Below are 57,671 nucleotides of genomic sequence, written 5' to 3'. Positions count from 1 at the left end.
TTCTGATGGATCTTATATTCGTTTTGCACAAGGTGAATTTTATTATCAGCATCAAGATTTTGAAGCAGCTATTTTTAAATGGGAGAAAGTTAATAATGAATTAGCACCATGGGCACAGAAAAATATTGCGGATGCTTATTTCGAGCTTAATCAATTGTCAGTTGCTGAAAATGTTTATACTTCTATTACTACTGATAATATAATATTGATGACAGAAATTAGACTACAATTACTTTCTCTTTACATAGAGCAAAATAATTTTGACTCCGCTTTCGCTGTTATTAAAGAAGCAGTTTCTTTAAATCCAGATTATCCAAATGTCACAAAAATTGCCCGTTCCTTTTATGAGGAGCAGCAAGATTTTGATAGTGCAGTAGAACTTGCTGTGAATGAGTTAATTCGAACAGAATCTTATCCGTGGTTTGAGGTTTTAAAAGGATATATCGATAAAAGATTTACTAAACATATTTCACCAGATTATTTCTATGAAGTATTAGTTACGTTAAATAATGTGGATCAAGTACAATTTACGCAAATGGTTTCATCACTTTGGAACAGTTATAAAAATGAACAAAATTACTTATTATGGCTTAACACAATAAATGAATTTTTCTTACATATTGAAATACATTCGTCCGATATATGGGACAAAATTTCTTCTCTTTACGAAGAAACGTACTTTGAATTAATTCAAGGTCAATATAAGCTTAAACAATTGCACGACATCATTCCAAATTTGTTAACAAATTGGTTAAAGGTAGTCAATCCATCTTATGCTGTATTTCCATCAGCAGCTGTATTGGCGTGGGATGAGATTTTCCCTTCTAAAATAGATTCAGCAAATATAAAACATGCGGAAAACCTGTTGTTATATTCTATTAATCATGTGGATGGCTTAGAGTATAGTTTGCATCTTTTTGAATCTATTACCGAGTGGGCACAAGAGCATAATATCGAAATGGGTCATCGATTTAGATGGTTAGTTGGCGAGCTCGCAGATTTAAGCACAAATCGCATTTTAGTAACAGGAACTTCAGGGAACGGAAAAACTACATTTATTAACTCTATATTAGGAGAAAATATAGTAGAAAAATCAATTTCAAATGTGGTAGTTTTAAAAAATGATGCTCATACAGAAATTAACGCCATAACAGACTCTGCAATTACAACAACGGAAGATGTCTCTGATTACTATAATATGATGTCTCAACACCATCAAACATATAGAGATAGAGCATGTGTTGAATTTAAATTACCATGCAAATTTTTAAGTGAAAATAAACTTACATTTGTAGTTACACCTGGTTTTAATAGGAATAACGACACTAGAGATGAGATATTCGAATATTTAAACTCTGTAGACGAATTATTATTCGTATTGAATGCGGATTCACCTTTTACCGACAAAGAACGTGACATTCTATTAAGCATTCAAGAACATACACCAAATTTACAAATTCATTTCTTATTAAATAAAATTGATAACATTTACAGTGAAGCAGAAGTGAAAAGAGTATTATATGATACGCAAGCGAGAATAAACACATATTTCCCGCATGCGAGAATTTTCCCTTACTCTTCGTTATATACAAGTAGTCAACAATTGAATGATTTAACTGAATTTATTCATTTTAACTTTAATCATAAAAATATCGATACAGAACGTACTGAAAAGCTATTGTTCTTCATTCGAAAAACAATTACATATCTTTTGGATAAACGTGTTGAGAAAGAAAATAATCTAGTGGATGCGATTAATTGGAATGAAGATATGCTAGTGAAACTAAATGGTAGCATTAATAATCTTACTGCTTTTGAGAAGGAAAAAATTCATTTCATTACACAGTCATATCGCACAATGAAAACGGAAATTACGAATGATCTTACTGAAAATATTCCGAAGATATTACAGAGTTGTTCTGATTTAATTAGTGAAGAAAGTAATTTTGGGCACATTGATACGGAACTAAATAAAGCAATGAATGAGAGAGTGCATAAATATTTAGAACAAACTGTATTACCTAATCTTGCTCTTTCTATGCAAAATTGGATTGCAACTTCTAATAATGAGCTCCTTCAAAGTCAATCATACCTAGAAGAACTTAGTGAAGGACTTAATTCTTTATTTGGAGAAAATCGAATACAGTTAGCATGTGATTTTAAAGTGCTTGATGACTGGCGCAGAGATACGGACAGAATGACGACTAGAATACAAATGGATGAAGTAAATATTTTACGTCGATTTACGCCAGCACAATTTTTACTGAAGAGTGCCGGTAAATTGTTTGGAGTTCTTCCTAAAAACAAAGCTGTGCTATATAACAAATATAAACAGTATGTAGAAAATGAAGATTATACAGAGGTAACAACTTCTATTATGAAGAAATTTTTCTTGCAATTTGAGCTGTTTGAAAACACGCAAGAGCGGGATATTCATATATTCTTTAGGAATCCATTTAACTCCTTGAAACAAGCTGTAGAAAACACGCATTTAGAAATACAAGAAAAACAAGAGATGTTACATAAAATGAAATCAAATCCTGAAGTCTACCATGATTCAATCATGCTCTTTGAATTGAGATTACGTCAAGGTGAAGTAATTTTAAATATTGGTGATGATCATACCTATACAGATGTAACTTTAGAAACAAGCGTAGAATAAAAGTAAAATATATGAGGTTTCTATATGACATTGCATCATATGTCATAAGAGAGTAAAAGGGAGCAACTGTAATGAGTTGCTCCCTTTTCATATTTAAATTATTTTTCAGTTTCTTTAATTTTAGTTTGTACTTCGCCAGTTTTCATTTTATTACTTTCTGAGAAACGTAATAAATCGCCTTCAATAATTTTGTCAGACATTCGTAATTCATTTTGTGCACGGTTAATGAGTGCTTGTGCTTCTTTTTTTGGTAAATCTACAATTTCACCTGTTATGCGGTCATAGAAAGTATTGTTTGTGTATGCATACTTGTCTGTAATAAAGCTACCATCACGTAAAACGACAAAGCCGGTATATTCATCTGAAAACATATCATGACCAAAACGGATATCGTTCGTAGTATCAATCCCTAATAAATTTAGAATAGTAGGTTTCATATCGATTTGTCCCGTAGGCTTTGAAATCGTTTGACCTTCTGTTTGGCCAGGCATATGAATATATAAAGGTGTGCGTTGTAAATTTAAAGTATCAAATTCTGTTATTTGATCTTTTTCTAAAAACTGTGCCATTGCACGATTATGTTTTTCAGAAATACCATAATGATCACCATATAACACAATAATAGAATCATTATACATTCCTTCGGCTTTTAAACGCTCAATAAATTTTTTAATGGATTCGTCTAAGTAACGTGCTGTTACGATATAACGATCAAATACGCCATTACCAGAGTTGTATGGTTCAATGAATTTTGTATCTTCATCATACGTAAATGGATAATGGTTCGTTAGCGTAAGGAAACGAGCGTAAAATGGTTGATCAACAGTTTTTAATATATCTACTGATTGATCAAAGTATTCGATATCTTTTAATCCCCAATTTAAATTTGTTTCGGGCGTAATTTTGTAATCAAGTTCGTTATAGTAACGATCATAACCAAGAGCAGAGTACATGATATTACGATTCCAAAATGTTGCGTTATTCGCATGGAAGACAGAAGTGAAATAACCTTGTTGACGTAAAATTTCTGGAGTCGCAGTATATTCATTGTTACCGTGTGTAAAAAATACAGCTCCTCGATTTAATGGATATAACGACGTATCGATTAGAAATTCAGAATCGGACGTTTTTCCTTGCCCAGTTTGGTGGAAAAAGTTATCGAAGTAATAGCTTTCATTTATGAATTCATTCAAGAATGGTGTAACTTCTTGCCCGTTAACTGAGGCGCCTATTAAGAAGGTTTGCAGGGATTCAAGAGTAACGACAATTACGTTTTTCCCTTTCGCTGTACCAAACATATTAGGATTCGGCTCACTTTGGTTTGCCTTTACGTAGTTTTCAGTTTCTTGTAATTTACTACTATCAGCAAGTGCCTTTTGTGATCCTGCTTTTACTTGCAGTGTTAAATCATATACTTGATGAGTGTATAGTCCTAAATTTTTAACGAGCATGACTCGGTCGAATGATCTCGTTAATAGTTCAGGTCGTTCTTTTTCTGCAAGATGTAGATTTGCAAAAAATACACCAATCGTTAAGAGAAAATATACGAAGCGTGCTGGATGAGTTACACGTCCTGTTTGGAAGACCAGTGCCTTCTTCTTTAACAAAATAAAGAAGAAAATAATGTCTACGAAAGCGAGGATAATTTTATAGTTCAATATTTCTAAAATACTTCCGCCTAATTGACCAAAGTTGGATGTTTGTCCAAGTACTGGTAACGTTACGAAATCATTATAAAAATCATAGAACATGACATTCCCAACGAGTACGATTGTTAATAAGAAATTAATACATAGTGCTATATAATTTCGCTTTTCACCAGTTGCAAATAATGCTAATCCGACAAAAGCTAATGATGTAGCGAGAGGACTAATAAACAAAATAAGCTCTTGTGTAGAAGACTCAATTTTTAAATCAAAACTGAATCTTGTAATAAGATATGTTTTTAACCATACTGCCAAAGCAATTATTAAAACAAAGCTTATATTTTGCGTTTGTAAATTGATTTTATTTTTCATTTTTACACCTTCTTTATACAATTTATTTAACTTGTGTTATATATTATATTTTCATAACTATCAGAGTGTAAGGTAGCATTTCGCTTATGTTTTCTAAAGGTAATAATATGAAGTATTCATATACGTACAATGGGGAATTTTAAAGCATAAATCTATTTTTTAGAAAAAGAACAGAAAAAGTCATAGTTGTAGTAAAAAATACTTATAGACATCCTAACATATTAAACACTATGATGATGTTACAAAATATCGAACAAATGAAAGTGGAAATGAATAGAGGCTTTTAAAACTATTGACATTCAATTTATTAGAATTGAATGTCAATAGTTGCACATATATGGTTTTGTTAAATATGTATCTCATAAAACCCCGATCCTTTGCGGGAGCATAGTAAGTTATTACTATGGAAGTTAAAACATTTGATTGCAATCTTAATGAAAGAAATTAAATATGAGATAAATATTTTCCAACATACAGCCCACTTGCAGCAGCTTGAGATAAGGAATGAGTGACGCCCGAACAATCTCCAACTAAAAATAGCCCATTTATACTTGTTTCAAAATGGTTATTGATTTTTATCGTAGGAGCATAGAATTTTCCGTCGATTCCATATAATAAAGTATCTGTATCGATCGGTTCTTGGATGAATTGTTCTAATCGTAATAAAAACTCTTTAAGTCCTTCAATATATAAAGAAGGAATTTCTGTATTCAAATCTCCATAATCTCCTTGTAGTGTAGGCTGTATACGGTTATGTTTCATGACGTTCTCTGTTGTAGGTTGTTCATTTAGTAAGTCCTCTAAGCGCTGAATAACAATCCGATCTCTTCCTTGGTTAATGTTTTTAATGATTGAACTTGCGTATATATTTGCTTCTTTGAGAGTTGAAAAATAGCGCGGGATAAATAAAGTGAAATTTAAGTTAGATGTACCAGTTCCGTTCTCTCGAAAATTTTGACCGTCAGGCATAACTAGACCTTCTTCGTACTTTCTAATGATGCGTCCTTTCGGATTCATACAGTACGTAGTTGCTGTGAAGTGTTCATCATCATAAGAAAGTTTTGTCTCAAATGTATCTTTTAATATAGAACGTAATTGGTGTTCTTTCATCTCTACTCGAATACCTAAATCTACACGAGTTTGTTCCTGAGGAATATTGAGAGAAGTGCACATTTCTTTTAACCAATCCGCTCCGGAACGTCCAGTTGCAAATACTAGTTGCTTAGATTGAACTGTTCCTTCATTTGTCTCTATTGTAAAATGATCTTTCTGTTTCATAATATGTTGCACATCTATAATAAATTGTATATTTATTTTCGTAAGTAAAAACTCATAGAGTTGCTGAAAAATCTCACTTGATAGGGTAGTGCCAAGATGCCGTACTTCTGTTGTTAGCATTTGCAAACCACACGATTCAGCTCTCTTATTGAGAGTTGGATTTTCCGTAGAATATTTTGAGACAGAACTTCCTCCGAACAGACATAGAATTTCATCTACTTCAGCCATTAGCTGTATAAAGCCCTCTTTACCGACTTTTTGCTCAAGTTCGCCGCCAAATCCGTTTGTATAATTAAATTTCCCTTCAGATTTTCCTAAACCACCAAACCCGAAATATTTAGCACATGTAGTACAAGTACACGCTTTTCCTTCGTCTAAAGGACAATGACGATCTTCTAGCGCTTTACCTTTATCAAGAATTAAAATCTTTTTGTTACTTTTAGCTAGTGAATAAGCCATGAAAATGCTACTTACTCCAGCGCCGATAATTGTAACATCATACATATTCTTTCACCTGCTAACGAATAGTTTGTTTTTATTTCTCTAGTGTATAACAATTTTATGAAGTTAAGAAATAGCTTTTATTAAGAAAGGGGTAGTTTTTGAACCTGATGCTTTTTTAATTTCTCAAAGTGGTGGAGTAAATACAAATGTTTGAAAGAATAGTTTTTAAAAATCACTATGTCATATGATAAATAAATTGTTACATACAAAAAAACAGACCTTTTAAGTAAAGAGGTCTGTTAATGATTGCAACTCTTATTTAGCAAACGCATGGTTACCAATTACTGCTACTGTTTGACGTGTCGTAATCCATTTGTCTGTTGATGTTTTCGGATTATAGAAATAAAGCCAATCAGAATGTATTCCATTCGTGGAGATAGCCTCTTCTACTGCCATTTTTGCTTCTGGACTTGCAGGATGATTAATTCTTCCATCTGTAACAGGAGTAAATGCATATCCATATTTAATAGGTTCATAAATAACGCCTGTTATTGTATTTGGAAACCCTTTTGCGTTTACACGATTTAGTATAACTTTTGCTACAGCTACTTTACCTTTATAGGATTCGCCACCTGCTTCAGCGGTAACTAAGCGTGCCATTAAGTCTTTTTCTTTTTCTGAAATGCTTGAGTTAATTTTTAAATGTTGTCCTGTATAAAGTTTGTTTCCGATTGTATTATTAATTTGTTTTATAGATTGAACGGTAACATTGTAACGCTTTGCTATCGTTTCTAATGAATCTCCCTGTCGTACTTGATAAATAATTTGTCCAGAAATGTTCGCAGGTCTGGCTTTTTGACGAACGGTAATTTCATTTGAGTTCGTGGACCCTGGAATATGTAACTGCTCACCAATAAAAGTTTGATCGTTTCCTTTATTATTAGCCTGTTTAATGGATTGTATGGAAACTCCATATTGTTTACTAATGTCCCAAAGTGTATCATTCTTTTTTACTGTATGAATGGTAGATGCTTCAGCTGTGCCTTGATTACATACGAATGTAATTGCAGCTGCAGATAAAGGTATTATATGTTTTATTTTTAATAACTTCATTGTAAATCCTCCTAGAAAAAATTAAGGTGAAACGATTAAGTAATGTAGTTCAGAATGTCTATATGTAATATTTTAATGTAAGTATATTAGCACATATAAAATAAATAATCATTATAAGTTTCTTATTTATTTAGTGTAGAGTCCGAATATGAAATATTGCATACGAAAATACATTGAAGTTCCTTTGAATTTTTCTAATTTAATATATGTGAATGATTTTTTAACTTTACTTCTATGCAATATTTCATAATGATGAAATGTTATTTATTTTTTATGAACTAGATTATATTATATTCAATAAGTTTGATATAAAACAGAAAAAGGAGGAATAATAGTGAGCAATAATAATTTTATTTTGAAATTATTCATATGTAGTATGATATTTATCACATTTGTATTTGCTTTACATGATAAGCGAGTCGTTGCAGCTAGCCCTGTTAATGAGCTTGAAAATTGGTCAAAGTGGATGCAACCTATACCTGATAATATCCCATTAGCACGAATTTCAATTCCAGGAACACATGATAGCGGGACGTTCAAATTACAAAATCCAATAAAGCAAGTATGGGGAATGACGCAAGAATATGATTTTCGTTACCAAATGGATCATGGAGCTCGTATTTTTGATATAAGAGGACGTTTAACAGATGATAATACGATAGTCCTTCATCATGGGCCATTATATCTTTATGTAACACTGCATGAATTCATAAACGAAGCGAAACAATTTTTAAAAGATAACCCAAGTGAAACGATTATTATGTCTTTAAAAAAAGAGTATGAGGATATGAAAGGAGCAGAGGGTTCCTTTAGTAATACGTTTGAAAAAAGTTATTTTGTTGATCCTATCTTTTTAAAAACAGAAGGAAATATAAAGTTGGGAGATGCTCGTGGGAAAATTGTACTACTAAAAAGATATGATGGTAGTAATGAATCTGGAGGATATAATAATTTTTATTGGCCAGATAATGAGACGTTTACGACAACTGTAAATCAAAATATAAATGTAACAGTACAAGATAAATATAAAGTGGGCTATGATGAAAAGATAAAATCTATTAAAGATACGATAAATGAAACGATTAACAATAGTGAGGATTTAAATGATCTATATATAAATTTTACAAGCTTGTCTTCTGGTGGTACAGCATGGAATAGTCCATATTACTACGCCTCTTATATAAACCCTGAAATTGCAAACCATATAAAACAAAAGAATCCTACAAGAGTAGGGTGGATCATTCAAGACTATATAAATGAAAATTGGTCACCATTGTTGTATCAAGAAGTTATAAGAGCGAATAAGTCACTTATAAAAGAATAAAAATGATGAGAGTAAGAAGCGATAAAATACGTCGCTTCTTTTTGTTTTCCAAAATCCAACATTAGATATCATACTTTCATGATAGAAAAAAATAAAAATATACGATATAATCATACATATAAAATTTGTACCTATAAATTTTATATGTGTATATAAATCTGATTTGTTATAATGAAATGGAGGTATATAATATGAAGTTTCCATATGATTTTTTATTCGGAGCTGCTTCAGCTTCTTATCAAGTAGAAGGTGCATGGAATGAGGATGGAAAAGGTGTTACGAATTGGGATGAGTTTTCAAAAATTCCTGGCAAAACATACAATGGAACAAATGGTGATGTAGCTGTTGATCATTATCACCGATATAAAGAAGATGTTCGCTTAATGGCTGAGATGGGGTTAGAATCGTATCGTTTTTCTATTTCTTGGGCGAGAATATTGCCGACTGGAGATGGAGAGGTAAATGAAAAAGGAATCGAATTTTATAACAAATTAATTGATGAATGTTTAAAATACGGGATTGTACCATTTGTCACTTTATATCATTGGGATTTACCATTACCGTTGGAAAAAGATGGTGGATGGACGAATAAACGAACAGCAGAAGCTTTCGTAAAATACGCAGAAATTTGTTTTAAGGCATTTGGTGATAGAGTTAAACATTGGATTACTTTTAATGAGACAGTAATGTTTTGTGGATTAGGTTATTTAAAAGGAGCACATCCACCAGGAATACAAAATGATGTTCCAAAGTATTTTCAAGCGACGCATTATGTATTTTATGCACATGCGAAAACAGTTGCGGTGTACAAGCAGCTGAAACAATATGGGGAAATTGGGATTACACATGTTTTCTTACCTGCTTATAGTGTGGATGGTCAAAAAGAAAATATACTGGCAGCAAGGCATGCGAATGAATATGAAACGTATTGGTATTATGATCCAGTTTTAAAAGGTGAGTACCCGTCTTATGTTGTACAACAATTAAAGAAAAAAGGATGGACTCCTAATTGGACGGTTGAAGAATTAGAAATCATTAAACAAAATGCTGAAAAGAATGATTTTATTGGCTTAAATTATTATCAACCAATACGAGTAGAAAGATACGATATGGATATAAATGACGGGGAGCATTCTCGAGAAAACTCAACACTTGCTCCAGGTAATCCTTCTTTTGATGGTTTTTATCGAACAGTTAAAATGGATGATAAAACATATACGAAATGGGGATGGGAAATATCTCCCGAAGGTTTCTTAGATGGATTACACATGTTGAAAGAGCGTTACGGTGACATAAAGATGTATGTAACGGAAAATGGACTTGGTGATGAAGATCCAATCATTGACGGAGAAATTGTAGATGTTCCGAGAATTAAATTTATTGAAGAGCATTTAAAAGTAATAAAGCGTGCAATTGAAGATGGAATCAATTTAAAAGGTTATTATGCATGGTCAGTGATTGACCTTTTAAGTTGGTTAAATGGATACAAAAAGCAATATGGCTTTATTTTTGTCGATCATAATGATAACTTAAAACGTAAGAAGAAACTTTCGTTTCATTGGTATAAACATGTGATTGAAACGAGAGGAGAAGAGTTATAACAGATAAAAGAGTATTTTAGGAGACAGTGTATGAGTGCAAAGTATAAACAAATTGCAGATGTGTTAGAGCAAAACATTCGAGACGGGATTTTTAATGAAACGAAAAAACTACCTACAGAAGAAGCGTTGATGAATCGATTTGAAGTAAGCCGTAATACGATACGTAAAGTAATTAGTCAGCTTGTGAATAGAGGTTATATTTTTCAAGTGCAAGGCAGTGGCATGTTTTTACGCGAAACTTCTGTAACAGATTATATTAATTTAGGAAGTTTGCGTGGATTAACGAAAAATCTCGTTTCGCAAAATATTGAAACGAAAGTGTTAGAACTTGAAGTAATAGGTGCGGACGAAGAGATCGCAAAGCGGATGCAATGTGAAGCTGGAACTAGGATATATTTTTTGAAGCGTTTAAGAATTGTAGATGGAAAACCATTCTCTATTGAAGTAAGTTATTTCAAAAAGGATATTATTCCATATTTGAATGAAGAAATAGCATTAAGCTCTGTATACAGTTATTTTATTGAAGATTTACGATTAAACATAGGTTTTGCCGATAAAGTAATTAGTTGTGAAAAAGTAAATAAAGAAAATGCAAAGCTTTTAGAATTAAATGAAGGTGATCCGGCGCTTCTTATTGAAAATACAGTTTGTCTTGTAAACGGGACAATTTTCGAATTATCTCAATCGATGTTTCATTATGAAAAGACTAAACTTTTAAATCGGATCAATTTCAAGTGAAAATGAATATAATTAACTTTGCTAAAAAGCAACTGATCATACGGGATCAGTTGCTTTTTATTTTCAAAGTGGATGAGCAAAAAAACACGAAAGTGGTTGGTCCGTTTTTTGCGAACATCCATTATGATAAGAGAAGAAAGGTAGTATGTTATTAACGTTTTAATGAGGAATTTCTTTATTAAAATAGCTTGTCTTTAGAGAGGTGAAAATATAATGGTTTTTGCAATTTCACTAGTGGTTATTATTGTAATTGGATCGCTGTTTGGGACCGTGCTAGTTGCACGAAATGTGGAGGAGAATTACGGCAAGTCTACAAAGAGAAATGTGAAAAACTTATCAACTATTTATATTCTTCTTCTTTTCGTACTACTTATTGGGGTAACGTGGTATGCAGTAGTGATTTAATAGTATTGAAAGAAAAAAGTTAATATTGTATATGATGGAGGAGTATGATTTTGATAAAAAATGAACGTCACGTTTTAATTGTTTTTCCGCATCCGGATGATGAGTCATATTGCGTGGCAGGTACAATTTTAGCTTATGTGCAGCGAAATGTTCCTCTTACTTATGTTTGCTTAACTTTAGGTGAAATGGGGAGAACGATGGGGAATCCTCCTTTTGCAACACGTGAATCATTATATGCTATAAGAGAGAAGGAACTAAAGAGAGCTACAAATATTTTAGGGGTTAAAGATGTACGTATGATGGGATATCGTGATAAAACTCTTGAATTTGAAACGCCGGGAGAGTTAAGATGTGTCATACAAAAATGTGTAGAAGAATTGAATCCTTCGTTAGTCATTTCTTTTTATCCGGGATATGCAGTACATCCAGATCATAATGCAACAGGAGAAGCAGTAGTTGAGGCGTTATCTAATATTCCGAAGTATAAAAGACCAACATTTTATGCGGTAGCTTTTTCAAATAATCATGAAGCAGAAATAGGGTCTCCGCATTTCAAAAATGAAGTGAAACAATATGTTCCAAAAAAGCTAGAGGCATTGCAGGCACATGCATCACAATTTGCGACTAAAGTAACGGATTTAAAAAGAGAGTATGAAGAAGGTGTGCAAGAAACAGTGGAATGGTTAGAGGAAGAACCGTTTTGGATATATCCATTTAAGGATAAGAAAATATGACTGATTCATACTATTATTACTTAAATAAGGGATAGTTCGTTTTGAGAGGGGGCAACAAGGTGGAATGGAAACCAAATCGTGCAGATAAGACGCCTGTATATAAACAAATAGCAGATTATATTGAAAGGGGTATTTCTTCAGGTGAGTTTCCTTCTGACAGTAAGTTACCTTCTGAGCGTATGTTAGCGAAAGAATTACAGGTGAACCGAAGTACAATAGTAGCTGCATATGAAGAATTAAAATCACTTGGAGTAGTAGAACGGCAAAAAGGAAGCGGGACACGGGTGAATACAGACATATGGGGTGTTTCACATAAACGAATACCGAACTGGGGTAGGTACGTTGAGGATGGATCGTTTTTACCTAATGTACCACTCGTTCAACAAATTAGAACGGAAACACAAAAAGAAGACTTAATTAATTTAGCGAGTGGTGAATTGTCACCAGAATTGATTCCGAGCGATAGATTCCGAACGATTTTGTCGGAGAAAACATTTATGGGAAATCTCGGTTATGACCATCCACTTGGAAATGAAATGTTGAGAAAAACAATTGCAGCACATGTTCAGCAATATAAACAAATTGAAGCAGATTCGAATTCTATCCTTATTACATCCGGCGCACAACAGGCACTTAATCTTATCGTTCAATGTTTATTAAAACCAGGAGATGCGATTGCAGTTGAGGACCCTTCTTATTGTTTTTCATTGCCGATGTTTAAATCTGCTGGTCTAAAAATATTCCATTTACCTGTCGATCAGCATGGAATGAATCCAGATGATTTAATTGATTTGCATAGAAAACATCGTATTCGCATGGTATTTTTGAATCCAGATTATCAAAATCCAACGGGAACTGTGCTTTCATTAGCAAGGCGTAAAAAGATATTGGAACTGTCTTCTGAATTTGGTATACCGATTGTAGAAGATGATCCATATAGTTTAACGTCATTTAATGGAGAAGTGAATCCAACATTAAAATCAATGGATCAAAATGGGAATGTTCTTTATATAAGTTCATTATCAAAAATTGTTGCATCAGGATTACGTATTGGCTGGGTAATTGGTCCTACGCGTGTAATAGAACGTTTAGCGGATGCGAAGCAGCAAGTTGATTTTGGGCATAGTGTATTTACGCAGTGGGTGGCAAATCAGTTTTTAGAATCAGAAGATTTTCATGCACATATTACAATGCTCCGTAGACAATTGAAAGAAAGAAGAGATGTGCTAATTAGAAAGCTTGAAGAAGTATTAGGGGACCAGGTTGATTTTTTTGTTCCAGAGGGTGGAATACATTTATGGTGTAAAGTGCAAGGAACGTTTGATGAATATCATTTATTAGGTGAATCTATACGAAATGGTGTAGCGTTTGTCCCGGGAAGTGTTTTAGGTACTAAAAGTGAATATATTCGTTTTACTTTTGGGAGAGTAAATGCCGAACAAATTCACCTAGGAATGACGAGATTTGCGGAAACGTTAAATGAGATTTCATAATAGTGATGTGTAATATTGAAATGAGGGAAAGAAATGAAGTACGTGACGCTTTTACTTCAAGTAGGCGTGCTATATGTATTTAGCTTAGTTGGTACGTGGATTCAAGGAGTATTCCATGTATCGATGCCAGGAAGTTTAATAGGGATGTTAATGCTGTTTCTACTCCTTTCTACTCGTATTTTACCATTAAAGTGGTTTGAGGAAGGTGCGGAAAAGTTAATCATATTTTTACCGTTATTTCTAATTCCCTTGACAACAGGTTTGATGGAATACGGGTCTTTTCTTTTCAGTAAGGGGAGTATTATATTCCTTTTAGTAGTTGCAAGCACGGCAGTAACTTTAGTTGTTTCAGGGTATATAAGTCAATTATTAGTAACATCAAAAAAATAAAATCGACAAGGTGCAATGTGTAAATGGTCTTAATTATTATTACTGTAGTAATGTATGTATTGGCGACAAAGTTATATAAAAAATTCCCGTTTCCCTTTACGTTACCGGTGTTAACAGTTACAGCAAGTATGATTTGCTTATTTTTGATTTTAGGCATTTCGCATCATGAGTATAGAGAAAATGGAGGAGATATTCTTTCCAGTTTATTGAGTCCTGCAATTGTAGCGTTAGCAATCCCTTTATTTAAGGAACGAAACATACTTATGAAAAACTTTTTGTCGATACTTATCGGCGTAGCAGTAGGTATAGTGGCTTTAACGAGTATGAATGTAGTGATTGGCGGGATGTTAAATATAGATAGGGAGCTCATAGTAACGACACTGCCGCAATTAGCGACGATGCCAATTGCTATTTCATTATCAGATCAAATTGGAGGTATTCCATCTATGACTTCTAGTTTTGTAGTTGTTGCAGGAATAACAGGTGCTATGATCGGACCGACAGTACTTAAATTTTTCCGAATAACAAGTGCGATTGGAAAAGGAGTGGGGATGGGATGCGCATCACATATTATCGGTGTGAGCCGTCTTGTGAAAGAAGGCGAGAAAGAGGCGACAATCGCTTCGGTAACGATGATTATAACTGGAATACTCATTAGTATATTTATACCTTATGGAACGAAATTTATATTTTAAAATGTAATGGAGATGAGAAAATGACAACATGGTTTATAGTTACATTATTTATTTTTGGCTCTCTTAAAGTACTCGTTTCTAGTATGCCAACTTCTGTTGTAGAATCAATTATTAGTAGATTTGAATTACATCAAAAACTTGAGGAAGAGAATACCTCTATATCGATAGATGGCAAGAATATAGAGGGAGAAATGAAGCTACAAGTTATTCATGAATTTAATGAGGCTTTATTTTTAGATAAACATTATTTTCCGCCGCACGGGGAAGGAACACCGATCGTTATTAAGACGAAGAAAGGGAATAAAGAGATTCGATTTTCTCTATATAGCCATGAGGAACATGTGGATGTAATTAAGCAATATAAGAAGAAAATCGTTGCCTACCGTTTACGTTCAAAAAGTCTTCAAAATCTTGCACCATTAGCAATAACTGAAGATTATGCTTAAGAAGAGATCTATAATGGTCTCTTTATTTTTGTATGAAATGATATAGTTTCCAAATAAAAGAGAAGAAAATCATATAGCCAAATAAAGAGTATGTATGATTCCAATCTACGCTATGGATAAAGAGACCGAATCTTTCAGCAACCTGTTCAAAAATGCTAGCGCAAACACCTATTGAAACAATAAATAGAATTCTAGAAACTGCAGATAATGTTTTTGAAATTTGTATGAAAATCGTTGTTAAAATTGGTAGTACAAACAAAGTAAAGCCGATGTTAACTGAAAATATGGAGGAGAATGGTCTAACTGGGAAAGAATATATTTGTTTCGCAACAAAGAAAGCATCTAAGCAAGTTCCAATAATAAAAGAGAGTACGATTGTAACGACTAATGCGAAAAGGTTATTCTTCTTCTCGAAGAAGGACATTTTTCTTTGCAAGAATGGCGAGTTCAATTTTTTCGAGTGTTTTACAGTAGTCTTCTGTAATTTGTCCATGTATTCTTTCCTCCTTATCGGTTAAATAATGTATGACTTGCCAGTCGTTAAACCAATCTTCATATTCTGTTTCTTCATGTTTCATATTTTTCCATGCATACATAAGTGCAGGGCTATATATACGATAGGCATCACTTTTTAATTGGCACTTCTTTATTCTTCGTTTATAAAATTCTCTTGAAAAGGATTCATTCACACTTGAAAATAAATGTGGCCAATAATCTTTTCGGGATCCGGTATGTGGATGCGTATCCGCCCATTGTAGTATATGAGCTAAAACGTGTTCATCATGAAACAATAATGCATATAATCGTTTTCCAAGCAAAATTCGTTCGTGTAAGGAGGTGAAATGTTGCATTGTATCACCGATTAATATAGTTTTTTGCATAGCATTTTCTTCAGAGAAAGGGAAGAGAATATGATTAAATTGAAAGAAATCAAAGAGTTTAAATCCAATACTATTTAGTACATTTTTTTTGAAGTGTTTATTTTGAATCAATCTTTTTTCTAAGTAGTTTTGTTCATTAATAATAGTCGCAATCGTTAATATTTGTTTGTTTCCAGTTTTCCAAAAAAAGTTCCACATCGTTTCCATAAATGTTGACACATTGAGGTGAGGGAGGAGATGAAAAAGATTTTTGTTTTTTTTCACACTCTGTTCATATAATAAAAATTGTGGATACACATCTTGAAAGATAAGCCAATTACCCCGTTCTAAAAAAGAAAAGAAAGTAAATTGATCTTTCTCAGATAACAACTTCGTATATAAATCCCCCTTTAAATCTGTCATGTTCCAACCGCCGTTACGCGATACCATATGTCCAAGCAATGCCCAATGTATTTCAGGGTATCTTTTGTAAAATTGATAGTAAGCACGAGTTCTTGTAACATTATTTTGATTTAATAATTTTGTTCTTTCTTTAATTGTATGTATGAATACTTCTTCTTCTTTCGAAAGGGGAAAAAGGAAGTTATTTACGTTGGTGCATTTTTGTTTTAACTCATTTTTTATTGAGAAGAGGGATAGAGGAATGTTTTTGTAATGTTTATTATTTGGATTGTCGTGGTGCATATAAATCCTCCTATTTTTAAGTCTGTTATCATAAATGTATTAGTAACTACTTACATAAATGATATGTGAAGGAAATGAAAAGTTGCAAAGTACAAAAAAAGGAAAGAAGAGTCCGTCTCTTCTTTCCTTTTCTTGTATATATTTACGCTACAGAGAATGAACACCTTTTTTGAGCAGAGTAGAAAATGAATCAGCATGAATAGGTTTGCTGTAATAGTAACCTTGAATAAATTTACATTTATTTTTTTGAAGGAAATGCACGTGTTCTTTCGTTTCTACCCCTTCAGCAATGACAGACATTTCTAATGTATGTGCCAATGTGATAATCGTTTTAATAATTTCCATTCCATCTTCGCACGTTTCAGACATTGTAATAAACTCCCTTGGGATTTTTAATGTGTCTATTGGATATAAAGGTAAATACGCTAGTGAAGAATAGCCTGTACCAAAGTCGTCGATTGAAATGTGAATCCCTAAACTTTTTAGTGTGCGCAATTTTATCAATGTTTCTCGCTCATCCATCATTGCAATTCGCTCTGTTAACTCAAGATCGAGAGAACTTGCTGGTAAACCTGTATTTGCTAAAGTAGAAGAAATAGACTTTACAAAATCGTCTTGTTCAAATTCTTTAGCAGATAAATTTACGCCTATTTTCAAATGAGAATATCCGAGTGCATGCCAACGTTTCATTTGCCCGCAAGCCTTCTCTAATGTCCATTTTCCTATTGGAATAATTTGCAGTGTTTCTTCTGCAATCGGAATAAACTCGTATGGAGAAATAACGCCTAATTCAGGATGATTCCACCTGATTAAAGCTTCCGCACCGATAATTTTGTTAGATTCGCTATTAACTTGAGGTTGATATAAAAGGAACAATTCCTCATTTTGAATTGCATTTGGTAAATCTTTTTCTAATCTTAATCGTCTTTCAATTTTCTTAGCAATAACATCATCATAAATAGAGACAGAGTTAAGTTCTTTTGCTTTCGCATCATACATTGCAACATTAGCGTTTTTCAGAAGTGTAGCGGTATCGATTCCAGAATGTGGATAAATAGCGATACCGATACTAAGTGATAAAGTTAATGTATGCTCATGTATGACAAACGGTTTTTCTATGCTTTCAAATAATTGGTTACATAACTCGAATAAGAAATCTTCGTCAGTATAATTTTCAATTAAGATTGTAAACTCATCACCACCGATTCTTGACAAATGAGTATGTGATGGAAGGCAGGATTGAAATCGCTTTGCTACTTCTTCTAATATGTAATCTCCTGACGAATGTCCAAGTGTATCGTTAATTGCTTTAAAGCGATCTAAATCTAAGTATAATAATGCGAACTCACTGTCTGTTGTTTTCGCATTTTTTATAACCCTTTTTAATTTCTTATGGAAAAAGGCACGGTTCCCAATTTTCGTTACAGTATCATGGAATGCTAAATATTTTATTTCTTCTTGCTGTTTTTTTAGTGCAGTAATGTCTTTCACCATAATATAGCTTCCTGAAATTTGTCCGTCTATCATAATAGGAACGATGGTAACGTATAAAAAATAAGTAAAGCCATCTTTATATTGAGAACTAAGTTGTAAGGATGCCGATTCTTGTTGTTTCACTTTTTCTAATGCAGATGCTAGTTTATGTTTATCTTCTTCTAAAATAATCGAAAAACAAGTTTCACCGAGTAACTCATTCGTTGGTGCTCCCAGTAACATACTCCCAGCTTTATTTACATTTAAGAAGATTCCATTTAAATCAATCGTAAAAATAGGGTCAGGATGATATTCATATAGTGATTTGAATTTTTGTTGTTTTTGAGATAAAGCCTCTGATTTATAAACTAAATCAGAAGTTCGTAAAGTCACTTTTTCTTCTAGTTGAGCATTAAATGCCTGTAAACGTTTGGTTAGGGAATTGTTGTGCATACGTACAATAGAATGACGAATGAGTACGAAAATAAAAGTAATACAATTTCCTGTAATGAGAGTTGAAGATGCTGTTTGTTCTTTTAATGTAAACCCGATTAGTATCGCAACAGCAAGATAGGGAAATACAACTAAAGCCTTTTTTCCTATTAGAGGATTTACAATGAAATAATTTTTATGGCTATTATGATCTTCTGAAATAGATCCAGCTATTGCAATAAATAATATAGGTATTCTATATAAAAGACGTAATAATGTTATCGTTTCAGTTGATAAATGATTATTTAAGTAAAAATAAATATAGTTAAAAGTTGCAGAACTTATTAATACAAAAATAAAGATGTAAATTTTCCGTTTGGAATTAAAAATTGTTGGACGGAAAAAAAGACTAACACCTAGTAGAAGAAATAATAAATCTGCAATTGGATATAGAAATGAAAGGAAAACATCTCCTAGTGAAAGAGAGAATATATTTAAATTTGGTTGATTAAATAAATACCACTCCAATGTGAATATGGAAGTAAGTACGATGCATATATCACAAATAAAGAACGCTTTTTCCCATTTATCACATTCTTTTAAAATTTTATAGCAGAAAGCGATAAGACAGAAGAGTAGAAAAAACATGTAAAATACATCAGAAATAGTAAATTGATGTATTGGAATTTCGAAGAAGCTATCTTGATATGTATATACTATTTTCCCTAATAAAAAGCTACCGATTGCTATTGTGATACATATCCAAAACGGATTTGAACTAACTTTTTTAGAATATATAGAGTAAATGAGTGATACAAATGTAATGGCTTCAACGATAAGTGAAGCGAAGCGTACATCAGAATTTGAAAAATGAGTAGGGAACAGATAAAAAAATATAAAATAGATGGAATAGCATATCAATGATGCGATTAATATACATATTTGTAAATTTTTATTTAATTTCAATAAAATCACCTTCTTTAATTATGCACTTTATTCGTAATATCTATACATAATAATATTATTTAAGAATTGTATCAGATTTCCTTATAAAAATCATGTATATAAGGAAAGTGTTGAAAAGTGAAGTAATTCTTAGAATTAAAAAAGTATTGTTTTTAATAATGTGTACTTCATCAAAATTTTAAATTGGAATTGTATATTTAGTCATCTTTTGAATTTTATAGGTTTTTTAATAGTTCGCAAGTAAATATGCATAATTGCATAAAGATAAAACATTCAATTTTATATAAAATGTTTTTGTTATAAAGTATGAATTAAACTTTTGTATGTATTCTCATACTAATGGGGGATTTCAAAAAGGTGTTGCGTATATACAATAATACGTAAGCATGTATAAAATTTTTAGTATGGGAGGAAGAGCATGAAGAATTGGGTAAAGTTTCGAATAGCACGTCCAACTAACCGATTTGAAAAGGTTATAGAATTCTATGAAAAAGGATTAGGCTTAAAACGTATAGGTGAATTCTACAATCATGAAGGCTATGATGGGGTCATGTTTGGACTCCCAGAGGAAGAGTATCATTTAGAATTTACAAGACATATAGATGGGAGTCCTTGTCCCGCTCCGACAAAAGATAATTTACTTGTATTTTATATGAGTGAAGATAGTGAAATGAAAAAGGTGAGTAAAAGGCTGCATGCATTGGGTTATGACGAGGTCGAACCTGAAAACCGATACTGGAAAGACAAGGGGATAACGATAGAGGATCCAGATGGTTGGAGAATTGTGTTGATGAAACTAGAGGAATAAGGGGTAATGAAACTAATAAGAACAAGGTTTCAAATTATGATAGGGTAAAAATAGCTCAGCTTCCTTCTAGGAAAAAAATAGAAGGAAGCTTTTTGTTTATGGTCTGAAAATTTTGATTTGACAATCAATTTTAGGGGATGTAAATTGAGAACGTGTATTCTTATAAGTTTGATAGTGTTGCCATTCAAAAGGATGTATAAATAGGGAGGATTTTTTATGTTATTTCGAATTGAAGATGCAGAAATATATTATGAAATCGTTGGAGAAGGCAAACCAGTCATTATTATACATGGTTGCGCTCCTGACCATAGGTTAATGATGAAATGTATGGAATCGGTATTTCAGAAATATGAAGGTTATAAGAGAATATATATTGATTTACCTGGAATGGGAAAATCGAATGCTCCACATTGGATAAATAGTTCAGATCGTATAGTAGAAGTGCTTATCACATTTATTAAGAAAATCATTTCTACTGAAGAATTTTTATTGGTAGGAGAGTCATATGGAGGCTATTTAGCCAGAGGAATACTCACAAATCTGTTTGAAAGAGTTAACGGATTACTATTAGTATGTCCTGTTGTTGTAGCGGATTCCGAAAAAAGGACTCTTCCAGATAAACAGGTAATTTTACAAGATGAGGAATTTTTAAATAAACTCACTTCTACGGAAAGAGAGGAATTTTGTGAGTTAGCAGTGATAGCAAATGAATATACATATAAGCGATTTAAAGAAGAAATTAAACCGGGGTTAGATGTTGCTAATTATGAGTTTATTGAAATGTTGCAAAAAAAATACTCTCTTACTATGGAGTTTCACCGTAAGAAATATGAGAAACCTGTTCTTTTATTAGCCGGAAAACAAGATATATCGGTAGGTTATCAAGATATTATAGAAATTATTGATGATTATCCAAGAGCGACATTAGCGGTGTTAGATATGGCAGGGCATAATTTGCAAATTGAACAACCTGAATTATTCGAGAGTTTAGTAGGAGAATGGATTACACGAACAAAACAACAAAATTTATAAAAAATGAATGAATATTTTCAAGGAGGAAGTATGAATACATATATTTATATGGTTAGGCACGGTGAATCACCAAAATTAGAAGAGGGTGAAAGAACGCGTGGTTTAACTGAAAAGGGAAGTTTAGACGCTCATAGAGTAACAGATATATTAAAAACAGAAGGAATCAATACTTTCATTTCAAGTCCGTATAAGAGAGCTGTATTAACGATAGAAAAAACGGCCAATTTCTATGAAAAAGAAATAGTAATATATGAAAATCTTAAAGAGTGTATGTTTTCTAGTGGAGATCAAGTTATATCAGATAAAGAAGTGTATCCACTTGTAAAGAAGATGTTCTCTAATCCGGACTTTGCACGAACGGAAGGAGAGTCATATACGGGTTGCCAAAGAAGAGTAGTGAAAGTGTTAAAAGAAATATTAATGGATTTTCAAGGACAAAAAATTGTAATTGGTACACATGGGTTTGTCATGACATTAATGATGAACTATTTTGATAAACAATATGGTTTTGAATTTTTAATGAATACGTCAAAACCAGATATATATAAGATGGAGTTTAAAGATGAGCAATTAATGAATGTAGAAAGATTATGGATAGGAGATAGAAAGAATCTTTATCAACTATTTTTAGAATCTTAAATCAATAAGTAATTATGCAAATTCTGAATAATATAAATAGAAGTTGGCTTAGAGAAACTATTTTAAATATGACAAAACTCCAAACGTTGGATTTCTATTCAATTGGAGAAAAAGATGTAAAATTTTGTCTTACGGTCCCCGTTTACTTTTCATTTCATTACATATAGGCTTTGTGGTGTAAGGGGGGACATTACCTTTACGCAAAATCTATAAGGAGGTCATTGTAATGAAAAAAATTAAAAAGTTTGCGGGAGTTGCTTTAGCGGGGACGATTGGATTAAGTGGACTACTGTTTTTAGAACCAAGTGTAAGTGCTGCGGAAGCACAGCAAGTGAAAGAGGAGAATTTCAATACAATTGATGTATCGATGAAACTAAATGAATTATATGTATTAAGTGGCAGAAGCATTGATGTTATTTCTGGAGATAAAGAAGCAATTCAACTAAATAAATACACAATTCGTTTTAGTAAACCAGGGAAGTATGTCATTAAGGTAAATGGCTGTATTTGTGATGATGTATATACTTTTATTGTAAATGAGTAGTATATATTCTTAAATTGTGAGATGAAAAAAGAAACACCCTATTTGCGGTGAGAATCGTAAATAGGGTGAATTCATTTGTATTAAGTGATGTTTTATAAATTTTCATTAATTTGCTCTTTGTTTTTGCTATGTAAAGTATGTAAAAGTGTTTGAAACATTTTAAATGATTGCTGAAAGATTGGACTTTGAATAAAGGTGTACAGAAAAGTTACGATGAAAATAGGACCTCCTAGCATAAATCCAATTACTAGTACAACACATTCTACTATAATTCTAGCACGGCTAATAGATAGTCCTGTTTTGTCGGAAATAGTAAGCATGAATCCATCGCGAGGTCCAGCGCCAATCCCAGCCGCAACGTACATGCCTCCACCAATACCTGTAATTGCAATGCCAGCAAATAAAATGAGTAAGTTTATCCATAAATACTCACTAGTGTTTGGAAGGATATTTGATTGTAAGAAAAAGTCCATAATGGGACCGATAAGTAGTGCATTTAAAAATGTCCCCACATTTATATATTTTTGATCTACTAGTAAAGAAATGAGAACGAGACATAATCCGCATATGACACTCCACGTACCAATTGTCCATCCAAATTTTTGGTAGAGAGCCATATTTAAAACTTCCCAAGGATGTAAACCGAGAAATTTAACTTTTACTGCAAGAGCATTTCCAAGGCCGAAAAAAATTAATCCTAAGAAAAAAAGAAAATAGCGAAAAAGATTTAGCCTCATCTTTAATACCTCCCATATTTATAATTATGTATGTTACTTGTTAGAGTCGTGGTAAGCAAATATTATGAATTTTTATCGTTTGTGAAAATATAAACGGAATATATATCTTCATAGCCAAAAAAGTTAAAATATTTCGTTTTAGGGATTATAATAGAGAGAGGAATATAAAAGGGAGTGAATGAATTTGAAACAAGAACTTATTGAAAGATTTACGAGATATGTAAAAATTGATACACAATCAAATGAAGAAAGTCATACAGTACCAACAACACCTGGACAAATTGAATTTGGTAAGTTATTAGTTGGAGAGTTAAAAGAAATTGGCTTAACAGAAGTAACGATGGATGATAATGGGTATGTAATGGCAACACTTCCTGCTAATACGGATAAGGATGTTCCAGTAATCGGCTTTTTAGCACATTTGGATACGGCAACAGACTTTACAGGGAAAAACGTAAGACCACAAATCCATGAAAACTTTGATGGAAATGCGATTACGTTAAATGAAGAGTTAAATGTTGTGTTAACGCCAGAGCAGTTCCCAGAGTTACCATCATATAAAGGACATACAATTATTACAACGGATGGTACGACACTTCTAGGAGCAGATGATAAAGCTGGTTTGACTGAAATTATGGTTGCAATGAACTATTTAATACATAATCCGCAAATTAAGCATGGGAAAATAAGAGTTGCATTTACGCCGGATGAAGAAATTGGTCGTGGGCCAGCGCATTTTGATGTAGAAGCGTTTGGTGCATCATGTGCTTATACGATGGATGGAGGTCCATTAGGTGGTTTAGAGTATGAAAGCTTTAATGCTGCAGGTGCTAAGTTAACGTTTAACGGAACGAATACACATCCTGGAACAGCGAAAAATAAAATGCGTAACGCAACTAAACTTGCTATGGAGTTTAATGGGCATTTACCAGTAGAAGAGGCACCAGAATATACTGAGGGCTATGAAGGATTCTATCATTTGCTTTCATTAAATGGTGATGTTGAGCAAAGTAAAGCATATTATATTATTCGAGATTTTGATCGTGAAAATTTTGAGGCGCGTAAAAATAACGTTGAAAATATTGTGAAGCAAATGCAAGAGAAGTATGGACAAGATGCAGTCGTATTAGAAATGAATGATCAATACTATAACATGCTTGAAAAAATCGAACCAGTGAGAGAAATTGTTGATATTGCATATGAAGCGATGAAAAGTTTAAATATTGAACCAAACATTCATCCGATTCGTGGTGGGACAGATGGATCACAGTTATCATATATGGGATTACCAACGCCGAATATTTTCACAGGTGGTGAAAACTATCACGGTAAATTCGAGTATGTTTCGGTAGATACGATGGAAAAAGCTGTTCAAGTTATTATAGAGATTGCAAGACGATTCGAAGAACAAGCTTAAAAAAGAACCAAGTAGTGCAAACGTGCTACTTGGTTTTTTAGTATAATACTCGCCATAAATAAAAAGTTGCGTAAGACTCCCAGTTAATCCAATTTGCCGCAAAATCTTTTATTTCCTGTTTGGTCGGTTTACTTTCGGAACCTGTTATATATTTAATTGCATTGTGCAAGCCAACATCGTCAATTGGAAAAGCGGAAGGAAATCGTAAACAGCGCATTAAAACATAGTTCGCAGTCCAAGGTCCTATACCATGTATAGCAGTTAATTGTTTTTCAGCTTGTTTCACATCTTGTATTTGCAATAAAGATTCTTTTGATAGTTTTCCTTCTGTAATAAGCTTTGCAACCCCGATTAAATATTCACATTTTCGCGTCGTCATTTTTAATTTTTTGAGATCGTCTACGTGTAAATGTGCAATCGTTTCAGGAGAAGGGAATATCCAATGTTTTCTATCGTTCCACTCTACATAACTTCCAAAGTGTTCGACTAATCGTCTTTTTAGCGTATAAGCATATGTGAGATTAATTTGCTGACCGATAATTCCCCAGGAAAGTGCCTCAAATAAGTCTGGAATACCTAAAGTACGAAGCCCATAATATTGTTCAATTGGTCCTTGAAGGAGTACATCATGTTTAGCTAATGTATAAAAGGGAGCTAAATCAGTAGTTAAATCAAACCACTCTTTCACATAGTGAGCGACAGCTTCGCATATCGATTTTTCAGATGTATATGATTTTTCTAAAAAACGTATTTGAATATTATCATCCGAGTTGATACTGATTTCAACTAAAGGATTTACATCATGAACAGCAATAACTTTATAAATTTTATTATCTTCAATGTGGAACATACATTCATTGTTAGAACGTGATAGATAGCGCAAATTTTCTTGGAAACTAAATTCTGTTGGAACTGCTAAAGTTAATGTGCTAGTATATTCTGCTGTCATATGCATTCTACCTGCGACTTTTCTAATGTAAGCAATTCTCTCTTCATTTCTAATCCCCCTCTAAATCCGGTTAGTTTACCATTCTTTCCAATAATACGATGGCAAGGAATTGTAATGAGAAGAGGGTTGGCAGCAATAGCGGTAGCAACAGCACGTACAGCAGTAGGTTTTTGCATTCTTTTGGCAATTTCTGAATAAGAATATGTCTTCCCATAAGGAATTTCACGTACCGTATTCCAAACAGATAATTGAAAGTCAGTTCCGTAAGCATCGATAGGGAATGTAAAAGCTTCTCGCTGGGTCTCTAAATACTCGATAATTTCTTTGGTATATGTTTGTAGATAATCGGGATTACAGGTCAAAATATATTGGGGCAATTTTTTTCTAGCCCATATATTTAATTCTTCAAAGTTTTCATCTTGAGACCCAATGAAACATAGTCCATGTTCAGTTGCAGCAATATGAAACTGCCAATTCTTATGTGTAAGTAGCGTCCAATATATAAATTTATTGTTGTAGGAATTCATTATTGTATCCCTCTTTCATTTCGTTCTTTTTTCGATATTCAGTAGGCGTAAATCCGGTTTTCTTTTTAAATAAAGTAGAAAAATACTCGGGGTTTTCTATCCCGACAGCAGTACTAATTTCTTTAATAGATTGATTTGTTTGTAATAGCTGTTCTGCCGCTTTAACAATCCGGGATTGTTGTATATACTCTATTGGGCTTATTCCTGTCATCTTTTTGAAAGTACGTTGTAAATGAAATGGGCTACCATGGCACATTTCAGCAAGTATGTCGAGAGTTAATAATTCATCAAAGTGTTTTTCGATATAATCTTTAATTTGTTTTACCCACTCTTCATTAGGTAAAGTGATTCCGTTTGGCTTGCAACGTTTGCACGGGCGAAAGTTTTCGCTTAATGCTTGTTCTGCATGATGAAAAATTCGTACATTGTTTCTATTCGGTATTCTTGATTTACATGATGGCCTGCAAAAGATTCCGGTTGATTTCACAGCATAAAAGAATTTGCTATCATAGGAAGAATCATTCTGAATAATTGCTTGCCAATGCTCATTTGTTAACGTAATTCCTTCATTGTGCAAAGAACATCACCTCTGAAATTAGTATAACCTGAATAAAGTGCGTATGTATGTATTCACAAATGTAAGAGCAAGATTACAAAGGTGAAAATATGATTGTTTTTCTATTTTGTGATAGCATGAAATTTGGAAATAAACATCAAGAGGAGGGCTATAAGTGAAGTTAATTTCATGGAATGTAAATGGCTTGCGAGCTGTTATCGCAAAAGGTGGATTTTTAGAATATCTCGAGGAATCAAGTGCTGATATATTTTGTCTACAAGAGATTAAATTACAAGATGGACAAATTGATTTAAATCCAGAGGGATATTATACATACTGGAATTATGCCGTGAAAAAAGGTTATTCAGGAACAGCTATTTTCACGAAAAAAGAACCGCTTTCTGTTACATACGGTTTAGGTATGGAAGAGCATGATCAAGAAGGACGAGTTATTACTTTAGAGTTTGAAGATTTTTACATGATAACGTTATATACACCAAATTCAAAACGTGGATTAGAACGATTAGATTACAGAATGAAATGGGAAGATGATTTTCGGACCCATATTAAGCAATTAGACGAGAAGAAACCGGTTATTTTTTGTGGAGATTTAAATGTTGCTCATAAAGAAATCGATTTAAAAAATCCAAAAAGTAATCGTAAAAATCCTGGATTCTCTGATGAGGAACGAGAAAAGTTTACATGCATTTTAGAAGAAGGATTTATTGATACGTATCGTTATCTGCATCCTGATCAGGAAGGTGCATATTCGTGGTGGTCGTATCGTATGGGAGCGAGAGCGAAAAATATTGGATGGCGTTTAGATTATTTTGTTGTTTCCGAAAGAATGAAAGACCAAATAATTGAGGCGAAAATTAATAGTGAAGTAATGGGATCAGACCATTGCCCAGTTGAATTACATATAAATTTCTAAAAAAAGAAGTATCTCCCTGATAATAGGAGGTACTTCTTTTTTGATTCAGTTTGTTAAAATTTTTCAAATCATTCTTGAAATTATTTCGTATTAAATATATACTTAGTAACGATAATCATTATCAATGGAAAAGGTTATCAACGGATGAGGTGTAAAAGAATTATAGCTTAGGGGAAGTGAACGAGAATGAGTTCTGGATAGAATTATTAATCTAATGAAATATATATGTAAGACAAGTTTCATATAGTTAAATTTTATTAAGAATATTGTTTGAAAATTCGAGAGGAGATATATAAAGATGAATAAGAAGTTATTTACATTAGGGATGGTTACAGTTTTAAGTGTAGGACTAGCAGCATGTAATAGTACGGATAAGACTTCAGGAGAGCAAAAGCAACAGACAAAAGCTACAGAAACGAAAAAAGACGAAAAAAGAAAAATTACATATTTAGGTAAAGAATATACAGTACCAGCAAAAGTAGATAAAATTGCAACAGCTAGTTTAGAGTCAATGGAAGATGCGGCAGTACTTGGAATTAAACCAGTAGGTGCCATTACTGTAGGTGGTAAATTACCGAAGTACCTTGAAAAAGATTTAGAAGGTGCGAAATCTGTTGGTGAGAAAATGCAACCAAATTTCGAAACATTACTTCAATTAAAACCAGATGTTATTACATCAAGTACGAAATTCCCAGCAGAAACAGCTGAAAAGTTTACGAAAGTAGCTCCTACATTCCCGGTATCACACGTTTCAACAAATTGGGAAGATAACTTAAAGTTAATGGGAGAATTAACTGGTAAAAAAGATAAAGCAGAAAAAATTATTAAAGATTACAATTCAGACGCTGAAAAGGCAAAAGCAAAACTAGGAGATAAGTTAAAAGATAAAAAAGTACTTGTTATTAGACTAAGAGCAAACGAATTATTCCTATATCCAGAAGGAGTATACTTCAACCCTGTAATTTATAAAGATCTTGGGCTAACTGCTCCAGAACAATTGAAAACTGTAAAAGCACAAGAGAAAATTTCATTTGAAAAACTTGCTGAACTTAACCCAGATTATATTTTCTTACAATATGAGACAACTGAAAATAAAAATCCGAAAGTATTAGAAGAAATTGAAAGTAATCCAATTTGGCAAAGTATGAATGCTGCGAAGGAAAAGAAAGTATTTGTAAACGTTGTAGACCCAATGGCACAAGGTGGTACTGCTTGGAGTAAAACAGCATTCTTAAAAGAAGCAGTGAAAAATTTATCTAAATAATACAATAAGTAAGGTGCGTTGAATGATATGCAGAAAACAAATGCAGTACCAGTGACTATATTATGTATAGCACCCATACTCATCTTATTTACAGTTATACTTTCTATTTTGTATGGGGCCAAAAGTATTGATGCTGAAACAGTGTGGAACGCATTATTTCATTTTGATTCAAGTGATGTAAATCATAATATTATTATTACTTCACGTTTACCAAGGGTAGTTGCAGCTCTTTTAGTCGGAGCATTTCTAGCCATATCAGGAGCACTTATGCAGGGGATGACAAGAAACTATCTTGCATCCCCTTCTATTATGGGTGTGACGGATGGGGCAGCTTTTGTTATTACACTTTGTATGATTTTTCTTCCGGGAATGTCATCAATTGGTATGGTTGTATGTTCAATGATTGGCTCTGCACTAGGAGCCGGTATCGTATTTGGTTTTGGTTCGCTCCTTCAAAATGGCTTATCACCAGTTAGGTTAGCGATTATCGGAACAGTTATTGGAACATTTTTAAGCAGTGTATCGGCCGCGATGGCTTCGTATTTCCAAATTTCTCAAAATGTTAGTTTTTGGTTCAATGCAAAGTTAGACCAAGTGGACCCTAATATCATTAAAATCACGATACCGTTTGGAATAATTGGAATAATTTTAGCATTGTTAATATCAAAATCTATTACCATTCTCTCTTTAGGCGAAGAAGTTTCTATTAATTTAGGGCAACGTACAAAACTAGTTAAAGCAATAGCAATTTTGTCAGTTATTTTTTTAACAGGAACGGCAGTTGCTTTAGTAGGGAAAGTTGGTTTTGTAGGTTTAATTATCCCACACATTACTCGATTTATAATTGGGGTAGATTATAAGTGGATATTGCCATGTGCAGGCGTTATTGGTGGAGTTTTCTTAGCATTATGTGACGTTTTGAGTAGATTTGTAAACTATCCATTTGAAACACCAATTGGAGTCGTTACCTCCTTAATTGGAATTCCTTTCTTCCTTTATTTAATCCGTACAAGAGGAGGAGAGAGACATGCTTAAAAGTTCAAGTCAACGTTTCGGAATGACGATGGGGATTATTATATTTTTAATACTATGTGCTATTTATATTAGTTTAACGAATGGTACGTTTGATATTACGATTACAGATGTATTTAAAACACTCTTTAGAATAGATCCAGTACCAGATCATGATTTAGTTATTTTTGAGTTTCGTCTTCCGCGCATTGTAATTGCTGGATTAGTAGGATTAGGTCTAGGCGTTGCAGGTGCTGTAATTCAAGGGATTACGAGAAATGGACTGGCGGATCCAGGTATTTTAGGAGTAAATGCCGGAGCAGGAACAGCAATCGTCATCTTTATGTTTTTCTTTCAAGGACAATTAAAGAGCACAGACTGGGTTTCTATTATGATGATGCCAATGTTTGGTTTAGTCGGCGGATTAGGTGCAGCTATTATCATTTATCTGTTTTCTTGGAAAAACGGTAAGTTAGATTCGCAGCGTCTTTTATTAACAGGGATTGCAATTGGATCAGGATTTGGGGCATTTTCTATGTACCTATCACTCAAAATGAAGTCAACTGATTTCGAGATGGCTGCAGTTTGGGTGTCAGGAAGTATATATAATGCAAACTGGAAGTATATTATTGCAATGTTGCCGTGGCTTATCATATTAATTCCGCTTATACAAAAGAAAGCTTATTTATTAGATTTATTTCAATTGGAAGAAACGAGTATTACAAGTTTAGGAGTTTCAGTAGAAAGAGAGAAATCTATTTTACTACTAAGTAGTATCGGACTTGTGAGCGCTTGTGTTGCAGTTTCAGGAAGTATCGGTTTCATTGGACTAATGGCACCGCATATAGCGAAAAGACTTGTCGGTATTCAGCATAAGCATATTATTCCTACGTGCGGGGTAATTGGAATGTTCCTTGTAATTGCTTCAGATTTTATTGCAAAAACAGTTTTCACACCTGTAGAGTTACCAGTTGGAATCGTTATTTCTATTGTCGGTGTACCGTATTTCTTATATTTACTTTATAAGGCGAAAGCGTAAGAGGAGGAATAAAAGTGAGTATTTTAAGTGCAAAAAATTTAGAAACGAGCTATGAAAAGCTTACAGTGTTTCGCGATTTAAATGTGGAAATACAAGAAGGAAAAGTAACGACAATTATAGGGCCAAACGGGTGCGGTAAATCGACATTGTTAAAAACAATGGGAAGAATATTAAAGCAAAAGAGCGGTAAAGTATATTTACAAGGACAGGATTTAAATACAATTCCAACGAAAGAAATTGCAAAGCAGCTAGCATTACTACCGCAAACTCCAATTGCGCCAGGAGAGCTTAAAGTAGAAGAATTAATTTCTTATGGACGCTATCCACATCGAAATAACGTAAATAAGTTAACTTCAAAAGATAAAGAGATGATTGATTGGGCATTAGATATAACGAAAACTTCTGAATTTCGAACGAGACAAATTGCCAATTTATCAGGTGGTCAAAGGCAAAAGGTATGGCTAGCGATGGCCTTAGCACAAGAGACAGAAGTGTTACTACTAGATGAACCAACGACATACCTTGATATGTCTCATCAATTAGATGTATTACAAATTGTGGAGAAGTTAAATAAAGAACATAATTGTACGGTCGTAATGGTACTACATGATATTAATCATGCAGCAAGGTTTTCAGATGAAATTATTGCAATGAAGGAAGGGGAGATCGTTACAACTGGTATCCCAGAAGAAATCATTACAAATGAAGTGTTAAAAGAAGTATTTCATATTGATGCGCGTGTCATGATTGATCCGTATAATGGGTCTCCTGTTTGTTTTGGCTACGATAGCGTTGTATCTCAAGAAGAGAAAGTAGAAATATATGTAACAAGTTAAGAGGGGGGATATAAGATGAATAGTACGATTGAAAAACAGCAGATCATAACATCTAATACAGAGCAGTGGAAAATGTATTCTAAATTAGAAGGTAAGGAATATCAAATTCATATTTCAAAGCCGAGGCAACCAGCACCGGATTCAGGATATCCTGTTATATACGTATTAGATGGCAATGCCTTTTTTCAAACATTCCATGAAGCGGTTAAAATACAATCAGTTAGAGCAGAAAAAACAGGTGTTTCACCAGCTGTTATAGTAGGCATTGGTTATCATATTGAAGGGGCGTTTTCAGGGGAAGAAAGATGCTATGATTTTACGCCTAGCGTAATTTCAAAAGATGCGCCTTTAAAACCAGACGGTAAACCGTGGCCTAAAACAGGAGGAGCACATAATTTCTTTACTTTTATTGAAGAAGAATTAAAGCAGCAGATTGAAAATAATTTTGAAATTGATAAAGGAAAGCAAACGTTGTTTGGGCATTCGCTAGGTGGATTATTTGCATTACATATATTATTTACAAACGTAAATGCCTTTCAAAATTATTTTATTAGTAGTCCATCTATTTGGTGGAATAATCAATCCGTACTTGAAAAAGAAGAGAACCTTATAAGTGAGTTAAACAGTGCTAAGTTTGAAACAGGAGTGTTCCTTACAGTCGGATCACTAGAACGAAAGCATATGGTTGTAGGGGCAAACGAATTATCAAAGCGTCTTCTTCAAGTGAAACACAATCAGTTTCGATTTGCGTTTTATGAAGCTGAAGGGGAGAATCATGCATCTGTTGTACCGACTTCTTTAAGTAAAGGATTAAGGTTTATTAGTCACGTATAGAAGAGGGGAAAGGTAAGCAATTGCTTACCTTTTTTCATTATTGTTTTATTGCTACGTATCCATCAATTAAAAAACTAGTGAAAAAGCGAGTAATTTGAGTAAAGCCACATTCCTCCATAATAGTTAGTAGATTCGTTTCGGAAATAGGGGATATTTCTGTTTCAAAAGAATTTTCAAATCGGTTCCAATCTTCTAATGCAATTTGATTTTGCATCATATGGTTGCGCCAAGCATTTAATTGTGCAGAAAACATACTTGTATGGGGTATACCATTTATTGAAGAGAGAAAGAATGGAGCACCGGGCTTTAAGCGACTACTAATTTTAGTAAGTAATTCTTTTTTCTCCTTCATAGTTGGGATGAAGTGAAGAACAAGCATACAAGTAGCAGCATCAAATAATGAATGCACAGTTCCGTGTACAAAGTGAATTTGATTTTGTATGCCTTCGTTTTCAATTCTTTTTTTAGCTAACTGTAGCATGCTTTTAGATGGATCAACACCTGTAAAAGATAAGTTGCTATTTTGTTTACCTATTGAGAGAATTTCTTGTCCACCACCAGCACCTATAACTAGTAAATTTGGATTAAGATTTTCTTTAGAGAGTGTAGTAAACAAGAAATGATTCATCATTTCATATAGGGTGTAGTAGCCTGGGATTTTACATGGAATTTTTTGTTCATATGAATTTACGGTAGTATCATTCCAATTCATTATTAACCTCCTAAGTATGTGTACTATAGGTTTATTATGGAATGAAATTATGTAGAGGAACAATCCCGTAAATCTGGGGGGAAGAGGATGTATGAAAAAACAACAAAAGAAATTAAAGTGGTAGCGAATTGTATAAGTTCTATAAGGACATTTCAAGAGTCATTTCTTCATTTGATACGGAAAGTCATTGATTTTGACGCCGCTTGTTTTACAATTATAGACCCAATCTCTTTTTTATCTACTGGGGCATTTACGGATGCAAGTGTTGAAAAGATTCATCCGCAATTGTTTATGAATGAATTTCTAGAAGATGATTTTAATAAATTTAAATATTTAACAGAATACTCTCCTCATGTTGCTTCTCTTAGTATGGCGACAAATGGTGAACAAAAGAAAAGTTCTAGATACCGAAATATTTTAAAACCAGCAAGTTTTGGAGATGAGTTAAGGGGTGTTTGTATGAGTAAGGGGAAATGCTATGGGCATCTTAGTTTATTTCGATGGAGTACAAGTCCCACTTTTCATATCGATGATTGTAAATACTTAGCAACGATAGTCCCAATTGCTGGAGAGGCTTTAAAGAAGGCATTTCCTATACCTTTTTCAGAAGAGAAGGTGGTAGGGACAGGTACGATTATATTGAGTGAGGATTTTAATATATTATATTGGAATCAAGATGGCAGCGATTGGCTCTCAAATCTTAGAAAGTATGAACAGTTAAATATAAAAGAAATACCAAGGCCAATACGTGCAGTTTGTTCGAAAGTAAAGGCTAACGAATATAATATAGGTTGTATGAATAGAGAAGAAAAAGTTTGTATACCTTTAGTCTATGGACATTTTTTAATCATTCGGGCCAGTAAGTTAGAACGTACAAGTAATTTTCAAGGTGGTTATGTTGTTCTATTCGAAAGAGCAAGACCAGAAGAAATCTTTCCGCTTATTATGGAAGGTTATAGTTTTACAACACGTGAGAAGCAAGTAATACGCAAAATTCTTACCGGTATGTCGACAAAGGAATTAGCCCAAGAACTTTGTATATCTATATACACGGTACAAGATCATTTAAAATCTATTTTTGAAAAGACTGGGGTAAGTAGTAGAAATGAACTCGTGTGGGAAGTTTTTTCGAGATTTTGTTTTGATGTTGATGAATAAAAATAAGTCTAAAAAAATCAAGTGAAGTACAGTGGATGAGTTGTAGAATAGGGCTGAAAAAAGGTTATGGATGAAACATTCCATAACCTTTTTCGTATGTAGAATTGTCCTTTTTGAACGTTTTGTTTCAACTTTTCGTCTAAAGAGACAAAAAGTTGTCACAATTCGGTCACAATTAGCATAAACATAAAATAGACGAAATGAACTTATTTCCAAAAAGGCTTAGTTCATTCCAATCATGATTCGTAGAGCTGCAAAAGCATGGATTAAAAGTTCACTATATTTTCAAGGAGGTAGATCGTATGAAAACTATTCTTGCTATCGCTGGGCTTATTTGGGTTTTATCACATGGCATTCCAATTTATGAAGGAGAACAAATTCGCAGTGCTCTGAACAAAAATTTTAATGAATATCACGTTATCGATCGGCAAGATAATGTTGTGACAGTTCGTGTAAATGACTGTTTTCATACGGTAACCGTTGAAGGAACTTCAGTAGTAAATGATGAAAAAGTATGTGATCAGCAATAATTATATATAGGAAGAAAAGAGTCTCAATTTGCACGTGTGAAAATTGAGACTTTTATATTTTTGTATGAATAATAAGCGGGGATGGATAATCCCTGCTTATTATTGTTTTTTGAAAAAAAGGCAAGGGTATCATAATAATTGAGTCTGAGAAGCTAATAAATTGTTAAGAATAAGCTTAGAGCGGAAATATACTCATATGGGGTATCATACATAGATAATTAATGCTATAATTGGTATACTCGTAAAAGCAATTGTTTTATTGGATGAAGAGAAACTTTAAGAAGGTGATAATATGGATCATAAAGAGCATGAAGCGGTAACACATAGATCAGAAAAAGAAAAAGAACAAATTATAAATAGATTAAAGAGAATTGAAGGACAGGTCCGCGGTATTCAAAATATGATTGAAAATGATCGCTATTGTGTGGATATTTTAGTGCAAATTTCAGCGATTAATGCAGCGATGAAAAAAGTAGGAATGGGTGTATTAAAAAACCATACAAGTCATTGTGTTTCAGGTGCTATTAAAGATGGCAATGGTGACGAAGCAATTGAAGAATTAATGACTGTATTTGAACGTTTTTCAAAAGCGTAAAAACAAGCTAGTATGTAACTGGCTTGTTTTTTGTTTACCTTCATATAAGGTTTCGGGGTATTGATGTAAAAAAGTGTATGTAAAATAAACTTTTAGAAAATAATTGAAAAATCATGATACAAAACCATTGATTACCTTAGGGGGGTATGGTAAGATGTATTTGTAGTTAACAAACAATGAAAAAACAAGAGGAGGATTTTAAATGGAACAGTTAACATTAAAAGTTGAAGGTATGTCTTGTGGACATTGTGTAAATTCTATTGAAAGCAGTGTGAAAGAACTAAACGGTGTTGAACAAGTGAAGGTTCAATTAGCAGAAGGAACTGTTGAAGTTACAATCGACTCGTCTGCTGTAACACTAAAAGATATCGTTGCTGTAATTGAAGATCAAGGATACGATGTTCAATAATTATTTTTAGATATGGAAATAAATCGTACTTTATAGGAAGTACGATTTATTTTGCTAATAATTATACCTCATAAGGGTATATAGAGGTGAGAGACATGAATGAACAAAAAGAGGCCAATCTTCAAATATCAGGAATGACATGTGCCGCATGTGCAAATAGAATTGAAAAAGGTCTAAAAAAAGTAGAAGGTGTTCATGATGCAAATGTAAATTTTGCACTTGAAAAAACAAAAATAATGTATGACCCCCAAAAAACAAATCCGCAACAGTTTAAGCAAAAAGTTGAATCGTTAGGGTATGGAATTGTCAGTGATAAAGCTGAGTTTACTGTTTCAGGGATGACATGCGCAGCATGTGCCAATAGAGTGGAAAAGCGTTTAAATAAGTTAGAAGGTGTGAATGGAGCGACAGTAAATTTTGCTTTGGAGTCAGCTACAGTAGATTTTAATCCTGATGAAATTAATGTAAATGAAATGAAGAGTGCAATTACGAAATTAGGATATAAATTAGAAGTGAAATCAGATGAACAAGATGGATCATCTGATCATCGTTTACAAGAAATTGAGCGACAAAAGAAGAAATTTATCATTTCGTTTATTTTATCATTCCCGTTACTGTGGGCAATGGTAAGTCATTTCTCATTTACATCGTTTATTTATTTACCTGATATGCTTATGAACCCTTGGGTACAACTCGCTCTTGCAACGCCAGTTCAGTTTATCATTGGTGGGCAGTTTTATGTTGGAGCATATAAAGCGTTACGAAATAAAGGCGCAAATATGGATGTTCTCGTGGCACTTGGAACGTCTGCAGCGTATTTTTACAGTGTGTATTTAAGTATTAAGTCGATTGGTTCTTCGGAACATATGACAGACTTGTATTTTGAAACGAGTGCAGTACTTATTACATTAATTATTTTAGGTAAATTATTTGAAGCGAAAGCAAAGGGACGCTCGTCAGAAGCAATTAAAAAATTAATGGGATTACAGGCGAAAACCGCTACTGTTGTACGAGATGGAACAGAAATAAAAATTTTAATCGAAGAAGTGGTAGCTGGTGATATCGTTTATGTAAAGCCTGGTGAAAAAATCCCAGTAGATGGGGAAATTGTAGAAGGAAAGTCAGCGATAGATGAATCGATGTTAACAGGTGAAAGTATTCCAGTTGATAAAACAATTGGGGATGGAGTAATCGGTTCTACAATAAATAAAAATGGCTTTTTAAAAGTGAAGGCAACTAAGGTAGGAAGAGATACTGCATTAGCTCAAATTATTAAAGTAGTAGAAGAGGCTCAAGGTTCAAAAGCTCCTATTCAAAGGGTAGCAGATCAAATTTCAGGTATTTTCGTACCGGTTGTAGTTGTGATTGCTATTATCACATTTGCAGTGTGGATGCTATTTGTTACACCTGGTGATTTTGGCGGAGCACTTGAGAAAATGATAGCGGTACTTGTTATCGCTTGTCCGTGTGCATTAGGTCTTGCAACGCCTACATCTATTATGGCAGGATCAGGAAGATCGGCTGAGTATGGCATTTTATTTAAAGGCGGGGAGCATTTAGAGGCAACCCACCGATTAGATACAGTTATTTTAGATAAAACAGGTACTGTGACAAACGGGAAGCCGGTGTTAACAGATGTAATTGTAGCAGATGGATTCCACGAAGAAGAAACACTACGTTTAGTAGGTGCGGCAGAAAAAAATTCTGAACATCCACTTGCAGAAGCGATTGTGGAAGGAATTAAAGAGAAGAAAATTGATATCCCAAGTTCAGAAACGTTTGAAGCGATCCCAGGATTCGGTATTGAATCAGTTGTAGAAGGGAAACAATTATTAATTGGTACACGTCGATTAATGAAGAAATTCAATATTGATATTGAAGAAGTTTCTAAAGCGATGGAAGCGCTAGAACGAGAAGGAAAAACAGCAATGTTAATAGCAGTAGATAAGGAGTATGCTGGAATAGTAGCCGTTGCGGATACTGTAAAAGATACTTCAAAAGCAGCTATCGCAAGACTTAAGAAAATGGGTCTAGACGTTGTTATGATTACGGGAGATAATACACAAACTGCTCAGGCAATCGCTAAGCAAGTTGGTATTGATCACGTAATTGCAGAAGTATTACCAGAAGGAAAAGCAGAAGAAGTGAAAAAACTGCAAACGCAAGGTAAAAAAGTAGCAATGGTTGGAGATGGAATAAATGATGCTCCTGCACTGGCTACGGCGGATATCGGTATGGCAATTGGAACAGGAACGGATGTAGCGATGGAAGCGGCAGATATTACGTTAATCCGTGGTGATTTAAATAGTATTGCTGATGCAATCTTTATGAGTAAGATGACAATAAGAAATATTAAGCAAAATTTATTCTGGGCACTAGCTTATAATGGCTTAGGAATCCCGATTGCAGCGCTTGGTTTCTTAGCACCTTGGGTTGCAGGAGCGGCGATGGCATTTAGTTCTGTATCAGTTGTATTAAATGCATTACGATTACAGAGAGTGAAATTAAAAAAATAAAAATCTATAGAGTAATTGCATATGCTTTTAAACAAAAAACAATACTTTGAAATAAGTATTGTTTTTTTGTTTATATAGAAAGAAAAAAGATATAATAAAGCAGAAATATTGAATACTAGATGGTAGACAAGTTAAATGATAGTTTAGTAAGGAGGTAATAACAGTAAATAAAAATCTATAAAAACTATCAAAATTTACAATTACAGGTTTTATATTTTACAGAATTCAACATATAATATTTTCAGGTGATGAAAAAGGGGGGGAAGGATGAAAACAACACGTACTTGTAAAATCAATTCTATTACAAAAGAACAAACGGAAGATTTAATTACTTTGATCCGTACGTTCGAAAGTGCAAAACGATATAGTTTTAATCGTTTGATTGAGGGCGAAAACGAGAAAGAATTGATAAAAAAACTACAACCTAAATATTTGTTAAATAAACGTTTTTGTGAAGATGCGATTTTACAAGCGCAAACGATCCTTTTCTCTCAAAAAGAACTTCTTCCTGTTTACCTAGAAAACAATCAAAAAAAGTTAGAAAAGACGTTACAAAAAATAGATGATTATGAACGCGGCAAAAAAAGACCTAAACAAGTTGCATTAGAAACTTGTTTAATTGGCTTAAGAAAACGAAAACAAAAATTAGAACAAAAAATTGAAATGTATGCAAAACATATTAAAAATAAAACATTACCTCCTATTATTTTTGGTGGGCGGAAAAATTTCTATGAAAGAATGAAAAACAAGATATCCAATCAAGAATGGAAAGATTTGCGGACACGACAATTATATTCTCGTGGAGATAAAAGCAAAAAAGGGAATTTGAACATGCGCATTACAGTTGATGACTGTGGGCAAGGATGGTTAGAAATTGCAAATCCATTAGGACGAACAAATGGAAAAACAAAAAGCCCACGAATCAAAGTTCCGATTATCATTCCATATCATTTTTATCATCAAATTACAAATGTCGTTATGGGAAAGCAAATCGGTGTAAATCCAAAAGGAAAACCGATTATAGAGCATCAAAAATATAGTGTAGAAATCATTCGTAAACAAAATGAATTTTATGTAAATATTACGTTTGATGAAACAGAAATAGGTCGTGTACTTGATTTCAAGGAAATACCACAATCAGATGTAATTGCAGGAATTGATGTAAATCCGGACCGCATTGCAGTTAGTTTATGTACAAAACAAGGTAATTTTAAAGGGTCAAAAATTTTTTATCTACACAATCTGAATACGCTTTCAACAAACAAACGCACAACGATAATTGGACAAATTGTACAACAAATTAAAACATGGTTATTGGCAAACAATGTAGGTGGAATTGTTTTAGAAGATTTAAAGTTTCAACAATCTCATGATACTGATAAATACAGTAATCGTAATTTCCATCAATTTACGTATAAAAAGATGTTGAACAGTTTAATTCGTATGTCTCTTCGTAACGGATTTTCTGTTAAAACAGTAAACTCCGCTTATACAAGTGTGATTGGAAAATTAAAATACAGTAAAAATTTCGGTATTAGCGTTCATGAAGCAGCCGCATTCACGATCGCAAGACGTGGATTAGAATTGCAAGAACAATTACCAAAAGAGATTATATTATTATTAAAAAACCAAATTACAACAAAACTGCGTATTCTTGTTGCTTCCATGGAAGAAAGTAAAAAGAATACGAAAAAAGTATATAAAAAATGGTTACAAACAATTCAAACGTGGAAAGAATATCACAATTGGAAATTGTGGAGCATTCTTCATAAAACTGTTTATATGAGCAATCAACAATTCGTATTTAAAATTTAAATGAGAAGGGGGGTACTGGTTTATTTCTTATAACCTCTTGCATACTACTGACTTGGATGAATGGTAGTATGCAAGGACAGATCGTTCCTAACAGGAACCTGCCGTCATTCTTTCACAATAGGTGGATGAAAAGGTCACAACCCTTACGGACAGGAAAAAGGTGAGATTCCTTTTCGGTAGTTGGCATTTGACTTGGTTCGCCAACAATTTATAGATTTTTATAAGAATTTTAAACCAGGTTCATATATGTTAAAAGACATGATCATTAGAACATTTCATAAAGAGGATTTAGAACAAGTATTACAGTTGTTTTATGAAACAGTTCATACAATTAATGCAAAAGATTATAACGTGTTACAGCTACAGGCATGGGCACCAGAGCGACTAGATAGAGAAAGTTGGTTACATTCTTTAGAGCAGAATATTAGTTATGTAGCGGATCATAACGGTATGATAGTGGGATTTGGGGATTATAATGATGATCATTACGTAGATCGTTTATTTACACATAAAGATTATCAAGGGGAAAGGATAGCTTCATACATACTACAGAAGTTAGAAAAAGAAGCAGTGAACTTGGGGCATGGGGAGATATATACAGAGGCGAGTATTACAGCAAAACCTTTCTTTGAAAGTAAAGGTTTTATTTGCATAAAGGAACAAAAGAAACAGCATAATGGTCAGATCTTTATTAATTATGTAATGAAAAAAATAGCCCTCTCGTAAACGAGAAGGCTATTTTTTCATTATTTTACAGCTTCTTTAAGTTCTTTACCAGCTTTGAAAGCAGGTACTTTAGAAGCTGCGATTTGCATTTCTTCACCAGTTTGTGGGTTACGGCCTGTACGAGCAGCTCTTTCGCGTACTTCGAATGTACCGAATCCGATAAGTTGTACTTTTTCACCAGCAGCTAAAGTGTTAGTGATTGATTCTACTACAGTTTGTACAACTACAGTAGCTTCTTTTTGAGAAATCTCAGCATTTTGTGCTACGTTTTTAATTAATTCTGTTTTGTTCATGTTTTTCACCTCATATGTAAATAATGCTATTTAAGTTGTTATTATAACGTATAAAACATTCGAGAACAAGTGTACGCACATATATTCGTAAAAAAAATGAAATTTGTAATATTTTTTAGAGTCACTGTATAGACAGTTCATTTAAGCGGATACAGATCTTTTCTTTAATTCGGTTTGCTCTTTATTGGAAGGCAGTTTTTTATTATAAGATATGAAATAAGGTAATGCTACAAATAGCATACCTCCTACTAAGTTTCCGAAGAAAACCAAAATGAAGTTTGAAAAATATTCAATCCAAGTTAAATGACCAGCAAAAATTGCTGCTGGGATGACAAACATATTAGCTACAACGTGTTGAAATCCAATCGCAACAAACGTCATAACTGGGAACCAAATGCCGATAATCTTTCCGATAAATTCTTTACTTCCCATACTAAGCCAAACAGCTAAACAAACGAGCCAATTACATCCGATTGCAGAAATAAAGGCTTGTAGTGGTGTGTCTTGTAGTTTAGCTTGCGCAATAGCAACTGTTTTCGCTAGAAAAGCGCCCTCTGTTAATCCGACGATATGACCGAAAAAATAAGCAACGAATACAGCACCTATGAAGTTGCTAAACGTAACAATTACTAAATTTCGAATGAAGTGAAATAAGTCGATTTTTTTGTGAAGCCAAGCCATAGAAACTGTCATCATGTTACCAGTTACTAGTTCACCACCTGCAAGAATAACGAGTATAAGACCGATAGGGAATACAGCAGCGCCTAGAAAACTAGTAAATGATCCCCAAGATTTTGGCATTGTTCCGATAACATGGATATCGAGTAAATACCCTAATGCTATGAAAGCACCACCAAAAAAACCGAGAATTAGCATAGGGAGTAATGATAAATAAGCTTTTTTTCTTCCGGAATTCGCAGCAAGTTCCGTAATTTCTTCTGGTGTAAATACAGACATGAATAATCTCTCCTTAATAAAATGATAGAATGAATAGAAGGAACATTTTTAAGAATCTATGTATTATAAAAATATGTTATGACTTCTGTATAAAATTGTCAAAGTGAATGGGATAGAATTGGATATAACTAACATTGTTCATGTTGTCACATTAATGTAACAATAAGGATTTAAAGTACTTCTAGAGGTGAGAACATGAATACGAATCATGTAAAAAAAGAACAAAAAACATCAATCATAAAAATATTCATAATCAGTTTTATAAGTATAGTAATGATTTCAGTAAGTTTGTATTTCTATGCGACAGAAATTGAACGAAAACTAGTAACAGTTACGTGGAATGAAATAGAAGCATCTACAATTCCTAAAGAGTTTAATAATAAAAAGATATTACAATTCTCAGATGTACATTTAGGGCCAGAATTTACACTGAAACAACTAGAAAATTTGGTGGAGAAGATGAATGCGTTGCATCCAGATATAGTAGTTTTTACAGGGGATTTGATAGATAAGTTTGGATCATATAAGGAAGAAAGAGAAGAAGCGAAAAGCATTTTACAGAAAATACATGCGCCATTAGGGAAATATGCAGTGTTTGGGAATCATGATAGGGGCGGGGGAGGTAGTTTATTTTATAAAAAGTATATGGAGGAAGCTGGTTTCTCTGTGTTAGTAAATGAAGTGCAGAAAATTAAGGTGGACAACGGCAATTATATTACAATATCAGGTTTGGATGATTTTTTATTGGGGAAGCCACAAATAGACGCGACTTTAAAACAAGTAAGGCAACAAGATTTCAATATGCTCTTAGTACATGAGCCGGATGTTGTAGACAAAGTAGCTCGTTACCCAGTTGATTTTCAAATGTCAGGTCATAGTCACGGAGGACAAGTTCAAATTCCTTTTATAGGTCCATTAATTACTACAAAATTAGCTGAGAGCTATGTGGAAGGTATGTATGAATTAGAAGGGGAGAATAAGCCGTTACATTTATACGTAAATCGTGGTATTGGGACAACACGAATGCCTGTTAGATTTTGGAGTGTACCTGAACTTTCAGTATTTGTGTTAAAGCAAAATAGTAACTAGACTATTCTAGAGTAGTAGGACTTTCAGAGAAAGTTCTCTTTTTTTATTGATTGAAAACAGAATATTGTGTAAATTTTATTTGAAGTGTTAAAAAAGAAAGGGGAATTTTTATGATAGAAACATGGCATAAAGACTTGGAAAGTTTATATAATGAAATGGTTTCGTGGCGAAGAGATTTTCATCAATATCCAGAGCTATCGTTTCAAGAAATAGAAACACCGAAAAAAATAGCCGAAATCTTAAAAAGTTTTCATATTGATGTGACAACTGGTGTTGGGGGAAGAGGAGTAATCGGCGTAATTGAAGGTGGAAAACCTGGGAAGACGATAGCGCTACGTGCTGATTTTGATGCACTACCTATTCAAGATGAAAAGCAAGTTGCATATAAATCAAAGGTCCCCGGCGTAATGCACGCTTGTGGCCATGATGGACATACAGCAATACTTTTAGGCGTTGCCAAAATATTAAGTGACCATAGAGAACAGCTTTCTGGCAAAATAGTTCTTATACATCAACATGCAGAAGAGAAAGAGCCTGGCGGAGCAATTGCTATGATTGAGGATGGTTGTTTAGAAGGAGTAGATCTTGTTTTTGGAACACATATATCTTCTCAAATGCCTTTAGGAATAGTTGGGGCGAAAGCTGGAGCAATGATGGCGGCAGCTGATACTTTTGAAGTAAAGATTCAAGGGCGAGGCGGTCACGGTGGTATGCCGCATCATACTGTTGATGCTATTATCGTTGCAACACAAGTAATTAATCAGTTACAACTTTTAGTGAGTCGAAAAATAGATCCACTTCAATCTGCGGTATTAACAGTTGGTACATTCCATGCTGGTCAAGCGGATAATATTATTACGGATACTGCTACGTTTACAGGGACCATTCGAACGTTAGATCCTGAAGTGAGAGAATATATGGAGAAGGAATTTAGACGAGTTGTTGAGGGGATTTGTCAGTCTCTTCATGCTAAAGTTACTATTCAATATAAACGAGGTTATCCAATATTAATAAATCATGTAGAAGAAACGCGTCATTTTATGACGGTTGCGGAACACGATCTTGGCAAAGAAAGGGTGATGGAGGTACCTCCTATTATGGGTGGAGAAGATTTTGCATACTACCTAGAACATGTTCCAGGAGCATTTTTCTTCACAGGTGCGGGTAATAAAGAAATAGGAGCAACATATCCACATCATCATCCTCAATTTGATTTTGATGAACGAGCGATGTTAATTGGTGGTAAATTACTTTTAAGTATTGTAAATAGTTATGTAAGAGATGGAAAAGAGTCTTTTCATCATGTAGAAGTGAAAAAGTAATTTACATAAATAAAAAACCAACAATAGGTTATATGACCTATTGTTGGTTTTTATTATTTTTGCAAGGGGATAGCATCAAAATATGTTCTGTAGTTATTAGAAAATTCAAAGTTGTTTTTTGCATCCCAATTAATAGACCAAGACATTAGGCCGCGGAATGTAGGATAGCCACTCTGATTTGAAAGCTTATATTTTCCTCCGAAAGGAATTCCTTTAATGATATAATCTAAAGCTTTTTTCATTTCAGTTGGAGAAATATATCCGCCACTTGGAGCGGCTGCTGGTGCTGCAGGAAGTCCAATCATGACTTGATCCGAACGAAGAGCTGGGAAAATATTATTTGCATTACCACCTACGGGAAAACCATGTAAGAGCATATCTGCCATAGCGACCTCGTAATCTGCTGTACCTTGATTGTAGTTATTACCGTCCATTCCAATCCCGCTACCAGCGTTGTAGTGTTGAACGTGAATGTATGTTAGTTTGTCTTTCACTCCGTAAATGATCGGTAAATATGCACCCCAGATGCTTCCATATGCGCTATAACCACCTTGAACATAAGCTGTTTCAGGGGCCATGCTTAATAGAAAACCTGGACCATAATGATCTGAGATTGTCCGAATAGCTGAAATAAGATTTACGATTTGAGGAGTCGTGGGGTTTTTGAAATTAGTGTCATTTCTGTTTAAGTAAATTCCTGATTCAAGATCAATATCTATTCCATCAAAACCGTATTTATCGATTAGAGATTGTATGGAATTAATAAAACGTAGCTTAGCGGCATTGTCAGGAAGTAAAACGACCCCATTTTGTCCACCTATTGAAAGAACTACTTTTTTTCCTTTGCTTTTTAAATAAGCAATATCTGATTTGAACTCTGCATCTGTACCATACACAGGAGAAAATTCAACAGTGGAACGATCACCACTAGTTTCACCAAAAGATACATTGATTACATCCCATTTTGATGAAACGTCTTTTAATTTAATAATGCCAGTACCGTTATCGAAGTTATGCCAGTATCCAACGAGTAGTTTTGATCCTAAATTGGTTGCTGCTTGTGCTTGAAAGGGGACTAGTGGTAGCAGTAAGAAAATTACTAAAGTACAACAAATGAATTTGAACTTGTTTAACATATCAACACTCCTATACAAAAAGTTGTCTAGATGTATAATCTTGTTTATTTAATAATATCTGAAAATTCATTCTTTTGTAAGGTGACTATAATTTTCTCAACAATTGTATATGGAAAAATATTAAACCTAATGTAATAATTTCATTAGAAGCTTACATTACGATTGTTAAATTCAGAATATTTTGATATATTTTAAAGTATAGGACAAGGTTTTTCGCATAATACTCTTACATAAATTTCAAAATTACGTTTGGAAGGGGATGTACAAGAGTTGGATAAAAATCTTAAGAAAGACCTCAAAATACGCCATATTACAATGATCTCAATTGGCGGGGTAATAGGAGCTGGTTTGTTTGTTGGAAGTGGTGCGGTTGTGCATTCAGCAGGACCAGGTTCTATCGTTTCATATGCATTAGCAGGACTTCTAGTTATTTTCGTTATGAGAATGCTAGGAGAAATGGCAGCTATTAATCCGACAAGTGGTTCATTTGCAACATATGCAAGAGAAGCAATTGGTCCATGGGCGGGGTATACAATTGGGTGGCTATATTGGTTTTTCTGGGTAATTGTTATTGCAATAGAAGCTACAGCAGGTGCTGGTATTATTCAATACTGGATTCCAGAAATCCCACTCTGGTTATTAAGCTTAATATTAACGATTTTATTAACGTTGACGAATGTTTTCTCGGTGAAATCATTTGGAGAATTTGAATATTGGTTTTCATTTATTAAAGTAATAAGTATTGTTTTGTTCCTTTGTCTTGGACTAGCTGTTATTTTAGGATTTGTACCAGGAACGGAAGCACCTGGCACTTCGAATTTAGTAGGGCAAGGAGGATTTATGCCAAACGGTATAAGTTCGGTGCTACTTGGAATTACCGTCGTTATATTTTCATTTATGGGATCAGAGATTGTTGCAGTAGCTGCTGGTGAATCTGCCGAACCTGTAAAAGCAGTCAAAACAGCAACAAATAGTGTAATTTGGCGTATTCTCGTATTTTTCATTGGATCGATTGCTATAGTTGTTACACTTCTTCCATGGAATTCAGCGAACATACTAAAAAGTCCGTTTGTAGCGGTACTGGAACATATAGGGATACCAGCGGCAGCACAAATTATGAATTTTATCGTTTTAACAGCCGTACTTTCATGTTTAAATTCGGGTTTATATACGAACTCAAGAATGCTTTTTTCGATGGCAGAAAGAGGAGATGCTCCAAAGGCATTTTTGAAATTGAACAGTAGTGGTGTTCCAGTTCGGGCAGTTTTATTTGGAACGTTCTTTGCTTATATTGGAGTTGTTTTTAGTTACATATCTCCAGATAAAGTCTTTTTATTTTTAGTGAATGCATCTGGCGGGATTGCGTTACTCGTTTATCTCGTTATAGCGGTTTCACATTTAAAGATGCGTAAAAAAATGGGGAAAGTAGAACAACAAAATTTGAAAGTGAAAATGTGGTTTTTCCCGTATGTAACGTATGTTACAATTGCCGCTATTATAGCAGTTTTAGTTGCCATGCTTGCAATCGAATCTTTACGTTCGCAGGCGCTTTTAACGATGCTTGTTACTGTTCTTATAATCATTTCTTATTTTATTTTTAATAGAAAGAAAAATAGTACAGTGTTGAATACTACAAGTAAGAATGAGGAATCTGTTCGATTCTAAATTACTTGTTTTAGAAAAGAGTTACACCCAATCATTGCTATAAAAGAATCATATATAATCATAGAAACAAGTAATTACTATTGTCATAGTGAATATAAACTTTTTTCTTGACTTTTTATACGAAGGCGAGCAAAATGGTAAAAAAGGAAGGGGGGATGACGATGGAAGAGTACGTATTAGAGCTGTATAACCTGTTATATACGACAGAATGGCAAGATATTGTTTCGTTTCTAGGAATAATGTTTTGTATGAAAATTATAATTGTATATATGGAAGAGCAAGGTATGTTCTATTCCTTCTCATCCTCGTTCGATGTGCAGCGCGAGCCGTTGCTAAACTATGCCAATGTGAATTACGAACATTTTCCTTTTGTTATATTCTTTATGATTCGATTTATAACTGCAATTGTAAAGAAAAAGGAAAGTGATGATGAAGAGTGCCACTCAACTTGTAATATAGCGAACGTTTTTTAAGCTAAATACAAGGAGGAGATTTATATGTGGTTTCGATTTCTTATGATTGGTTTCTTTTCATTAACAGCAATTTCATTAATGGGATATCAAGTGTCTGAAATTTTTCAAGCATATAGCAATACGTTTTTCAACAAAAACTAATTACATTGCTATTTAAATAATAAAGCGATAAAATCCTTCTTAAGAAGTTTTATTAAGAAGGATTTTTTTCTTTGCTCTGTCTTACTGTGTCAAACTATTGTCACATTTACACTGTGAATAGTATGTTAAAATAGTGAGGTTACGTATACATATTTGAAGGAAGAGGGAGTGACCATTTTGGTGGATCAATCAACTAATCAGAAAAGCTATGCTCCTATTGTGATAACGCTTTCTGTAATTGTAAATGCGATTATTTTATTTTTGTTCTTTGGACCTGTTGGCTATGAAGGAGAAGTACATTTTGATGTAACAATTTTACCAATGTTAAATGCAATTTTTAATAGCTTTACGTTCGTATTCTTATTAGCAGCTTTATACTCTATTATTAAGAAGAATGTGAAAATGCACCGTGGTTTCATCCTGGCAGCATTTACAACAACGTTGCTATTTTGTGTTTCTTATTTATCGTATCATTACTTGGCGCCGGCAACACATTTTGGCGGAGAAGGATTCATTAAATATGTGTATTTCATCATTTTAATTACACATATTATCCTGGCAGCAATTATTGTACCGCTTGCATTGTTTGCACTTGTATTTGGTTTTACAAATCAATTGACACGTCATCGTAAAATTGTACGTTGGACAATGCCGATTTGGTTATATGTAAGTTTGTCTGGTGTTATTGTTTACTTAATGATCTCACCTTATTATCAATAAAAAAATCTCAGCCTGTAGGCTGGGATTTTTTTGTTAGGCAAATATTTTTGTGAAATGAAAAAAATATGTTATACAAAAGTATAGTTGCTTTTCATATAGAAGGGATGGTAAAGGGATATGCAAAATTTTGTATTTCGTAATCCAACGAAACTTATTTTCGGTAAAGGTCAATTAGAACAGTTAAAAGCTGAAATTCCACAGTTCGGTAAAAAAGTTCTTCTCGTATATGGGGGAGGCAGCATTAAAAGAAATGGTATTTATGATAAGGTACTTTCTATTTTAAAAGATATAAATGCAGAAGTATTTGAATTGACAGGTGTTGAACCGAATCCACGTGTATTAACTGTAAAGAAAGGAATTCAAATTTGTAAAGAGAATGGTGTTGAATTTATTTTAGCAGTTGGTGGAGGAAGTGTAATCGACTGTACGAAGGCAATTGCTGCTGGTAGTAAGTACGATGGAGATGTATGGGATATTGTAACGAAAAAAACATTTGCTAGTGAGGCATTACCGTTTGGTACGGTGCTTACGCTTGCGGCAACAGGATCTGAAATGAATGCTGGTTCTGTTATTACAAACTGGGAAACGAATGAAAAATATGGCTGGGGTAGTCCAGTTACTTTCCCGCAGTTTTCAATTTTAGATCCCGTTCATACTGCGTCTGTGCCGAGGGATCAAACAATTTACGGTATGGTAGATATTATGTCGCACGTATTAGAGCAATATTTCCATCATGGAACAAATACAGAATTACAAGATCGTTATTGTGAGTCTGTTTTAAAAACAGTAATTGAAACCGCTCCTAAGCTTTTAAGTGATTTAGAAAGTTATGAGCATAGAGAAACTATTTTATATTGCGGTACTATGGCGCTAAACGGCATTTTAGCAATGGGAGTAAAAGGAGACTGGGCAACTCACAATATTGAGCACGCAGTTTCTGCGGTTCATGATATACCACATGGAGGCGGTTTAGCAATTCTATTCCCGAACTGGATGAAGCATGTTGTAGATGAAAATGTAAGTCGTTTTAAACAGTTTGCTATTCGTGTATTCGATGTAGAAACAGATGGGAAGACTGATCGAGAAATTGCGTTAGAAGGAATTGAGGCGTTACGTCAATTTTGGACTTCAATTGAGGCGCCGGTAACATTAGCTGATTATGCTATTGGAGAAAATGAAATTGATGTAATGGCGGATAAAGCGATGGCTTATGGTGAATTTGGTAACTTTAAAAAATTAAATAAAGACGATGTTTTAAGTATATATAAAGCTTCTTTATAAGTGAATCGAGCAAAGAAACCCATTTGATTGTTATATCAAATGGGTTTCTTTTTTGCTGTTTATAACTGTTTGTGATTGGTTTTGGTTATTTATGAATGTTTATGGTTGATTTTTGTGATCGTTTTCATTATAATGTAATCAAAGAAGAGGTGAATGAAATGTTAACTCCTGAACGTCATCAAATGATATTGCAACTTGTAAAAGAGCAGAAGGTTGTTAAATTACAACAATTAGTGGAAAGCACAGAAAGCTCTGAATCAACAATTCGTCGTGATTTAGCGCAATTGGAAAAACAAAGATTACTAAAAAGAGTTCACGGTGGTGCGGCTGTTTTAACGGGAAAAGGGCAGGAGCCGACGATGGTTGAAAAATCATCCAAAAACATTCAAATAAAACAACAAATTGCGAAGTATGCCGCTAGCATTGTTGAACAAGGTGATTGTATTTATTTAGATGCGGGAAGTACGACATTTGAAATGATTCCATTTTTAATAAATAAAGATGTTACTGTCGTTACTAATGGACTTATGCATATTGAAGCTTTAGTTGAAAATAATATTCGTGCATATTTACTAGGTGGAATGATGAAAAGTAGGACGAAAGCTTTAATCGGTGCTATGGCACAGGAAAGTATGCAAAAGTATCGTTTTGATAAATGTTTTTTAGGCGCGAATGGTGTCCATGAACAACTTGGTTTTACAACACCGGATCCAGAAGAGGCACTTTTAAAACAAATGGCACTAACATTAGCGAACGAAGGATATTTCTTAATTGATGAAAGTAAGTTTTCGGAAGTTGCATTTGCGAAAATTGCCAATGTTGAAGAGGCAAATATTATTACAAACCATTTAGAAATTGATTTAGAAAAATATAAAAGACAAACCAATGTAATTGAGGCTGATAAACAATGATCTATACAGTTACTTTAAATCCATCTATTGATTATGTAGTACAAGTGAATTCCTTTGATTTAGGCGCAGTAAATCGAGCAGAGAAAGATATGAAATTTCCTGGTGGAAAAGGGATTAATGTTTCTCGCGTTCTCCATCGTTTAGGTGTTGAAAATATAGCGCTTGGATTTATTGGTGGATTTACTGGTCAATTTATTAAAGATGTATTACAGGCGGAAGGTGTAACAACAAATTTCGTCCAAGTAGATGAAGATTCTCGAATCAATGTGAAAATAAAAGGGCAAGAAGAAACAGAATTAAATGGGCAAGGACCTAGTGTGACAAATGATCAATTTGAACAATTAATGAAACAAATCGAAAGTATGAAGCAGGGAGATTGTGTTGTACTAGCTGGAAGTGTACCTGCATCTATCCCAACTACCTTTTATGAATCAATCGCAGCGTTTGGAGCTGAAAAAGGTATTCGCATAGTAGTCGATGCGAGCGGAAGTGCACTGCAACACGTAATTAAAAATAAGCCATTCTTAATAAAGCCTAATCATCATGAACTTGGTGAGTTATTCGGAGTGGAGATTTCGACAGTAGAAGATGTTGTACCATATGGAAGAAAATTAATCGAACAAGGTGTAGAACACGTTATCGTATCGATGGCAGGAGATGGAGCTTTATTATTTACGGCAGAAGGTATATATGAAGCAACTGTTCCAAAAGGTGTTGTAATTAATTCGGTTGGGGCTGGAGATTCTCTCGTTGCAGGATTTGTAGGTAAATATGAACAGACAAAAGATATTGAAAAAGCATTTCAATATGGCGTTGCAACAGGGAGTGCAACAGCATTTTCAGCTGATTTATGTGAAAAGGAAAACGTAGAAGAATTGTTGTCGCAAGTAATTGTAGCTAAGCGATAGGGGGAAGCAACATATGAAAATTACAGAACTATTAAAAAGGGATACAGTTATTATGAATTTGACAGCTTCAAATAAAGAAGCTGTCATAGATGAATTAGTTGAGAAATTAGCCAGCGCAAACCGTTTAAATTGTAAAGCGGAATTTAAAGAAGCGATTTTAAAGCGGGAGTTACAAAGTACAACTGGAATAGGGGAAGGGATTGCAATACCTCATGCGAAAACAAAAGCTGTTAAGCAACCAGCGATTTGTTTTGGTAGAAGTGTAAGCGGTATCAACTATGAATCGCTTGACGGACAGCCAGCACATTTATTCTTTATGATTGCTGCAAGTGAAGGGGCGAATAATACTCATTTAGAAACGTTATCGCGCCTATCTACATTATTAATGGATGAAGCGTTTCGTAAGCAATTATTAGAAGCAAAGGATGAGGAGGAACTTCTTCGTTTATTTGATGAAAAAGAGAAGGATAAAGAGGAAGAGGTTGAAGTTGCAAAACCAGAAGGAAATGAACCGTACGTATTAGCTGTTACAGCTTGTCCAACTGGAATCGCTCACACGTATATGGCTGCGGATAGCTTGAAAGCAAAAGCAGCAGAGCTAGGAATAGCGATTAAAGTTGAAACGAATGGATCAACAGGTATAAAAAACGGTTTAACGAAAGAAGACATTGAACGAGCAACAGCTATAATTGTTGCGGCAGATAAACAAGTAGAAATGAACCGTTTTGCTGGAAAACATGTTATTCAAGTTCCAGTCGCTGATGGAATTAGAAAAACGGAAACACTTCTTAATCGAGCTGTAAAACAAGATGCACCAATCTTTAAAGGTGTAAAAGAAGATGGGAAGACAGAAAGTACAGAGAAAGAAAAAGGATTAGGGATTTATAAGCATTTAATGAACGGCGTAAGTAATATGCTTCCATTCGTTGTTGGTGGCGGGATTTTAATAGCGTTAGCGTTTTGGCTTGGTGGTATTAAGGCAGAAGGACCTTTAGCTGAGTTGTTAATGTCTATTGGAGGAGGAAAAACAGGGGCATTTTTATTCCTCGTACCAATTTTAGCCGGATTTATTGCGAGTTCTATTGCTGATCGTCCAGGATTTATGCCTGGTGTTGTCGGTGGATTTTTAGCAGCGCATGCGAATGCCGGCTTTTTAGGTGGATTAATTGCTGGTTTCTTAGCTGGATATGTTGTTTTAGGATTAAAAAGATTATTTTCAGGATTACCGGTACAGTTAGAAGGAATTAAACCTGTTTTGTTATATCCAGTCTTTGGATTGTTAATTACAGGAGTTGTTATGCAAAAAGTAGTAATTCCGCCTGTAGTAGCATTGAATGAAATGTTAACAGGATGGTTAAATGGTTTGAACGGTACAAATGCTATATTATTAGGTCTTATTTTAGGTGGCATGATGGCAATTGATATGGGTGGTCCAATTAATAAAGCTGCATTTACATTTGGTATTGCTGCAATAGAAGCGCAGAACTTTGGGGTTCACTCAGCAGTTATGGCTGGTGGTATGGTACCGCCATTAGCGATTGCATTCGCAACTACTTTCTTTAAATCAAAATTTACTGAAGCAGAACGTAAATCTGGTTTAACAAATTATATTATGGGAGCATCGTTTATTACAGAAGGTGCGATTCCATTTGCAGCTGCAGATCCGATTCGAGTAATAGTAAGTTGTGTTGTTGGTTCAAGTATTGCGGGGGCATTATCTATGTTATTCCAAATTACATTACCAGCACCGCATGGTGGATTGTTTGTTATCGCATTAGTAAATAAACCCGTGCTATATATTTTCTCGATAATGATAGGGACAGTTGTTTCGGCTATAATGATGGGGATCTGGAAAAAGAAAGTTAAATAATGCATGTAAAGGGAGTAGCTTTTATTAGCTGCTCTTTTTTTATTACAAAAAAGGAGGTTAATAATTGGAAAATGATGATTTTTGGTAAAAGATGTAATGAAATGTGATTTTTTTGTAACAAAAAAGTAATACTGTAATTTTTTTTGGAAAAAATTCTGGTGCTTGTATATGGAAAATATATGAAAACTATTGAGGATTCTATTGGAAATGGAATTCATTGATATGGAAATTTATGTTACAACTCATTAATCGTGTATTACGAATGCTTTGTAATTGTGTGATTTCTAAAAATCCTAAAAATCTGTTGCTATAATGAAAATACGAAAACAAAGCAAATGGAGGCTATTCATGAAAAAATTATTAGGTATAGCAACAGCAGCAGTTTTTGGTCTTGGGATTTTTGCGGGTTCTGCGAAAGCAGAAACGATTGTAACAACAGACGTATTAAATGTTAGAGAAAACCCAACTGTAGAATCAAAGCTTGTAGGTAAAATGTTGAGTGGAAATACATTAGATGTTGTAAATACAGAAAATGGATGGACAAAAATTAAATTAAATGGTCAAGAAGCGTTTGTGAGTGCTCAGTTTACAAAAAGTACATATTATGTAACTGCGGGCGTGCTAAATGTTCGTGCTGGAGCGAATACGGACTCTGAAATTCTTGGTAAACTGAATAAAAATGATGTAATTGAGACGACAAATCAAGTTCAAAATGAATGGTTACAATTTGACTATAATGGAAAAACAGGATATGTTCACGTGCCATTTTTAACAGGGACGGCACCTGTGATTGAAAAGAAAGAAGTTGTAACGCAAGAAGAAGCACCGGTAAGAGTAAATACGCCGGTTAAAAATAATAAAGCAGTTAAGAGCAAAGAGTCTGTTAAGAATGTAGAATCAAGTAAACCTGTGGTAAAAGAGAAGCCAACTGCAAAACCAGTTGCGAAATCTACTCAAACAAGTGCACCTGCTGGTGGACGTGAAATAACAGTAGAAGCGACAGCGTATACAGCGCATCCAAGTGAGAATGGTACGTATGGTGGTCGTGTATTAACTGCGATGGGGCATGACTTAACAGCAAATCCGAATATGAAAGTAATTGCTGTTGATCCTAAAGTAATTCCGCTTGGCTCAAAAGTATGGGTAGAAGGATATGGAGAAGCAATTGCTGGAGATACTGGTGGTGCGATTAAAGGAAATCGTATTGATGTATTAGTCGGTTCAGATGGTAGTGCCAATAGCTGGGGGCGCAAATCTGTAAAAGTGAAAGTGATTAAATAGTTATATATGTATTAACATAAAAGGCGGTTGCTTGAAAGTATGTAAGCAACCGCCTTTTATGGGTTATTGAAAAGGATAAATCGTTTTACCTGTAATAATTTTATAGGCGCTGCAAAATTGATTTTGTATATACTCTGTATTTTTATTTTCTGGATGTAATGTTGTTTCTTGGAGAGTAGAATGAAAAGCACGTAGCAAACAATTTAAGGCGAAATATAATTCTTCTTGTGAGCAATTTTGTTCTTTTGTAGCAGTAGCTAAAATAAGGTCTTTTGTTAAAGATGAAAAATTAATGGTGGATTGTTTCATAGTTAACTCATCCTCTCGAAGGTATTTTTTAATCATGTATATGCGGAATTGGACAAACTATGTTCTTTTTTATTTGTAATTTCATGTACCGGAATGAAAGAACTTGCAATCATGCCGTTAAAATTGGTAAGATTGGATATAATCAATAGATGGAGTACATTACATAAAGAGAGTTGAATGATATGGGAGAAGTGCAACGTGAAAAAGTTGCTGTCATCATTGGACCAACTGCTGTTGGAAAGACGAAGTTAAGTATTGATCTTGCCAAAGCGTTGAATGGTGAAATTATAAGTGGAGATTCCATGCAGATTTATCGTACCATGGATATTGGAACTGCAAAGGTGACGAAAGAAGAGATGGACGGAATTCCACATTATATGATTGATATAAAAAATCCGGAAGATTCATTTTCTGTTGCCGAATTTCAAGAACGTGTTCGTAAGCATATTCGAGAGATTACAGAGCGTGGTAAATTGCCAATTATCGTTGGTGGAACTGGTCTGTATATACAATCTGTTTTATTTGATTATCAGTTTACGGATGATGCTGGTGATACTATATACCGAGAACAAATGGAAAAGTTAGCATTAGAACGTGGCGTGGGATATGTACATAAGAAATTACAGGAAGTAGATCCAGAAAGTGCTGAGCGTATTCATGCCAATAATGTACGTCGTGTCATTAGAGCGTTAGAAATTTTCCACACGACGGGTGAAAAAATGAGTGATCAACTTGAAAAACAAGAAAACGAGTTATTATATGATGTTTCCTTAATTGGCTTGACAATGGATCGAGAAATGCTATACGATCGCATTAACTTACGAGTTGATATAATGATGGACCAAGGTTTATTAGAAGAAGTAGAAGGATTGTATAATAGAGGGATACGAGATTGTCAATCTATTCAAGCGATTGGGTATAAAGAGATATATGATTATTTTGAGGATCGTGTCTCTTTAGAAGAAGCGGTATCACAATTAAAGACGAATTCACGTCGTTATGCAAAGCGTCAACTAACGTGGTTCCGTAATAAGATGGATGTTACGTGGTTTGATGTTACAGACGGTGAAAAAACGTCAGAAATTTTACGATACATAGAAGGAAAGTTACAACTAAAGTCGAATAATAGTAAGTAGAGAAAAAGAGGAGGATTCGACATGAAGCAATCAATCAATATTCAAGATCAGTTTTTAAATCAACTCCGTAAAGAAAATACGTTTGTTACGCTGTACTTATTAAATGGTTTCCAGCTTCGTGGATTAATTAAAGGATTTGATAATTTTACAGTCCTACTGGAAACAGAAGGTAAGCAACAGCTTATTTATAAACATGCAATTTCTACATTTGTACCACAAAAAAATGTTTCAATTGAATTAGAGTAGTAATGAATTATTGTACATAACAAAAAAAGAGCGAGTTTCTCGCTCTTTTTTTATTTGTCATAAACAATACATAGTGAAATTTAAGCAATTCTAAATACAGTAAGGCGAATGTTAGTGTTTCCTGTTGCAGGGATCGTAATCTCGTTAAGAGTAGATTGGACAGAAATGTTTGCGCCAGCTCTTAACGTTTCGACTGTAGTAAATGAAAGTGAGTCGCCTATTAAATTTGAAGAGAAGTTATCAGTTGCGACTGCTCCATTTATTGAAATTCCTACTCCGAGTGGAGCGCATCCTGGTGCAGTTGTAGAGATGGATACGCTAATTACATAAATACCACCGTTGATAACAGTGACTGTATCTGTGCCATTGAAGATAATGTTGTTTACGTTAATTGCAGTATTAAAAATGAAGTTGTTAAATTGAAGTACTGTTTGTTGAATGTTGTTTGTTACAACAATTGTTGCTACAGGGAAGCTAGGTCCAGTAGGCCCCGTAGGTCCAGTAACTCCTATACCAGTAGCGCCGGTAGCGCCTGTTGGTCCTTGAATACCTTGAACACCTTGAGGTC

At 33.8% G+C, this 57,671-nt stretch carries 56 protein-coding genes (1 of these 56 cut by a window edge); 40 read left to right on the top strand and 16 right to left on the bottom strand.

The genetic code is table 11. From position 1 onward, the window contains the following. Positions 1-2,662: the 3' portion of a dynamin family protein gene (locus FS742_RS19135; protein ID WP_144614448.1), read on the top strand. Its footprint begins 122 nt before the window's first position; 2,662 of the gene's 2,784 nt are visible here — the last part of the coding sequence; the start codon falls outside the window, past its left edge; the stop codon is at positions 2,660-2,662. Positions 2,663-2,760: 98 nt separating this feature from the next. Here the strand turns inward: FS742_RS19135 and FS742_RS19130 are convergent, their stop codons facing one another. The 3 genes from FS742_RS19130 to FS742_RS19115 form a co-directional block, all read right to left on the bottom strand. Beyond that, positions 2,761-4,680: an LTA synthase family protein gene (locus FS742_RS19130; RefSeq protein WP_144614445.1), complete on the bottom strand. Its 1,920-nt coding sequence runs from the start codon at positions 4,678-4,680 to the stop codon at positions 2,761-2,763. A gap of 444 nt (positions 4,681-5,124) precedes the next feature. Next, positions 5,125-6,462: an NAD(P)/FAD-dependent oxidoreductase gene (locus tag FS742_RS19120; RefSeq protein WP_144614443.1), complete on the bottom strand. Its 1,338-nt coding sequence runs from the start codon at positions 6,460-6,462 to the stop codon at positions 5,125-5,127. A 255-nt stretch (positions 6,463-6,717) separates the two neighbouring features. Then, positions 6,718-7,515, bottom strand: coding sequence for a cell wall hydrolase (locus FS742_RS19115; protein WP_144614442.1), 798 nt, complete (start codon positions 7,513-7,515; stop codon positions 6,718-6,720). A gap of 334 nt (positions 7,516-7,849) precedes the next feature. Between FS742_RS19115 and plcA the strand changes: the two genes are divergently transcribed. The 9 genes from plcA (at position 7,850) to FS742_RS19070 (ending at position 15,341) form a co-directional block, all read left to right on the top strand. After that, positions 7,850-8,839, top strand: a complete 990-nt coding sequence (gene plcA / locus FS742_RS19110) for a phosphatidylinositol diacylglycerol-lyase (protein ID WP_144614440.1) — start codon at positions 7,850-7,852, stop codon at positions 8,837-8,839. A gap of 191 nt (positions 8,840-9,030) precedes the next feature. Next, positions 9,031-10,440 carry a glycoside hydrolase family 1 protein gene (locus FS742_RS19105; RefSeq protein WP_144614438.1) on the top strand — a complete coding sequence of 470 codons (1,410 nt, stop codon included), beginning with the start codon at positions 9,031-9,033 and terminating at the stop codon, positions 10,438-10,440. Positions 10,441-10,470: 30 nt separating this feature from the next. Beyond that, positions 10,471-11,178: a GntR family transcriptional regulator gene (locus FS742_RS19100; protein WP_144614436.1), complete on the top strand. Its 708-nt coding sequence runs from the start codon at positions 10,471-10,473 to the stop codon at positions 11,176-11,178. Between the two features lie 213 nt (positions 11,179-11,391). After that, entirely contained in the window at positions 11,392-11,583 is a 192-nt protein-coding gene (locus FS742_RS19095) for a hypothetical protein (protein WP_144614434.1), read from the top strand. A 53-nt stretch (positions 11,584-11,636) separates the two neighbouring features. Next, on the top strand, positions 11,637-12,317 hold the full coding sequence (gene bshB2, locus FS742_RS19090; protein ID WP_144614710.1) for a bacillithiol biosynthesis deacetylase BshB2: 681 nt from the start codon (positions 11,637-11,639) through the stop codon (positions 12,315-12,317). A gap of 59 nt (positions 12,318-12,376) precedes the next feature. Then, positions 12,377-13,810 (top strand): MocR-like pyridoxine biosynthesis transcription factor PdxR, encoded by a 1,434-nt coding sequence (gene pdxR, locus FS742_RS19085; protein ID WP_144614432.1) that lies wholly within the window; start codon positions 12,377-12,379, stop codon positions 13,808-13,810. A gap of 33 nt (positions 13,811-13,843) precedes the next feature. Then, positions 13,844-14,200, top strand: coding sequence for a CidA/LrgA family holin-like protein (locus FS742_RS19080; RefSeq protein ID WP_144614430.1), 357 nt, complete (start codon positions 13,844-13,846; stop codon positions 14,198-14,200). A 23-nt stretch (positions 14,201-14,223) separates the two neighbouring features. Continuing rightward, positions 14,224-14,895, top strand: coding sequence for an LrgB family protein (locus tag FS742_RS19075; RefSeq protein ID WP_144614428.1), 672 nt, complete (start codon positions 14,224-14,226; stop codon positions 14,893-14,895). A gap of 20 nt (positions 14,896-14,915) precedes the next feature. Next, positions 14,916-15,341: a YfmQ family protein gene (locus FS742_RS19070; RefSeq protein ID WP_144614427.1), complete on the top strand. Its 426-nt coding sequence runs from the start codon at positions 14,916-14,918 to the stop codon at positions 15,339-15,341. A 22-nt stretch (positions 15,342-15,363) separates the two neighbouring features. Here FS742_RS19070 and FS742_RS19065 read toward each other — a convergent pair whose 3' ends face one another. The 3 genes from FS742_RS19065 to FS742_RS19055 form a co-directional block, all read right to left on the bottom strand. Next, entirely contained in the window at positions 15,364-15,834 is a 471-nt protein-coding gene (locus FS742_RS19065) for a CBO0543 family protein (protein WP_144614425.1), read from the bottom strand. Next, positions 15,740-16,906, bottom strand: coding sequence for a DUF2515 domain-containing protein (locus FS742_RS19060; RefSeq protein WP_144614423.1), 1,167 nt, complete (start codon positions 16,904-16,906; stop codon positions 15,740-15,742). The genes FS742_RS19065 and FS742_RS19060 overlap by 95 nt, the downstream gene beginning before the upstream one ends. A 147-nt stretch (positions 16,907-17,053) precedes the next feature. Next, positions 17,054-19,777 carry a bifunctional diguanylate cyclase/phosphodiesterase gene (locus FS742_RS19055; RefSeq protein ID WP_144614421.1) on the bottom strand — a complete coding sequence of 908 codons (2,724 nt, stop codon included), beginning with the start codon at positions 19,775-19,777 and terminating at the stop codon, positions 17,054-17,056. 418 nt (positions 19,778-20,195) lie between these two features. Between FS742_RS19055 and FS742_RS19050 the strand changes: the two genes are divergently transcribed. From FS742_RS19050 to FS742_RS19035, 4 genes are all read left to right on the top strand, one after another. Next, the gene (locus FS742_RS19050) at positions 20,196-20,585 is read left to right on the top strand and encodes a VOC family protein (protein ID WP_144614419.1); all 390 of its coding nucleotides are present in this window, start codon (positions 20,196-20,198) and stop codon (positions 20,583-20,585) included. A 216-nt stretch (positions 20,586-20,801) separates the two neighbouring features. Continuing rightward, the gene (locus FS742_RS19045) at positions 20,802-21,617 is read left to right on the top strand and encodes an alpha/beta fold hydrolase (protein ID WP_144614417.1); all 816 of its coding nucleotides are present in this window, start codon (positions 20,802-20,804) and stop codon (positions 21,615-21,617) included. Between the two features lie 30 nt (positions 21,618-21,647). Further along, entirely contained in the window at positions 21,648-22,256 is a 609-nt protein-coding gene (locus FS742_RS19040) for a histidine phosphatase family protein (protein ID WP_144614415.1), read from the top strand. A 226-nt stretch (positions 22,257-22,482) separates the two neighbouring features. Then, complete coding sequence (locus tag FS742_RS19035; RefSeq protein ID WP_144614413.1) at positions 22,483-22,800, top strand: hypothetical protein; 318 nt, start codon at positions 22,483-22,485, stop codon at positions 22,798-22,800. A 92-nt stretch (positions 22,801-22,892) separates the two neighbouring features. Here FS742_RS19035 and FS742_RS19030 read toward each other — a convergent pair whose 3' ends face one another. Further along, positions 22,893-23,537 carry a YczE/YyaS/YitT family protein gene (locus FS742_RS19030; protein ID WP_144614411.1) on the bottom strand — a complete coding sequence of 215 codons (645 nt, stop codon included), beginning with the start codon at positions 23,535-23,537 and terminating at the stop codon, positions 22,893-22,895. Positions 23,538-23,721: 184 nt separating this feature from the next. Here FS742_RS19030 and pepT point away from each other — a divergent pair, with 184 nt between their 5' ends. Beyond that, the gene (gene pepT / locus FS742_RS19025) at positions 23,722-24,954 is read left to right on the top strand and encodes a peptidase T (protein ID WP_144614409.1); all 1,233 of its coding nucleotides are present in this window, start codon (positions 23,722-23,724) and stop codon (positions 24,952-24,954) included. Positions 24,955-24,991: 37 nt separating this feature from the next. Here pepT and FS742_RS19020 read toward each other — a convergent pair whose 3' ends face one another. Genes FS742_RS19020 through FS742_RS19010 form a run of 3 tightly spaced genes read right to left on the bottom strand, consistent with a single transcriptional unit; the run spans position 24,992 to position 27,007 of the window. Continuing rightward, positions 24,992-25,903, bottom strand: a complete 912-nt coding sequence (locus tag FS742_RS19020) for a DNA-3-methyladenine glycosylase family protein (RefSeq protein WP_144614407.1) — start codon at positions 25,901-25,903, stop codon at positions 24,992-24,994. Next, positions 25,900-26,430, bottom strand: a complete 531-nt coding sequence (locus FS742_RS19015) for a methylated-DNA--[protein]-cysteine S-methyltransferase (RefSeq protein ID WP_144614405.1) — start codon at positions 26,428-26,430, stop codon at positions 25,900-25,902. Before FS742_RS19015 ends, FS742_RS19020 begins: the two co-directional genes overlap by 4 nt. After that, positions 26,411-27,007 carry a bifunctional transcriptional activator/DNA repair enzyme AdaA gene (locus FS742_RS19010; RefSeq protein ID WP_144614403.1) on the bottom strand — a complete coding sequence of 199 codons (597 nt, stop codon included), beginning with the start codon at positions 27,005-27,007 and terminating at the stop codon, positions 26,411-26,413. The genes FS742_RS19015 and FS742_RS19010 overlap by 20 nt, the downstream gene beginning before the upstream one ends. A 154-nt stretch (positions 27,008-27,161) precedes the next feature. On the opposite strand from FS742_RS19010, the gene FS742_RS19005 reads away from it, so the two are divergent. From FS742_RS19005 to FS742_RS18980, 6 genes are all read left to right on the top strand, one after another. After that, positions 27,162-27,920: an exodeoxyribonuclease III gene (locus FS742_RS19005; protein ID WP_144614401.1), complete on the top strand. Its 759-nt coding sequence runs from the start codon at positions 27,162-27,164 to the stop codon at positions 27,918-27,920. A gap of 298 nt (positions 27,921-28,218) precedes the next feature. Further along, entirely contained in the window at positions 28,219-29,184 is a 966-nt protein-coding gene (locus FS742_RS19000; RefSeq protein WP_060487502.1) for an iron-hydroxamate ABC transporter substrate-binding protein, read from the top strand. A 27-nt stretch (positions 29,185-29,211) separates the two neighbouring features. Beyond that, positions 29,212-30,219 carry a FecCD family ABC transporter permease gene (locus FS742_RS18995; RefSeq protein WP_144614399.1) on the top strand — a complete coding sequence of 336 codons (1,008 nt, stop codon included), beginning with the start codon at positions 29,212-29,214 and terminating at the stop codon, positions 30,217-30,219. Further along, complete coding sequence (locus FS742_RS18990; protein ID WP_016135196.1) at positions 30,212-31,234, top strand: FecCD family ABC transporter permease; 1,023 nt, start codon at positions 30,212-30,214, stop codon at positions 31,232-31,234. Before FS742_RS18995 ends, FS742_RS18990 begins: the two co-directional genes overlap by 8 nt. 14 nt (positions 31,235-31,248) lie before the next feature. After that, the gene (locus FS742_RS18985; RefSeq protein WP_048545874.1) at positions 31,249-32,070 is read left to right on the top strand and encodes an ABC transporter ATP-binding protein; all 822 of its coding nucleotides are present in this window, start codon (positions 31,249-31,251) and stop codon (positions 32,068-32,070) included. A 15-nt stretch (positions 32,071-32,085) separates the two neighbouring features. After that, entirely contained in the window at positions 32,086-32,904 is an 819-nt protein-coding gene (locus FS742_RS18980; RefSeq protein ID WP_144614397.1) for an alpha/beta hydrolase, read from the top strand. A gap of 37 nt (positions 32,905-32,941) precedes the next feature. Here the strand turns inward: FS742_RS18980 and FS742_RS18975 are convergent, their stop codons facing one another. After that, positions 32,942-33,616: a class I SAM-dependent methyltransferase gene (locus tag FS742_RS18975; RefSeq protein ID WP_144614395.1), complete on the bottom strand. Its 675-nt coding sequence runs from the start codon at positions 33,614-33,616 to the stop codon at positions 32,942-32,944. 87 nt (positions 33,617-33,703) lie between these two features. Between FS742_RS18975 and FS742_RS18970 the strand changes: the two genes are divergently transcribed. From FS742_RS18970 to FS742_RS18940, 7 genes are all read left to right on the top strand, one after another. Next, positions 33,704-34,774, top strand: a complete 1,071-nt coding sequence (locus tag FS742_RS18970; protein WP_144614393.1) for a helix-turn-helix transcriptional regulator — start codon at positions 33,704-33,706, stop codon at positions 34,772-34,774. A 302-nt stretch (positions 34,775-35,076) separates the two neighbouring features. Next, on the top strand, positions 35,077-35,304 hold the full coding sequence (locus FS742_RS18965; protein ID WP_000849105.1) for a hypothetical protein: 228 nt from the start codon (positions 35,077-35,079) through the stop codon (positions 35,302-35,304). Positions 35,305-35,596: 292 nt separating this feature from the next. Continuing rightward, positions 35,597-35,899 carry a metal-sensing transcriptional repressor gene (locus FS742_RS18960; protein WP_000349636.1) on the top strand — a complete coding sequence of 101 codons (303 nt, stop codon included), beginning with the start codon at positions 35,597-35,599 and terminating at the stop codon, positions 35,897-35,899. A gap of 202 nt (positions 35,900-36,101) precedes the next feature. Beyond that, on the top strand, positions 36,102-36,308 hold the full coding sequence (gene copZ, locus FS742_RS18955) for a copper chaperone CopZ (RefSeq protein ID WP_002014669.1): 207 nt from the start codon (positions 36,102-36,104) through the stop codon (positions 36,306-36,308). Positions 36,309-36,403: 95 nt separating this feature from the next. Then, entirely contained in the window at positions 36,404-38,824 is a 2,421-nt protein-coding gene (locus FS742_RS18950) for a heavy metal translocating P-type ATPase (protein WP_144614391.1), read from the top strand. A 267-nt stretch (positions 38,825-39,091) separates the two neighbouring features. Next, entirely contained in the window at positions 39,092-40,639 is a 1,548-nt protein-coding gene (locus FS742_RS18945; RefSeq protein ID WP_144614389.1) for an IS200/IS605 family accessory protein TnpB-related protein, read from the top strand. 246 nt (positions 40,640-40,885) lie between these two features. Further along, complete coding sequence (locus FS742_RS18940; protein ID WP_144614708.1) at positions 40,886-41,365, top strand: GNAT family N-acetyltransferase; 480 nt, start codon at positions 40,886-40,888, stop codon at positions 41,363-41,365. 20 nt (positions 41,366-41,385) lie between these two features. On the opposite strand, the gene FS742_RS18935 is transcribed toward FS742_RS18940, so the two are convergent. After that, entirely contained in the window at positions 41,386-41,658 is a 273-nt protein-coding gene (locus tag FS742_RS18935; RefSeq protein ID WP_001043904.1) for an HU family DNA-binding protein, read from the bottom strand. 141 nt (positions 41,659-41,799) lie between these two features. Continuing rightward, on the bottom strand, positions 41,800-42,615 hold the full coding sequence (locus FS742_RS18930; protein WP_144614387.1) for a formate/nitrite transporter family protein: 816 nt from the start codon (positions 42,613-42,615) through the stop codon (positions 41,800-41,802). Positions 42,616-42,810: 195 nt separating this feature from the next. Between FS742_RS18930 and FS742_RS18925 the strand changes: the two genes are divergently transcribed. Together FS742_RS18925 and FS742_RS18920 are read left to right on the top strand one after the other, a co-directional pair. After that, entirely contained in the window at positions 42,811-43,704 is an 894-nt protein-coding gene (locus tag FS742_RS18925; protein WP_144614385.1) for a metallophosphoesterase, read from the top strand. Positions 43,705-43,814: 110 nt separating this feature from the next. After that, positions 43,815-45,026 carry an amidohydrolase gene (locus tag FS742_RS18920; RefSeq protein WP_144614383.1) on the top strand — a complete coding sequence of 404 codons (1,212 nt, stop codon included), beginning with the start codon at positions 43,815-43,817 and terminating at the stop codon, positions 45,024-45,026. Positions 45,027-45,079: 53 nt separating this feature from the next. Here the strand turns inward: FS742_RS18920 and FS742_RS18915 are convergent, their stop codons facing one another. Continuing rightward, positions 45,080-46,162, bottom strand: a complete 1,083-nt coding sequence (locus FS742_RS18915; protein ID WP_144614381.1) for a chitinase — start codon at positions 46,160-46,162, stop codon at positions 45,080-45,082. 270 nt (positions 46,163-46,432) lie between these two features. On the opposite strand from FS742_RS18915, the gene gabP reads away from it, so the two are divergent. From gabP to entD, 8 genes are all read left to right on the top strand, one after another. Then, positions 46,433-47,827 (top strand): GABA permease, encoded by a 1,395-nt coding sequence (gene gabP, locus FS742_RS18905; protein WP_144614379.1) that lies wholly within the window; start codon positions 46,433-46,435, stop codon positions 47,825-47,827. A 134-nt stretch (positions 47,828-47,961) separates the two neighbouring features. After that, positions 47,962-48,300, top strand: a complete 339-nt coding sequence (locus tag FS742_RS18900; RefSeq protein ID WP_144614377.1) for a hypothetical protein — start codon at positions 47,962-47,964, stop codon at positions 48,298-48,300. A 318-nt stretch (positions 48,301-48,618) separates the two neighbouring features. Then, positions 48,619-49,161 (top strand): DUF420 domain-containing protein, encoded by a 543-nt coding sequence (locus FS742_RS18895; RefSeq protein WP_000228316.1) that lies wholly within the window; start codon positions 48,619-48,621, stop codon positions 49,159-49,161. 117 nt (positions 49,162-49,278) lie between these two features. Continuing rightward, a complete protein-coding gene (locus tag FS742_RS18890; protein ID WP_144614375.1) occupies positions 49,279-50,442 on the top strand; it encodes an iron-containing alcohol dehydrogenase in 1,164 nt (387 codons plus the stop codon). Positions 50,443-50,600: 158 nt separating this feature from the next. Beyond that, positions 50,601-51,353 (top strand): DeoR/GlpR family DNA-binding transcription regulator, encoded by a 753-nt coding sequence (locus tag FS742_RS18885; protein WP_071757753.1) that lies wholly within the window; start codon positions 50,601-50,603, stop codon positions 51,351-51,353. Further along, a complete protein-coding gene (gene pfkB, locus FS742_RS18880; RefSeq protein ID WP_144614373.1) occupies positions 51,350-52,261 on the top strand; it encodes a 1-phosphofructokinase in 912 nt (303 codons plus the stop codon). Before FS742_RS18885 ends, pfkB begins: the two co-directional genes overlap by 4 nt. Before the next feature lie 13 nt (positions 52,262-52,274). Beyond that, positions 52,275-54,131 (top strand): PTS fructose transporter subunit IIABC, encoded by a 1,857-nt coding sequence (locus tag FS742_RS18875; RefSeq protein WP_144614371.1) that lies wholly within the window; start codon positions 52,275-52,277, stop codon positions 54,129-54,131. 348 nt (positions 54,132-54,479) lie between these two features. Further along, positions 54,480-55,412, top strand: a complete 933-nt coding sequence (gene entD / locus FS742_RS18870; RefSeq protein WP_144614369.1) for a cell wall-binding protein EntD — start codon at positions 54,480-54,482, stop codon at positions 55,410-55,412. Positions 55,413-55,475: 63 nt separating this feature from the next. On the opposite strand, the gene FS742_RS18865 is transcribed toward entD, so the two are convergent. Beyond that, entirely contained in the window at positions 55,476-55,721 is a 246-nt protein-coding gene (locus FS742_RS18865; protein WP_144614367.1) for a hypothetical protein, read from the bottom strand. A 182-nt stretch (positions 55,722-55,903) separates the two neighbouring features. Here FS742_RS18865 and miaA point away from each other — a divergent pair, with 182 nt between their 5' ends. Next, positions 55,904-56,857, top strand: coding sequence for a tRNA (adenosine(37)-N6)-dimethylallyltransferase MiaA (miaA, locus tag FS742_RS18860; protein WP_144614365.1), 954 nt, complete (start codon positions 55,904-55,906; stop codon positions 56,855-56,857). 21 nt (positions 56,858-56,878) lie between these two features. After that, positions 56,879-57,103: an RNA chaperone Hfq gene (hfq, locus tag FS742_RS18855; RefSeq protein WP_000813896.1), complete on the top strand. Its 225-nt coding sequence runs from the start codon at positions 56,879-56,881 to the stop codon at positions 57,101-57,103. Between the two features lie 80 nt (positions 57,104-57,183). On the opposite strand, the gene FS742_RS18850 is transcribed toward hfq, so the two are convergent. Then, positions 57,184-57,671, bottom strand: a 488-nt coding sequence (locus tag FS742_RS18850) for a collagen-like protein (protein WP_144614706.1), incomplete at its 5' end; no start/stop codon positions are given.

This window comes from Bacillus cereus, from assembly GCF_007678085.1.
In the GTDB taxonomy this organism is placed as follows: domain Bacteria; phylum Bacillota; class Bacilli; order Bacillales; family Bacillaceae_G; genus Bacillus_A; species Bacillus_A cereus_BE.
The sequence above is the reverse complement of the archived record's forward strand: the minus strand, read 5'-3'. Positions and strand labels throughout refer to the sequence as shown.

Excerpts from the sequence above, each read along its gene's own strand:
- FS742_RS19130 (WP_144614445.1), bottom strand. The coding sequence starts at position 4,680 with ATGAAAAATAAAATCAATTTACAAACGCAAAATATAAGCTTTGTTTTA.
- FS742_RS19120 (WP_144614443.1), bottom strand. The coding sequence starts at position 6,462 with ATGTATGATGTTACAATTATCGGCGCTGGAGTAAGTAGCATTTTCATG.
- FS742_RS19115 (WP_144614442.1), bottom strand. The coding sequence starts at position 7,515 with ATGAAGTTATTAAAAATAAAACATATAATACCTTTATCTGCAGCTGCA.
- FS742_RS19105 (WP_144614438.1), top strand. The coding sequence starts at position 9,031 with ATGAAGTTTCCATATGATTTTTTATTCGGAGCTGCTTCAGCTTCTTAT.
- FS742_RS19100 (WP_144614436.1), top strand. The coding sequence starts at position 10,471 with ATGAGTGCAAAGTATAAACAAATTGCAGATGTGTTAGAGCAAAACATT.
- FS742_RS19095 (WP_144614434.1), top strand. The coding sequence starts at position 11,392 with ATGGTTTTTGCAATTTCACTAGTGGTTATTATTGTAATTGGATCGCTG.
- FS742_RS19080 (WP_144614430.1), top strand. The coding sequence starts at position 13,844 with ATGAAGTACGTGACGCTTTTACTTCAAGTAGGCGTGCTATATGTATTT.
- FS742_RS19075 (WP_144614428.1), top strand. The coding sequence starts at position 14,224 with ATGGTCTTAATTATTATTACTGTAGTAATGTATGTATTGGCGACAAAG.
- FS742_RS19070 (WP_144614427.1), top strand. The coding sequence starts at position 14,916 with ATGACAACATGGTTTATAGTTACATTATTTATTTTTGGCTCTCTTAAA.
- FS742_RS19065 (WP_144614425.1), bottom strand. The coding sequence starts at position 15,834 with ATGGACAAATTACAGAAGACTACTGTAAAACACTCGAAAAAATTGAAC.
- FS742_RS19060 (WP_144614423.1), bottom strand. The coding sequence starts at position 16,906 with ATGCACCACGACAATCCAAATAATAAACATTACAAAAACATTCCTCTA.
- FS742_RS19050 (WP_144614419.1), top strand. The coding sequence starts at position 20,196 with ATGAAGAATTGGGTAAAGTTTCGAATAGCACGTCCAACTAACCGATTT.
- FS742_RS19045 (WP_144614417.1), top strand. The coding sequence starts at position 20,802 with ATGTTATTTCGAATTGAAGATGCAGAAATATATTATGAAATCGTTGGA.
- FS742_RS19040 (WP_144614415.1), top strand. The coding sequence starts at position 21,648 with ATGAATACATATATTTATATGGTTAGGCACGGTGAATCACCAAAATTA.
- FS742_RS19035 (WP_144614413.1), top strand. The coding sequence starts at position 22,483 with ATGAAAAAAATTAAAAAGTTTGCGGGAGTTGCTTTAGCGGGGACGATT.
- FS742_RS19030 (WP_144614411.1), bottom strand. The coding sequence starts at position 23,537 with ATGAGGCTAAATCTTTTTCGCTATTTTCTTTTTTTCTTAGGATTAATT.
- FS742_RS19020 (WP_144614407.1), bottom strand. The coding sequence starts at position 25,903 with ATGACAGCAGAATATACTAGCACATTAACTTTAGCAGTTCCAACAGAA.
- FS742_RS19015 (WP_144614405.1), bottom strand. The coding sequence starts at position 26,430 with ATGAATTCCTACAACAATAAATTTATATATTGGACGCTACTTACACAT.
- FS742_RS19000 (WP_060487502.1), top strand. The coding sequence starts at position 28,219 with ATGAATAAGAAGTTATTTACATTAGGGATGGTTACAGTTTTAAGTGTA.
- FS742_RS18995 (WP_144614399.1), top strand. The coding sequence starts at position 29,212 with ATGCAGAAAACAAATGCAGTACCAGTGACTATATTATGTATAGCACCC.
- FS742_RS18990 (WP_016135196.1), top strand. The coding sequence starts at position 30,212 with ATGCTTAAAAGTTCAAGTCAACGTTTCGGAATGACGATGGGGATTATT.
- FS742_RS18980 (WP_144614397.1), top strand. The coding sequence starts at position 32,086 with ATGAATAGTACGATTGAAAAACAGCAGATCATAACATCTAATACAGAG.
- FS742_RS18975 (WP_144614395.1), bottom strand. The coding sequence starts at position 33,616 with ATGAATTGGAATGATACTACCGTAAATTCATATGAACAAAAAATTCCA.
- FS742_RS18970 (WP_144614393.1), top strand. The coding sequence starts at position 33,704 with ATGTATGAAAAAACAACAAAAGAAATTAAAGTGGTAGCGAATTGTATA.
- FS742_RS18965 (WP_000849105.1), top strand. The coding sequence starts at position 35,077 with ATGAAAACTATTCTTGCTATCGCTGGGCTTATTTGGGTTTTATCACAT.
- FS742_RS18960 (WP_000349636.1), top strand. The coding sequence starts at position 35,597 with ATGGATCATAAAGAGCATGAAGCGGTAACACATAGATCAGAAAAAGAA.
- copZ (WP_002014669.1), top strand. The coding sequence starts at position 36,102 with ATGGAACAGTTAACATTAAAAGTTGAAGGTATGTCTTGTGGACATTGT.
- FS742_RS18950 (WP_144614391.1), top strand. The coding sequence starts at position 36,404 with ATGAATGAACAAAAAGAGGCCAATCTTCAAATATCAGGAATGACATGT.
- FS742_RS18945 (WP_144614389.1), top strand. The coding sequence starts at position 39,092 with ATGAAAACAACACGTACTTGTAAAATCAATTCTATTACAAAAGAACAA.
- FS742_RS18940 (WP_144614708.1), top strand. The coding sequence starts at position 40,886 with ATGTTAAAAGACATGATCATTAGAACATTTCATAAAGAGGATTTAGAA.
- FS742_RS18935 (WP_001043904.1), bottom strand. The coding sequence starts at position 41,658 with ATGAACAAAACAGAATTAATTAAAAACGTAGCACAAAATGCTGAGATT.
- FS742_RS18930 (WP_144614387.1), bottom strand. The coding sequence starts at position 42,615 with ATGTCTGTATTTACACCAGAAGAAATTACGGAACTTGCTGCGAATTCC.
- FS742_RS18925 (WP_144614385.1), top strand. The coding sequence starts at position 42,811 with ATGAATACGAATCATGTAAAAAAAGAACAAAAAACATCAATCATAAAA.
- FS742_RS18920 (WP_144614383.1), top strand. The coding sequence starts at position 43,815 with ATGATAGAAACATGGCATAAAGACTTGGAAAGTTTATATAATGAAATG.
- FS742_RS18915 (WP_144614381.1), bottom strand. The coding sequence starts at position 46,162 with ATGTTAAACAAGTTCAAATTCATTTGTTGTACTTTAGTAATTTTCTTA.
- FS742_RS18900 (WP_144614377.1), top strand. The coding sequence starts at position 47,962 with ATGGTAAAAAAGGAAGGGGGGATGACGATGGAAGAGTACGTATTAGAG.
- FS742_RS18890 (WP_144614375.1), top strand. The coding sequence starts at position 49,279 with ATGCAAAATTTTGTATTTCGTAATCCAACGAAACTTATTTTCGGTAAA.
- FS742_RS18885 (WP_071757753.1), top strand. The coding sequence starts at position 50,601 with ATGTTAACTCCTGAACGTCATCAAATGATATTGCAACTTGTAAAAGAG.
- pfkB (WP_144614373.1), top strand. The coding sequence starts at position 51,350 with ATGATCTATACAGTTACTTTAAATCCATCTATTGATTATGTAGTACAA.
- FS742_RS18875 (WP_144614371.1), top strand. The coding sequence starts at position 52,275 with ATGAAAATTACAGAACTATTAAAAAGGGATACAGTTATTATGAATTTG.
- entD (WP_144614369.1), top strand. The coding sequence starts at position 54,480 with ATGAAAAAATTATTAGGTATAGCAACAGCAGCAGTTTTTGGTCTTGGG.
- FS742_RS18865 (WP_144614367.1), bottom strand. The coding sequence starts at position 55,721 with ATGAAACAATCCACCATTAATTTTTCATCTTTAACAAAAGACCTTATT.
- miaA (WP_144614365.1), top strand. The coding sequence starts at position 55,904 with ATGGGAGAAGTGCAACGTGAAAAAGTTGCTGTCATCATTGGACCAACT.
- hfq (WP_000813896.1), top strand. The coding sequence starts at position 56,879 with ATGAAGCAATCAATCAATATTCAAGATCAGTTTTTAAATCAACTCCGT.